The sequence below is a fragment of the Streptomyces sp. NPDC054961 genome (assembly GCF_053609145.1).
In genome coordinates this window covers 1-54,827 of sequence record NZ_JBSGWY010000042.1, presented here as the reverse complement: position 1 = coordinate 54,827, position 54,827 = coordinate 1, and the positions used below count along the sequence as shown (strand labels likewise).

The 54,827-nt window shown below is 71.0% G+C and carries 57 protein-coding genes and 1 pseudogene (1 of these 58 running past the window's edge); 38 read left to right on the top strand and 20 right to left on the bottom strand.

Annotated features, from left to right (window positions below; all coding sequences use genetic code 11):
- Both ACWF9Z_RS29630 and ACWF9Z_RS29625 read right to left on the bottom strand, forming a co-directional pair.
- A protein-coding gene (locus tag ACWF9Z_RS29630) for an FAD-binding oxidoreductase (RefSeq protein ID WP_453607008.1) crosses the window boundary here: on the bottom strand, window positions 1–502 show its 5' portion. It extends 1,172 nt beyond the left edge of the window; 502 of the gene's 1,674 nt are visible here — the first part of the coding sequence; the start codon lies at window positions 500–502; its stop codon lies beyond the left edge, outside the window.
- A gap of 160 nt (window positions 503–662) precedes the next feature.
- Window positions 663–1,325, bottom strand: coding sequence for a class I SAM-dependent methyltransferase (locus ACWF9Z_RS29625; RefSeq protein ID WP_453607005.1), 663 nt, complete (start codon window positions 1,323–1,325; stop codon window positions 663–665).
- Window positions 1,326–1,655: 330 nt separating this feature from the next.
- On the opposite strand from ACWF9Z_RS29625, the gene ACWF9Z_RS29620 reads away from it, so the two are divergent.
- Both ACWF9Z_RS29620 and ACWF9Z_RS29615 read left to right on the top strand, forming a co-directional pair.
- A complete protein-coding gene (locus tag ACWF9Z_RS29620) occupies window positions 1,656–2,237 on the top strand; it encodes a flavin reductase family protein (RefSeq protein WP_453607003.1) in 582 nt (193 codons plus the stop codon).
- A 108-nt stretch (window positions 2,238–2,345) separates the two neighbouring features.
- Window positions 2,346–3,866: a 4-hydroxyphenylacetate 3-hydroxylase family protein gene (locus tag ACWF9Z_RS29615; RefSeq protein WP_453607036.1), complete on the top strand. Its 1,521-nt coding sequence runs from the start codon at window positions 2,346–2,348 to the stop codon at window positions 3,864–3,866.
- A gap of 61 nt (window positions 3,867–3,927) precedes the next feature.
- Here ACWF9Z_RS29615 and ACWF9Z_RS29610 read toward each other — a convergent pair whose 3' ends face one another.
- Entirely contained in the window at window positions 3,928–4,242 is a 315-nt protein-coding gene (locus tag ACWF9Z_RS29610; RefSeq protein WP_453607002.1) for a 4a-hydroxytetrahydrobiopterin dehydratase, read from the bottom strand.
- Window position 4,243: 1 nt separating this feature from the next.
- Window positions 4,244–5,587, bottom strand: a complete 1,344-nt coding sequence (locus tag ACWF9Z_RS29605; RefSeq protein WP_453606999.1) for a hypothetical protein — start codon at window positions 5,585–5,587, stop codon at window positions 4,244–4,246.
- Between the two features lie 146 nt (window positions 5,588–5,733).
- Here ACWF9Z_RS29605 and ACWF9Z_RS29600 point away from each other — a divergent pair, with 146 nt between their 5' ends.
- Window positions 5,734–6,063 carry a DUF6415 family natural product biosynthesis protein gene (locus tag ACWF9Z_RS29600; protein ID WP_453606997.1) on the top strand — a complete coding sequence of 110 codons (330 nt, stop codon included), beginning with the start codon at window positions 5,734–5,736 and terminating at the stop codon, window positions 6,061–6,063.
- A gap of 157 nt (window positions 6,064–6,220) precedes the next feature.
- Complete coding sequence (locus tag ACWF9Z_RS29595; protein ID WP_453606994.1) at window positions 6,221–7,174, top strand: MerR family transcriptional regulator; 954 nt, start codon at window positions 6,221–6,223, stop codon at window positions 7,172–7,174.
- 51 nt (window positions 7,175–7,225) lie between these two features.
- Here the strand turns inward: ACWF9Z_RS29595 and ACWF9Z_RS29590 are convergent.
- Window positions 7,226–7,414, bottom strand: a pseudogene (locus tag ACWF9Z_RS29590) (IS256 family transposase); the annotation flags it as partial.
- Between the two features lie 204 nt (window positions 7,415–7,618).
- On the opposite strand from ACWF9Z_RS29590, the gene ACWF9Z_RS29585 reads away from it, so the two are divergent.
- From ACWF9Z_RS29585 to ACWF9Z_RS29575, 3 genes are read left to right on the top strand one after another with little or no spacing between them, the layout of a single operon-like run.
- A complete protein-coding gene (locus ACWF9Z_RS29585) occupies window positions 7,619–8,362 on the top strand; it encodes a class I SAM-dependent methyltransferase (protein WP_453606991.1) in 744 nt (247 codons plus the stop codon).
- 9 nt (window positions 8,363–8,371) lie between these two features.
- Complete coding sequence (locus tag ACWF9Z_RS29580) at window positions 8,372–8,674, top strand: hypothetical protein (RefSeq protein ID WP_453606989.1); 303 nt, start codon at window positions 8,372–8,374, stop codon at window positions 8,672–8,674.
- Between the two features lie 42 nt (window positions 8,675–8,716).
- On the top strand, window positions 8,717–9,268 hold the full coding sequence (locus ACWF9Z_RS29575; RefSeq protein WP_453606986.1) for a YciI family protein: 552 nt from the start codon (window positions 8,717–8,719) through the stop codon (window positions 9,266–9,268).
- Between the two features lie 325 nt (window positions 9,269–9,593).
- Here the strand turns inward: ACWF9Z_RS29575 and ACWF9Z_RS29570 are convergent, their stop codons facing one another.
- The gene (locus ACWF9Z_RS29570; protein ID WP_453606983.1) at window positions 9,594–10,910 is read right to left on the bottom strand and encodes an ice-binding family protein; all 1,317 of its coding nucleotides are present in this window, start codon (window positions 10,908–10,910) and stop codon (window positions 9,594–9,596) included.
- A 675-nt stretch (window positions 10,911–11,585) separates the two neighbouring features.
- Here ACWF9Z_RS29570 and ACWF9Z_RS29565 point away from each other — a divergent pair.
- The 3 genes from ACWF9Z_RS29565 to ACWF9Z_RS29555 all read left to right on the top strand — a co-directional run bounded on the left by ACWF9Z_RS29565 (window position 11,586) and on the right by ACWF9Z_RS29555 (window position 14,403).
- Complete coding sequence (locus tag ACWF9Z_RS29565) at window positions 11,586–12,329, top strand: IPT/TIG domain-containing protein (protein ID WP_453606981.1); 744 nt, start codon at window positions 11,586–11,588, stop codon at window positions 12,327–12,329.
- A gap of 211 nt (window positions 12,330–12,540) precedes the next feature.
- The gene (locus ACWF9Z_RS29560; protein ID WP_453606980.1) at window positions 12,541–13,596 is read left to right on the top strand and encodes an IPT/TIG domain-containing protein; all 1,056 of its coding nucleotides are present in this window, start codon (window positions 12,541–12,543) and stop codon (window positions 13,594–13,596) included.
- Between the two features lie 336 nt (window positions 13,597–13,932).
- Entirely contained in the window at window positions 13,933–14,403 is a 471-nt protein-coding gene (locus tag ACWF9Z_RS29555; RefSeq protein WP_453606977.1) for an Ig-like domain-containing protein, read from the top strand.
- A gap of 550 nt (window positions 14,404–14,953) precedes the next feature.
- Here the strand turns inward: ACWF9Z_RS29555 and ACWF9Z_RS29550 are convergent.
- From ACWF9Z_RS29550 to ACWF9Z_RS29535, 4 genes are all read right to left on the bottom strand, one after another.
- Window positions 14,954–15,937, bottom strand: a complete 984-nt coding sequence (locus ACWF9Z_RS29550; protein ID WP_453606975.1) for a bifunctional transcriptional activator/DNA repair enzyme AdaA — start codon at window positions 15,935–15,937, stop codon at window positions 14,954–14,956.
- Window positions 15,937–17,340, bottom strand: coding sequence for a class I adenylate-forming enzyme family protein (locus ACWF9Z_RS29545; RefSeq protein ID WP_453606972.1), 1,404 nt, complete (start codon window positions 17,338–17,340; stop codon window positions 15,937–15,939). Before ACWF9Z_RS29545 ends, ACWF9Z_RS29550 begins: the two co-directional genes overlap by 1 nt.
- Window positions 17,341–17,422: 82 nt before the next feature.
- Window positions 17,423–18,532, bottom strand: coding sequence for a 3-dehydroquinate synthase II family protein (locus tag ACWF9Z_RS29540; protein WP_453606970.1), 1,110 nt, complete (start codon window positions 18,530–18,532; stop codon window positions 17,423–17,425).
- Window positions 18,529–19,335 (bottom strand): 2-amino-3,7-dideoxy-D-threo-hept-6-ulosonate synthase, encoded by an 807-nt coding sequence (locus ACWF9Z_RS29535; protein WP_356650369.1) that lies wholly within the window; start codon window positions 19,333–19,335, stop codon window positions 18,529–18,531. The genes ACWF9Z_RS29540 and ACWF9Z_RS29535 overlap by 4 nt, the downstream gene beginning before the upstream one ends.
- Window positions 19,336–19,513: 178 nt before the next feature.
- Between ACWF9Z_RS29535 and ACWF9Z_RS29530 the strand changes: the two genes are divergently transcribed.
- On the top strand, window positions 19,514–21,061 hold the full coding sequence (locus ACWF9Z_RS29530) for an FAD-dependent oxidoreductase (RefSeq protein WP_453606968.1): 1,548 nt from the start codon (window positions 19,514–19,516) through the stop codon (window positions 21,059–21,061).
- Between the two features lie 124 nt (window positions 21,062–21,185).
- Here the strand turns inward: ACWF9Z_RS29530 and ACWF9Z_RS29525 are convergent, their stop codons facing one another.
- Entirely contained in the window at window positions 21,186–22,778 is a 1,593-nt protein-coding gene (locus ACWF9Z_RS29525) for an acyl-CoA carboxylase subunit beta (protein ID WP_453606965.1), read from the bottom strand.
- 91 nt (window positions 22,779–22,869) lie between these two features.
- Window positions 22,870–23,697 carry an AfsR/SARP family transcriptional regulator gene (locus ACWF9Z_RS29520; protein ID WP_453606963.1) on the bottom strand — a complete coding sequence of 276 codons (828 nt, stop codon included), beginning with the start codon at window positions 23,695–23,697 and terminating at the stop codon, window positions 22,870–22,872.
- 239 nt (window positions 23,698–23,936) lie between these two features.
- Here ACWF9Z_RS29520 and ACWF9Z_RS29515 point away from each other — a divergent pair, with 239 nt between their 5' ends.
- From ACWF9Z_RS29515 to ACWF9Z_RS29500, 4 genes are all read left to right on the top strand, one after another.
- The gene (locus ACWF9Z_RS29515) at window positions 23,937–24,200 is read left to right on the top strand and encodes a hypothetical protein (protein ID WP_453606960.1); all 264 of its coding nucleotides are present in this window, start codon (window positions 23,937–23,939) and stop codon (window positions 24,198–24,200) included.
- On the top strand, window positions 24,197–26,437 hold the full coding sequence (locus ACWF9Z_RS29510) for a TOMM precursor leader peptide-binding protein (protein ID WP_453606957.1): 2,241 nt from the start codon (window positions 24,197–24,199) through the stop codon (window positions 26,435–26,437). The genes ACWF9Z_RS29515 and ACWF9Z_RS29510 overlap by 4 nt, the downstream gene beginning before the upstream one ends.
- A gap of 192 nt (window positions 26,438–26,629) precedes the next feature.
- Window positions 26,630–27,826: a sensor histidine kinase gene (locus ACWF9Z_RS29505; protein ID WP_453606955.1), complete on the top strand. Its 1,197-nt coding sequence runs from the start codon at window positions 26,630–26,632 to the stop codon at window positions 27,824–27,826.
- Window positions 27,827–27,856: 30 nt separating this feature from the next.
- Window positions 27,857–28,471, top strand: a complete 615-nt coding sequence (locus ACWF9Z_RS29500; protein WP_356650252.1) for a response regulator transcription factor — start codon at window positions 27,857–27,859, stop codon at window positions 28,469–28,471.
- A gap of 68 nt (window positions 28,472–28,539) precedes the next feature.
- On the opposite strand, the gene ACWF9Z_RS29495 is transcribed toward ACWF9Z_RS29500, so the two are convergent.
- The 4 genes from ACWF9Z_RS29495 to ACWF9Z_RS29480 all read right to left on the bottom strand — a co-directional run bounded on the left by ACWF9Z_RS29495 (window position 28,540) and on the right by ACWF9Z_RS29480 (window position 32,764).
- On the bottom strand, window positions 28,540–29,775 hold the full coding sequence (locus ACWF9Z_RS29495; RefSeq protein WP_453606952.1) for an acyltransferase domain-containing protein: 1,236 nt from the start codon (window positions 29,773–29,775) through the stop codon (window positions 28,540–28,542).
- 39 nt (window positions 29,776–29,814) lie between these two features.
- On the bottom strand, window positions 29,815–31,554 hold the full coding sequence (locus tag ACWF9Z_RS29490; RefSeq protein ID WP_453606949.1) for a fatty acyl-AMP ligase: 1,740 nt from the start codon (window positions 31,552–31,554) through the stop codon (window positions 29,815–29,817).
- A gap of 181 nt (window positions 31,555–31,735) precedes the next feature.
- Window positions 31,736–31,948 (bottom strand): acyl-CoA carboxylase subunit epsilon, encoded by a 213-nt coding sequence (locus ACWF9Z_RS29485; RefSeq protein WP_453606946.1) that lies wholly within the window; start codon window positions 31,946–31,948, stop codon window positions 31,736–31,738.
- A 195-nt stretch (window positions 31,949–32,143) separates the two neighbouring features.
- Complete coding sequence (locus ACWF9Z_RS29480) at window positions 32,144–32,764, bottom strand: hypothetical protein (protein ID WP_453606943.1); 621 nt, start codon at window positions 32,762–32,764, stop codon at window positions 32,144–32,146.
- A gap of 160 nt (window positions 32,765–32,924) precedes the next feature.
- Here ACWF9Z_RS29480 and ACWF9Z_RS29475 point away from each other — a divergent pair, with 160 nt between their 5' ends.
- From ACWF9Z_RS29475 to ACWF9Z_RS29430, 10 genes are all read left to right on the top strand, one after another.
- Window positions 32,925–33,158, top strand: coding sequence for a hypothetical protein (locus ACWF9Z_RS29475; protein ID WP_453606941.1), 234 nt, complete (start codon window positions 32,925–32,927; stop codon window positions 33,156–33,158).
- A 54-nt stretch (window positions 33,159–33,212) separates the two neighbouring features.
- Window positions 33,213–34,955, top strand: coding sequence for an acyl-CoA dehydrogenase family protein (locus ACWF9Z_RS29470; RefSeq protein WP_453606938.1), 1,743 nt, complete (start codon window positions 33,213–33,215; stop codon window positions 34,953–34,955).
- A gap of 33 nt (window positions 34,956–34,988) precedes the next feature.
- Window positions 34,989–35,258, top strand: coding sequence for an acyl carrier protein (locus ACWF9Z_RS29465; protein WP_453606935.1), 270 nt, complete (start codon window positions 34,989–34,991; stop codon window positions 35,256–35,258).
- Complete coding sequence (locus ACWF9Z_RS29460; RefSeq protein WP_453606932.1) at window positions 35,258–36,073, top strand: 4'-phosphopantetheinyl transferase family protein; 816 nt, start codon at window positions 35,258–35,260, stop codon at window positions 36,071–36,073. Before ACWF9Z_RS29465 ends, ACWF9Z_RS29460 begins: the two co-directional genes overlap by 1 nt.
- A gap of 82 nt (window positions 36,074–36,155) precedes the next feature.
- Complete coding sequence (locus tag ACWF9Z_RS29455) at window positions 36,156–36,950, top strand: thioesterase II family protein (RefSeq protein WP_453606930.1); 795 nt, start codon at window positions 36,156–36,158, stop codon at window positions 36,948–36,950.
- A gap of 51 nt (window positions 36,951–37,001) precedes the next feature.
- Window positions 37,002–37,850, top strand: coding sequence for an AfsR/SARP family transcriptional regulator (locus ACWF9Z_RS29450; protein ID WP_356650243.1), 849 nt, complete (start codon window positions 37,002–37,004; stop codon window positions 37,848–37,850).
- Window positions 37,851–37,870: 20 nt separating this feature from the next.
- Window positions 37,871–38,140 carry an acyl carrier protein gene (locus ACWF9Z_RS29445; protein ID WP_356650242.1) on the top strand — a complete coding sequence of 90 codons (270 nt, stop codon included), beginning with the start codon at window positions 37,871–37,873 and terminating at the stop codon, window positions 38,138–38,140.
- A complete protein-coding gene (locus ACWF9Z_RS29440) occupies window positions 38,137–38,880 on the top strand; it encodes an SDR family NAD(P)-dependent oxidoreductase (protein WP_453606926.1) in 744 nt (247 codons plus the stop codon). Before ACWF9Z_RS29445 ends, ACWF9Z_RS29440 begins: the two co-directional genes overlap by 4 nt.
- Window positions 38,880–39,269, top strand: a complete 390-nt coding sequence (locus ACWF9Z_RS29435; protein ID WP_453606923.1) for a SchA/CurD-like domain-containing protein — start codon at window positions 38,880–38,882, stop codon at window positions 39,267–39,269. Before ACWF9Z_RS29440 ends, ACWF9Z_RS29435 begins: the two co-directional genes overlap by 1 nt.
- Window positions 39,266–39,718, top strand: a complete 453-nt coding sequence (locus ACWF9Z_RS29430) for an anthrone oxygenase family protein (RefSeq protein WP_356650240.1) — start codon at window positions 39,266–39,268, stop codon at window positions 39,716–39,718. The genes ACWF9Z_RS29435 and ACWF9Z_RS29430 overlap by 4 nt, the downstream gene beginning before the upstream one ends.
- Window positions 39,719–39,840: 122 nt before the next feature.
- On the opposite strand, the gene ACWF9Z_RS29425 is transcribed toward ACWF9Z_RS29430, so the two are convergent.
- The gene (locus ACWF9Z_RS29425) at window positions 39,841–40,221 is read right to left on the bottom strand and encodes a SchA/CurD-like domain-containing protein (RefSeq protein ID WP_356650239.1); all 381 of its coding nucleotides are present in this window, start codon (window positions 40,219–40,221) and stop codon (window positions 39,841–39,843) included.
- 179 nt (window positions 40,222–40,400) lie between these two features.
- On the opposite strand from ACWF9Z_RS29425, the gene ACWF9Z_RS29420 reads away from it, so the two are divergent.
- From ACWF9Z_RS29420 to ACWF9Z_RS29360, 13 genes are all read left to right on the top strand, one after another.
- Window positions 40,401–40,736, top strand: a complete 336-nt coding sequence (locus tag ACWF9Z_RS29420; RefSeq protein ID WP_215030575.1) for a TcmI family type II polyketide cyclase — start codon at window positions 40,401–40,403, stop codon at window positions 40,734–40,736.
- A complete protein-coding gene (locus ACWF9Z_RS29415) occupies window positions 40,733–41,167 on the top strand; it encodes a cupin domain-containing protein (protein WP_356650238.1) in 435 nt (144 codons plus the stop codon). The genes ACWF9Z_RS29420 and ACWF9Z_RS29415 overlap by 4 nt, the downstream gene beginning before the upstream one ends.
- On the top strand, window positions 41,164–42,447 hold the full coding sequence (locus ACWF9Z_RS29410; protein ID WP_356650237.1) for a beta-ketoacyl-[acyl-carrier-protein] synthase family protein: 1,284 nt from the start codon (window positions 41,164–41,166) through the stop codon (window positions 42,445–42,447). The genes ACWF9Z_RS29415 and ACWF9Z_RS29410 overlap by 4 nt, the downstream gene beginning before the upstream one ends.
- 2 nt (window positions 42,448–42,449) lie before the next feature.
- Entirely contained in the window at window positions 42,450–43,679 is a 1,230-nt protein-coding gene (locus ACWF9Z_RS29405) for a ketosynthase chain-length factor (protein WP_453607034.1), read from the top strand.
- A gap of 77 nt (window positions 43,680–43,756) precedes the next feature.
- Complete coding sequence (locus ACWF9Z_RS29400) at window positions 43,757–44,221, top strand: SRPBCC family protein (RefSeq protein WP_453606917.1); 465 nt, start codon at window positions 43,757–43,759, stop codon at window positions 44,219–44,221.
- A 10-nt stretch (window positions 44,222–44,231) separates the two neighbouring features.
- Window positions 44,232–44,693 (top strand): anthrone oxygenase family protein, encoded by a 462-nt coding sequence (locus ACWF9Z_RS29395; protein WP_453606914.1) that lies wholly within the window; start codon window positions 44,232–44,234, stop codon window positions 44,691–44,693.
- A 47-nt stretch (window positions 44,694–44,740) separates the two neighbouring features.
- Window positions 44,741–45,496, top strand: a complete 756-nt coding sequence (locus tag ACWF9Z_RS29390) for an SDR family NAD(P)-dependent oxidoreductase (protein ID WP_356650233.1) — start codon at window positions 44,741–44,743, stop codon at window positions 45,494–45,496.
- Entirely contained in the window at window positions 45,496–45,828 is a 333-nt protein-coding gene (locus tag ACWF9Z_RS29385) for an antibiotic biosynthesis monooxygenase family protein (protein WP_356650232.1), read from the top strand. Before ACWF9Z_RS29390 ends, ACWF9Z_RS29385 begins: the two co-directional genes overlap by 1 nt.
- Window positions 45,818–46,129, top strand: a complete 312-nt coding sequence (locus tag ACWF9Z_RS29380; protein ID WP_453606911.1) for an antibiotic biosynthesis monooxygenase family protein — start codon at window positions 45,818–45,820, stop codon at window positions 46,127–46,129. Before ACWF9Z_RS29385 ends, ACWF9Z_RS29380 begins: the two co-directional genes overlap by 11 nt.
- A gap of 94 nt (window positions 46,130–46,223) precedes the next feature.
- Window positions 46,224–47,087 carry an NAD(P)-dependent oxidoreductase gene (locus tag ACWF9Z_RS29375; protein ID WP_453606908.1) on the top strand — a complete coding sequence of 288 codons (864 nt, stop codon included), beginning with the start codon at window positions 46,224–46,226 and terminating at the stop codon, window positions 47,085–47,087.
- 68 nt (window positions 47,088–47,155) lie between these two features.
- Window positions 47,156–48,781, top strand: coding sequence for an FAD-dependent monooxygenase (locus ACWF9Z_RS29370; protein ID WP_453606905.1), 1,626 nt, complete (start codon window positions 47,156–47,158; stop codon window positions 48,779–48,781).
- The gene (locus ACWF9Z_RS29365) at window positions 48,778–49,143 is read left to right on the top strand and encodes an antibiotic biosynthesis monooxygenase family protein (RefSeq protein ID WP_453606902.1); all 366 of its coding nucleotides are present in this window, start codon (window positions 48,778–48,780) and stop codon (window positions 49,141–49,143) included. Before ACWF9Z_RS29370 ends, ACWF9Z_RS29365 begins: the two co-directional genes overlap by 4 nt.
- A gap of 115 nt (window positions 49,144–49,258) precedes the next feature.
- Window positions 49,259–50,815, top strand: a complete 1,557-nt coding sequence (locus ACWF9Z_RS29360) for a multicopper oxidase family protein (protein WP_453606900.1) — start codon at window positions 49,259–49,261, stop codon at window positions 50,813–50,815.
- A gap of 159 nt (window positions 50,816–50,974) precedes the next feature.
- Here ACWF9Z_RS29360 and asnB read toward each other — a convergent pair whose 3' ends face one another.
- From asnB to ACWF9Z_RS29345, 3 genes are all read right to left on the bottom strand, one after another.
- Window positions 50,975–52,828, bottom strand: coding sequence for an asparagine synthase (glutamine-hydrolyzing) (gene asnB / locus ACWF9Z_RS29355; protein ID WP_453606897.1), 1,854 nt, complete (start codon window positions 52,826–52,828; stop codon window positions 50,975–50,977).
- 67 nt (window positions 52,829–52,895) lie between these two features.
- Window positions 52,896–54,524: an FAD-dependent monooxygenase gene (locus ACWF9Z_RS29350; protein ID WP_453606894.1), complete on the bottom strand. Its 1,629-nt coding sequence runs from the start codon at window positions 54,522–54,524 to the stop codon at window positions 52,896–52,898.
- Between the two features lie 117 nt (window positions 54,525–54,641).
- The coding region (locus ACWF9Z_RS29345; protein ID WP_453606891.1) for an adenosylhomocysteinase at window positions 54,642–54,827 on the bottom strand (186 nt) is incomplete at its 5' end.

Genomic DNA, 54,827 nt, shown 5'->3' with positions numbered 1-54,827 from the left:
TGCCCACCGAGTAGCAGATGCCGCCGGGTATGGTCACGCCCCAGGCCGCGTACAGCTTGGAGTACACGTCCAGCAGGGTGGCCCCGGCCTCCACGCAGACGGCGTTCTTGGCGGGCTCGTAGTACACGCCGTTCATGTTCGACAGATCGAGCACGATCTGCGTGGAGGAGTTGTAGACGAAGTCCTCGAGGCAGTGCCCGCCGCTGCGTATCGTCACCCGCTTGTTGGACCGGACCGCCTCGGTGAGGACCGGCCCCACCTGCGAGGGCGAGTCGATGACCTTCACGGACTCGGGGCCGGCCACGTACCGGGCGTTGAGCGCCCGGACCAGGTCCGGGTACTGCTGGTCGGCGGCGGTCACCGAGACCGGTCCGACGGTGGACGTCGTCGCGATGGCGGCGGCGCCGGCGGCGGGGTCCGCCGCCGCGGCCGTCCCCTCCAGACCGAGTGCGGTGGCTCCGCCCGCGGCGGCCGCTCCGATGAGGAAGCGCCTTCTGTGCATCCCGGCTGGGTACTGCGGCATGGTCATACCTTCTCGAGGAATCGGGCGTCGGGGATCTGTGGACTGGTGCGGGGGGGCCGGCGCTCGGGCAGCGCTCGGGCCGGTGCTCCGGGGGACGCGGGTGGGCGCGCGGGTGGCGCGCCGGCCGGCGTCGCCCGGGTCAGCGCTTGAGGGCGAAGGTGAGACCGTCGGCGAACGGCAGGACGCTCAGCTCCACGCGCTTGTCGTCGCGCACCTTCGCGTTGAACGCCCGCAGGGCCGTCGTCTCGGAGTCCTGCTTCGTCTCGTCGAGCACGGCGCCGTGCCACAGCACGTTGTCCACCACGATGAGGCCGCCGGGGCGCAGCAGCGTCAGCGCGGCCTCGTAGTAGGCCCCGTAGTTCTCCTTGTCGGCGTCGATGAAGACGAAGTCGAAGGATCCGGCCGCGCCCTCCTCGAGGAGCAGCGCGTCGAGGGAGGCCCGCGCGTCGCCGATGCGCAGGTCGATCTTGTCCGAGACCCCCGCCCGCTCGGCGAAGTCCCGGGCGATCGCGGTCCACTCCTCGCTGATGTCCAGCGCGGTCACGCTGCCGCCCTCGGGCAGCGCCAGCGCCGTGGCGAGCAGGCTGTAGCCGGTGAAGACACCGACCTCCAGGGCCTTCTTCGCGCCGATCGCCTTCACCAGCAGGGAAATGAACTGTCCCTGCTCGGGCGAGATCTGCATGAGCGACAGGGGCAGCTCCGAGGTCTTCACCCGGAGGTCACGCAGTACGTCGGGCTCGCGCAGGGAAATGCTGGCCACATAGTCCTGCAGAGCCTCGTTGACATCTACTTGGATTCGCATTTGGGGACCCCTAGGTCTGTACGGGCGGCAGCGGGTTCGGGCAGAGAATTTCCGGAACGCGTCAGTGCGGTCACACGCCGGCGCGGCCTCGGCCAAGCAACCTGACGACCTGCGGCGACGCGCAGGAAACAGCAGAAAGCTAGAGCGGGAACTCGTCATCCGTCAAGCGTTCCGAACGGCCCGTATTTCCCTGTACTGATTCTTCAGCGACCCCTGGAACAATGCCCGCGTGGCGGCAGTGCTCCGCCATTGTTCATCACCCGATCTTTTCAAATGCAGCGGAATGCGATTACCCGGTTCTTGCGCCCGTTATCCGTCGAGGAGGATTCCGTGAGCCTTGTGCAGCGTGCGCTGAGGGACTGCCTGGGCCAGTTCGCCTCGGGCGTCACCGTGGTCACCACCGCGCGGGACGACGCCGTCTACGGCGCCACCGTCTCCGCCTTCACCTCGGTCTCGCTCGATCCGCCGCTGGTCCTCGTGTCGCTGGACCGCCGCAGCCGCACCTGCGAGCGGCTCGTCGGCGCCCCGTTCGGCATCAACGTCCTCGGCGCCCACCAGCGCGACCTGGCCTGGCTGTTCGCCGGCCGGGGCGACCTGGCCGAGGCACCGGACCTCAGCTGGGGCGACGACCTGACGGCGCCGCGCGTCGAGGGCGCCGTCGCCCACTTCTCCTGCGTTCCCTGGGCCTCGTACGACGGCGGGGACCACGTCCTGCACGTCGGCGAGGTCGTCGCCTTCGACGCTCCCGGCGGCGAACCCCTCGTCTTCCACTCCGGGGTGCTCGGCGAATTCCGCCGGCCCTCCGAAGGCGCCGCCTGGACCGGCTCGCTCGACGGGCCCGCCCACGGCTGGGCTGCGGCCTTCGCGGGCCACCCACCACTCACAGGTTCATCGACCGGACAAAGGACATAGGACATGACGCTCCCGAACGGCGACGCGCAGCCGACCGGCCCCGACGCCGCCGAGGCCCCCCGGGCCGCGGAGGCTCCCCAGGCCGCGGAGGCCCCCGTGACCCGCCCCATGACCGGCGATGAGTACCTGGAGAGCCTGCGCGACGACCGCGAGATCTACCTCTACGGCGAACGCGTCAAGGACGTCACCGCCCACCCGGCCTTCCGCAACTCGGCGCTGATGACCGCGCGGCTCTACAACGCGCTGCACGACCCCGCCAAGAAGGACGTGCTCACCACCCGTACCGACACCGGCAGCAACGGCTACACCCACAAGTTCTTCCGCACCCCGCGCACCGTGCAGGACATGGTGGAGGACCGCGAGGCGATAGCCGAGTGGGCCAGGATGACCTACGGCTGGATGGGCCGCAGCCCCGACTACAAGGCCGCCTTCCTCGGCACCCTGGGGGCCAACAGCGACTACTACGCGCCCTTCGAGGACAACGCGAAGCGCTGGTACAAGGAGTCCCAGGAGAAGGTCCTCTTCTGGAACCACGCGATCATCCACCCGCCGGTCGACCGTCACCTGCCGACCGAGGAGGTCCAGGACGTCTTCGTGCACGTGGAGAAGGAGACCGACGCGGGTCTGGTCGTCTCCGGCGCGAAGGTGGTCGCCACCGGCTCGGCCATCACCAACTACAACTTCATCTCGCACTACGGCCTGCCGCTGCGCGACAAGAAGTTCGCGCTCGTCGCGACCATCCCGATGGGATCGCCCGGCCTGAAGCTGATCTGCCGCCCCTCCTACGCGGCGGCCGCCGCCCTCACGGGCAGCCCCTTCGACTACCCGCTCTCCAGCCGGCTCGACGAGAACGACACCATCTTCGTCCTGGACAAGGTGCTCATCCCCTGGGAGAACGTCTTCCTCTACGGGGACGTCGACAAGGTCAACGGCTTCGCCCCGCAGTCGGGCTTCCTGGAGCGGCTCACCTTCCACGGGGCCATCCGCCTCGCCGTGAAGATCGACTTCATCGCGGGCCTGCTCCTCAAGGCCGTCGACATGACCGGCAGCAAGGACTTCCGCGGCATCCAGGCCCGCGTCGGCGAGGTCCTGGCCTGGCGGAACATGTTCTGGGCGCTCAGCGACGCGGCGGCCCGCAACCCGCAGGAGTGGAAGGACGGCGCGCTGCTGCCGCGCCTGGACTACGGGATGGCCTACCGCTGGTTCATGACCATCGGCTACCCGCGCATCAAGGAGATCATCCAGCAGGACGTCGCCAGCGGCCTGATCTACGTCAACTCCAGCGCCGAGGACTTCGCCAACCCCGAGATCCGCCCCTACCTCGACAAGTACGTGCGCGGGTCCAACGGCTACGACTCGGTCAGCCGGGTCAAGCTGATGAAGATGCTGTGGGACGCGGTCGGCTCCGAGTTCGGCGGCCGCCACGAGCTGTACGAGCGCAACTACTCGGGCAACCACGAGCAGGTGCGCACCGACATCTTCCACGCGCAGGCCGCCAGCGGCCAGCTCGACGGCTACCGCGGCTTCGCCGAGCAGGCCCTGGAGGAGTACGACCTCGACGGCTGGACCGTCCCGGACCTGGACTCCTTCAAGGAGCTGCGGGAGCACCGCAAGAACATCTGGAGCTGACGGGGAAGAAATCTCCCCCTCTCGCCCGCGGGCGAGAGGGGGAGATTTCGTGCGTCCGGGCTCAGTCCAGCGGGAGCGCCTGGTGCGCGGCCACGATCGCGTCGATGCGGTGGGCGAGGTCGAAGTCCGCGAGCGTCAGCCGGTGGCCGGCGTCGTGCGTGGTGATCGAGGCGCGCAGGCTGTCGATCCGGAGGTCGAGGTCGGCATGGTGCTGGATGCGGCGTGACCGGTCCGCGATCGTGACGATCGCGGCGACCGCCGCGTGGTAGCGGATCTCGAACGTACGGGTGATCTCGTCGCCCTTCCGCTCCCACCCGGGCAGCCCGGTCAGCTGTTCCTGAATCGCCTCGTCGGACAACGGCTGCGGTACGCCCATGTCAGCCCTTCCGTGTTCCGACCAGGCGGGCACGCTCGCGCAGGTCCCGAACCGCCCGAACGCCGCCGTGCTGACGAAGCCGGAGGTTCATCACCTCGAAGTGCTCGTCACCGCGAGCGGACGACAGCGCCTCGTAGTCGTCGAGGAACCTGCCCCACGATTCGCACGCGGCCTCGACGTGACCAATGGACAGCTGGCGTTGGGCAAGGAGCCCGTGGGCGTGCAGCCTGCCCTGTCGTTCGTTGGCTGGCTGTACCCGGATCGACTCCCGCAGGGTCTTGACGGACCCCGCGACGTCCTTCGTCTCGTTCTGGACGTGCGCGACGTGGAAGAGGTAGGCCGTCCGGTCGTAGCCGCCGATACTTTCGCGCCGGTCGTCCGCACGCGCCAGCGCCTCCTCCGCTTCCCGTAGCCGAGCGAAGGCCTGGCGCTTGTCGCCCACCATGGCGGCGCCGTGTGCCTGCTGCCCACGAAGGAATGCCACGAGACGCGGCCCAGCCACGGGCGCTGCCTCGGCAGCGGAGTCGGCAAGCTCAAGGGCGCGGCGCCCGTATCCCAGGTTGGAGGCTTGGAGTGACATGCCGCGCAGGGTGCGGCAATAGGTGACGTGTTCGTCAGCCTCCCCGGCGAGCTTGAGCGCGGATACGTAGTACTCCTGGCCGAGCCGGTGCTGACGCTCGTACATGGCCATCCAGCCCGTCAGGTACACAAGGTCGGAGGCTGCGGCGAGCATGCTGCGACGCACGGGCGCGGCCGCCTCCGCCTTGAGCCAGGGCCCGACGGTGTTCACGAGGAACGCGGCGGCCATCGGCCGCGCGTGCCCGGCGCCGAGCTCGTCGAGGATGTCTGCGATTCGGTCCGTCATCGTCTCGATGGCCGTCACCTGGCCTTGTCCCACGCGGGTGGTGGCCTTGCCCGGCCTTATGGGTTCGGGGCTATCGGCCCTGGCGAGGGTGGGGAACAAGGGGATGGCGAGTGCCGCGCTGAAGACGCCGGCGGCGATGATGCGGCGTCGGGACGGATCCATGTCTGCCCTTCCCAGGTCTACGAGGTCCCGGACAGTGTCCGCGTCAGTCGTCCCGGCGGGTGGGGTCAGCCCGGCCTCGGCGTAGGTGACAGGCCGTCCGAGCTTCCGCTCGAAAGCTTCGACGATCAGGGCCCTGACCTGGGCCCGGGGCTGGTGACCTGCGATCCATTGCGAGACTGCCGGCTGGCCGTACTTGAGGGTGAGGCCTGCCTCGGCGCCGACGCGGTTGATGATCGAAGCGAGCTGCCGTCTCGACCATCCGGCCTGGTCAAGGAGTGCGGACAGACCAGGGTTGGGCGTGCGTGAGTGCTGCGCCATGGGCTCTCCCGACAGAATGCATGGCTTGCATACTTCTCCGACCCTCCAACGGTACTCGCCGAGGGGGCACCTGCGGTTACCTCTTCGTACCACGCAGTGATCGGGCGGTGGTTGGGCGTCCGCTGACGACGGTAGGGAGCAACCGCATGAATCCGAGCGAGGCCCAAACGATCGAGGAGCTCGTGCGACGGGCACTGGCGTCCTACGAGCAGCGGCCCGACGCCGAAGGCGTGGCGCGGCTCGTCGACGACCTCATCACCGCGGGTCAGGAGCTGCATGCCGCGGTGGCGAGGATCCCCAAGGACCAGCGCACCGAGCGCGCGGGCGCCGCCCTGGCCGAGTGGGCGTACTTCCTCGATGTGGGCCCGCTGGGCCAGGGCGACCACGCGAACTGGAACCACGCCCGCGGCCTCGCCCGCATCGTCCGGGCGATGGCGGCGACGCTCGACGCACAGAGCCGGGCCGGCGCCCGGTGAACGAGCCTGCCCGTCAGCTCCTCTACGTACTGATCGCGCTCGGCATCGAGCAATTGTCAAGACCTGTGGATGAGGCAGCTGTCTCGGTCCCGTGGGGTGGTGGGGCGGAGGGAAGATGACTTGAGTCTCCAGTAAGGGGAGACACAAGGGTGGGGGCATGGACGGCGACGGACTCTTCACGATCGGGGCTCTGGCCCGTAGGACCGGGCTGACGGTCAAGACCATACGGTTCTACTCCGACACCGGGATCGTGCCGTCGACCGACCGAAGCCCGGCTGGCTACCGGCTCTACGACATCACCGCGCTTGCACGCCTGGATCTGGTGCGCACTCTTCGCGACCTGGGCCTGGAACTTGCCGTCATCCGGCAGGTGCTGGACCGGGAGATCTCGGTGCCCGAGGTCGCGGCGGCACACGCCGACGCACTGGAGGTGCAGATCCGCACCCTTCGACTGCGACGCGCGGTGCTGCGGGCGGTGGCCAAACGGGGCTCTACTCCCAAGGAGATGGACCTCATGCACAAGCTCGCGAAACTCTCCGACGACGAACGCCGACGCCTCGTCAACGACTTCATCGACGACACCTTCGGCGGTCTCGAAGCCAACCCCGACTTCGTGGCCCTGATGCGTTCGGCCATGCCCGAGCTGCCCGACGACCCCGAACCCGAGCAGGTCGACGCCTGGGTCGAGCTCGCCGAACTCACCCAGGACCCGGCCTTCCGCGCCTCCGTGCGACGGATGGCCGAGCACCAGGCGAACGAGCGTGCCCAGGGCGACACCACCGGCCTGCACCAGGAGCTCACCGAAGCCGTCCGCGACCGGGTTGGCGACGCCCTCGCCACCGGCATCGCCCCGGCCTCCGCCGAGTCCGTGCCCGTCGTCCGTGACCTGACCGCGCGCTACGCCCGAGCCTTCGACCGTGCGGACGACGGCGAGCTGCGCGAGTGGTTGTTGACGCGCCTGGAGACCGCCAACGACCCGCGCGCGGAACGCTACTGGCACCTCCTTGCCGTGATCAACGCCTGGCCCCTCCCGCCGAGCCTTGCGCCCGTGTTCGCCTGGCTCATCGCGGCCCTGCGCGCCGGGACCAGCAGCAGCCCCACCACCGCGTAACCCCCCTTGCCCGGCCCTCGCAGCCCCTGATCAGGCTGCGAGGGCCTCGGCACGCTTGACGAGCAGGCCGCTTTCGAAGCAGGCGCCGGCGCGGACGAGCGCGACCAGGTGGGCGCCGTTGACGGCACGCCAGCGGGCCTGGGCGGACTCGACCAGCTTGAACACCATCGCGAGTCCGGCGGAGCGGGCCCCGGCGCCCTTGGTGACCTTGGTCCGAAGCCGCACGGTGGCGAAGGTCGCGGATGGGCTGCCCCGTCGCCCAGCCGGGCGAAACCGCAGGTCCGCCTGTGCGGGAGCCCGGGACTGCGCCCGGATTTTCGTGGTTTCCGCCAAGCCTGACGGCCTGCCAGGTTGGGCGAGACTGCCAGGCAGAGGCCGCGGCCCGCCGCGAACGCGGGCGGTCGGGGCCGATGGCACGGTGAAACCCACGGGGAGGACGGCACGATGAGTGCGCGGCAGCAGTACGACGAGATCGGCGAGGCGTACGAGGGGTTCAAGGCTCTTCCTCTGGAGCAGTACGCGGTGGTGCCCGGGTTCCTCGCGCTCGTCGGGGACGTGAGCGGGAAGTCGGTCCTCGACCTGGCGTCCGGTACCGGCTTCTACAGCCGTGAGTTCAAGCGGCGCGGGGCGACGGACGTGCTCGGGATCGACATCTCCGGCGAGATGATCGCCGTCGCGCAGAAGATCGAGGAGCGCGATCCGCTGGGCGTGCGCTACGAGGTCGGCGACGTGTCCGGGCTAAGGACCTTCGAGCGGCCCTTCGACGTGGGCCTGGCGGTCCAGCTGCTCAACTACGCGCCGGACCTCGCCACCACCGAGCTGATGTGCCGCGCCGTCCACCGGAGCCTGAAGCCCGGCGCCGAGCTGTTCCTGCTCAACCAGTCGCCCGACTTCCGCTTCGACGGTCCGTCCCCGGAGAAGTACGGCTTCCGCAGCGAGCTCACCGGCGACGAGGTCGAGACCGGACCGCAGGTGCGGACCACCGCGCTGCTCGACCCGCCCGTCTCCTTCGTCGCCAACCGCCCGCGCCGCGAGGTCTACGAGGACTGCCTGAGGGCGGCCGGCTTCCGCGACCTGACCTGGTTCCCGGTCGAGGTGTCCGAGGCCGGCCTGCGCGCGTTCGGCGCGGACCACTGGGCGGACCTCTACGCCAACCCCCCGCTGGAAATGCTGCGCTGCCGCGCCTGACGGCGGGGCATGGCGTGGTCGGCCGGCCCGTCACCGGGGCCCGACACCGCCAACCCGCACCTGCTGATCAACAAGCAGACCGCACTGGAGACCAGCCTCATCAGCGGTGTCTCCGTCTCCGCCGCGCTCCGCGGCCAAACAGCCACCCTCGAACGGCTCCGTGTCGACCGCCAGCTCGAAGAAGCCCTCGTCCACGGCCCCGACCCGCTCCACCTCGCCGAGGTCTTCGGCCTCGCCGAGAAGACAGCCATCCGCTACGCGGACTCGGCACGCGTACTTCTGGGTGAAGCCGCCGAGCAGTCAGCGCAGTGAAACACGCTCGACCTGGTTACCTCCTTGAGAGACCCTGCGGGCATGGAGTTCTTCTGCTATCACCGCGACCGACCCGGCTCCGTAGCGTTGCGCAACGGACTGCTGGAACAGCATTGGTCCTACATGGACCGGTACGCGAAGGAGCTGATCGCCCGGGGCCCGACCCTCACCGGCGACGGCGACGCTCCCACCGGCAGCGTGCACATCATCGACCTGCCCGATCCCGTCGCCGCCCGCGCGTTCGCCTTCGACGAGCCGGGCTACCAGGCCGGCGTCTACCGGGACGTGCTGCTGCGGCGGTGGAGCAACACGTTGGGGCGCACCATGTGGGACTTCCCCGGCGGCCGGACTGGTGGCAACCGGTACTTGGTGCTCGGCCTCGGCACAGGGCAGGCCGCCGACCTCGCCGTGCCGACCGACCGGGACGACCTGATCGCCTACGGGCCGCTGTTGTCCGACGACGGCACCACCTGGCTGGGCACGGCCGCGTTGCTCCGCGCGCCGGACCCGGATACGGCAGGAGCCATCCTGACCCGCGACCGATACGCCGAGATAGAGGTGCACAACTGGCAGTTCGGCGGGCGGCCGTCATAACCCAAGAACGTCCAGACCGACGTCACACGGGATGCCCTTCGGATCACTCCGTCCTCGTGTTTCATCCGAACCCACGGGTCCGTCGGCCTGACGCACACCGGTGGACCCGTGAGTTCGCGCTGCAGGACCTTCGGTTTCCCTGAACCCACGGGACTCCCGGGGTGCCGGTAAGAACGCTGTCACCAGCCGCAAATGAGACGTGTCACGTCCGGCGTCGACGCCGGGGCGGGCGTACCGCTCCAGGGAGCGGACGGAGGCGTGGCGGAAGCATCGGGGTGGAGGTGCTGCCCTCGGCGTCGTGTGTCGAGCCGGGGCGGTTCAGTCATCACCAGGGGCGGGTGACGGTGTTGGTGTCGAGAGTGACCGAGCCGTTGATGGCCAGGGCCTGTCCCTGGATGGTTACGCCGGCGTTCACGGTGATGGATGTCAGGGCGAGGATCCTTCCCGTGAAGGCGGTGTCGGTGCCGAGAGTGGCTGAGCTTCCGATTTGCCAGATCACGTTCCTGGCCGTCGCTCCGTCGATGAGGAGCACGCGGCTGGCCGTTGCCGTGGTCAACGTGGATCCGATCTGGAAAACCCATTCGGCGTTGCGGTCGCCTTGGGCGTCCAGGGTGAGCGTGCCGGTGAGAGCGATGGACGTGGGGGCGTTGTAGACGCCGGGAGTCAGCGTCAGGCCGCCGAGGTCTCCGGACATGCCGGCATCCGGGAGCTGGGCGACGGCGGTGTCGTAGGTGGCGATGAGATCGGCGTGAGCCTGAAGGGCGTCAGCGTCTGTGATGTGGATGGTGCCGTGAACCTGACCGGGCGGGAATCCGGTGACGGACACTCCCGGGCTCACGCCGAGATCCCCGGTGATTTCGGAGGGGCCGGTGTTGGTGACCGACGCGCCGCCCAGCACCGCGAAGTGCCCCAGATAGGTGTACGCGTCCGAAGCGGTCGCGGTGCCGCCGAGGGTGACGACGGAGACGTCGACCGGGCCGAGTTCTCCCGCTGGGAGCAGGGCGTGGATCTCCGTGTCGGAGGCGATCCGCCAGGAAAGAGCGGGCGTGCCGCCGAACGTGACGCCAGTCGTGAAGGAGAACGCAGTTCCGGTGATGACCACGAGATTGCCCCCGTCCACCGGCCCTTTGTCCGGGGTGACGGCAGTGATGGACGGCGAGCCGAGGTAGGTGTAGACGACCCCGCCGGCGGTTCCGCCCCTGGTTCGTACGGTGATCGTGACCGGACCTGCGGAGACGGCCGCGGGGACGGTGACAGTGAGTCGACCGTCGGAGTCGACGGTGAAGGCGGCTGCCTGCGTACCGAAGAGGACCTCGTACGTGGTGTAGAGACCGAGCCCGGCGAGGGGCACGGTATTGCCGCCGTCCAACGGGCCGGCAGGAGGAGGAGTGAGGCGGAAGGAGGGCGGCGGCAGGTAGTAGAAACTTCCGACGACACCCGTTCCACCGGGGGTGGTGACCGAGACGGGGACGGCGCCGTGGCCGGAGGGGGTGACGGTGGCGGTGGTCGTGTCGTTGAGCACGATGAAACTGGCAGCACGGCGGGAGCCGTAGAGCACACCGGTGGTGCCGGTGAAGTGGCTGCCGGTGAGGGTCACCGCGTCGCCCCCACCGGTGGATCCCTGATTCGGTATGACCGCCATGGGGACGCTCCCTGAGTCCGTCGGCCGATCGGCAGGCTGCGTCTTTGGCTGGCCCTTGCGCCGATGACCACAGTGGTTCTCCTCTTCGAAGTAGCCCACTGGTCACGGGACGCGGCAAGGGCGGAGAGCATATGTCACCCGAATGGGGGGCGTGTTCGCAGGCGTGTATCCAGCTAACACCGTGTGCCGCACGGCGACTGATTCCGCGTCAGAGCGCGGCCGTTCACGTGGGGCCGTGGATTCACCAACCCGGCAATCTCGGATGTTGCAACGAGTCTGCATATAGGCAGATATTCATCAATGCGCTGCCGTTGCGCCCGGTTTCACGCCGTGGCGCTCACCTGAACAAGTGATTCCGCGCCGAAAGCATTGTCTGCCTGTCACTCTGCTGGGTTGATTCTCGTGTCCGTATCAGCGGCATTCGAGTCCGCAAACAGACACGGGCAAGCCCCCTGATCAGGCGGCAACTGCCGCCTGACGGGATGTGATTCTCTACAGGCCCTGCGCACAGCGCCGACGGCTGCAGACCGTCGACCGGGCATCGGCGCAAGGCCATCGAGATGCCACTTGGCCAGTGGACACGAGAGCAGGCAAGCCCTCATCCGGGACGTACGCGGATCGAACGCCCCATCACTGCTCGGCAATGTATCGCATGCCGAGCGAGGAGGAACGCTCATGCCTATCAGCCCGAACCAAGGATCCAGCGGCGGCGGCACACTCGTCACGATCACCGGCAGCAGCCTCACGGGCACCTCAGCCGTGCGCTTCGGCACGCGGCTCGCCACCTCCGTCACCAACGTCTCGCCCACCCAGGTCACCGCAGTCTCCCCCTCCGGCACCGGAGCGGTCGGCGTCACCGTGACCACGCCGGGAGGGACGAGCAACCCGATCCCGTTCTACTACGTCGGGGCGCCGTTCAAGCAGTCCCTCAGCCCGTCCTTCGGGTCGACCGCGGGCGGCGACGTCGTCACCATCAACGGCACCGGATTCTCCAGTGCCACCAGCGTCTCCTTCGGCGCCAGCAGCGCGGTGCCGACGGTGGTGTCCGACAGTAAGCTCACGGTCGTCGCACCGGCCGGCGCGGCCGGCTCGGTCGGCGTCAGTGTCACCACGGCCGGAGGCACCAACAACGGGCTCTCGTACACCTACGTCGCCGTCCCGACGGTGACGGCGGTCGTCCCGGCAGAGGGACCGGAGTCCGGCGGCACCGCGGTGACCGTGTCCGGCACCGGCTTCACCAGCACCAACCAGGTCACCTTCGACGGCAACCCGGCACCGTTCACCGTGATCTCCGACACCTCGGTGTCGGCCGTCACGCCTCCCGGCACCGGCGGTCCCGTCGACGTCGTCGTGACCAACGACGCAGGCAGCGCGATCCTCGCGGACGCGTTCACCTACATCGCCAGTCCCGGCATCTGACCGCCCCTCAGTGGCCGGCCGCTCAGCGGCCGGCCCGTCCGGAGCGGACGGGGTAGCCCGTCAGGGCCCGTCCGTCTCCAAGCCCCCGGCCCGGAAGCCCCACCTGGGCCGGGGGCCCCACTGCCCGCCCCCAAAAGAAGCAGAGGCAGGGCAACCCGACCAGCTCTCCCTTCGGCCCGCCCGGGCCCGCCCGACACGCTACGGAGACACCGTGAAAGACAGCGCCACCGCGGCGGGAGCAGTCCGGCCCACCGCCGTCATCGCCGCCGTTCCCGTTCTCACCTCGGTCGCACCCACTACGGGCCCTGCGGCAGGCAACAACAACGTCGTCCTGAACGGCAGCGGTTTCGTCGGCATCACCGCCGTCATGTTCGGCACCAAAGCGGCCCTCGGCTACACGGTCAACTCCCCGACGCAGATCACCGCAGTAGCCCCGTCCGGAACCGGCACCGTAGCCGTGACCGTCAAAACCCCCAGCGGAACCAGCAACTCGGTCCCCTATACCTACGCGGCACAACCCTCCCTGACCGCCGCGTCGCCGAGCCAGGGACCGTCTTCGGGCGGCACCACCGTCATCCTCACCGGGACCGGCCTCACCGGGGCCACGGCAGTCACCTTCGGCAGCACACCCGCCACCAGCTACACCGTCAACTCCCCCACCCAGATCATCGCCGTCACCCCAGCGGGAACAAGCGCCGTACCCGTCACCGTCACCACGCCCGGCGGTACGACCGGTCCTGTCTACTTCTTCTACCTCAACGCTCCCACCGTCACCACCGTGTCGCCGAGCCAGGGACCGTCTTCGGGCGGCACCACCGTCACCCTCACCGGGGCCGACCTCACCGGGGCCACGGCAGTCACCTTCGGCAGCACACCCGCCACCGGCTACACCGTCAACTCCCCCACCCAGATCACCGCCGTCACCCCAGCAGGAGCGGGCTCCGTCGCCGTGACCGTCACCGGCCCGGGCGGCATCGGCAACTCCGTCGTCTACACCTACGTGACTTCACCGGTCCTCGGCTCCCTCGCCCCCACGCAGGGGCCCACCGATACCGGAACCGGCGTCACTCTCACCGGCAGCGGCCTGTCCACCACGACCGCCGTCCACTTCGGTGCCGCACCCGCGGCCTTCACCGTGCTGTCCGACACCACGGTTGCCGCGACCGCCCCAGCGGGGGCACCCGGCCCCGTTTCCGTCAACGTGACCACGATCGGCGGCACCAGCAACTCCCTCACCTACACACGTGTCGCCTCTCCCATGATCTAGATCCGCCCTCGAGACCGCTTGGACGACACGGGGACCGGCCCTTTTCCCTCGGAGCCCCTTTACAGTTTTCGTTTCTGGTCCGGGCGCGATTGCTTCGACGGTGGACGAGCCTGCCGACATACATAGGGAGCGTTGCGCATAACCGTCCTGGAATCTGCGAACCGTGCTCCCCTCCACACCCCGCCATGCTTCTGACCCAAGTGGGTTGACTAGGCCCAAGCCTCCCCGGAATGCGAGAACCTGCGGCGTAACGTGTCGCTCCCCGACCAGTCACGGCGGACCTCCGCCCTGACCGATCAAGGAGCCGAAACCGTGAGACGTTGGCATGACCGAAGCGTGTGGAAGACCGGCACCATCCTGGCGCTGGCCGCCGTAGTGGGCCTCGCCTCGCCGGCAGCGGCAGCTGTGAACTCGACGACGACGGTCACAGCATCACCCCCGGCAGCGAACGTCGGGTTACCCGTGACCCTGACCGCGACCGTGACCTGTGACGCTGACCCCACTGGAGGTCTCGGCGTGACGTTCTTCGACGGGGGCGACATCCTGAACACCGTGCCCGTCAACGGGACCGGACAAGCGGGGCACACGAGCGCCTTCACCACCATCGGCACTCACACGATCACGGCCGCATACAACGGAAACGACAACTGCTTCGCTTCGAGCAACACGACCATCGTCGTAGTCTCAGCGGTGCCCGCCCCCGTACCCCCTACGCCACCTGCGAACGGGTTCTGCCTCCTCGCCTGCGGCGGCGGCCTGATCGGTTTCACGGTCGGAAACATCAACAACAACATCGAAGTGCACTGAACTCTCCTGACTGCTCAGCAGCATTGACTCGGCACACGGGCCCGCTCTACAACGCGGTCGTGGCCAAGCACGAGGGGGGCCGACCGGCCCCCGCCCCGGCGGAGTTCGGCAGCATGATGGATCTGAGCATGGCTGGGGCACTACGACCTGCGGGCCCGCCTCGCCGAGGAGGAAGAAGCCCGAGCCGAGCGCTACCGGGCCCTACACCTGGTCAACGTCCGGTGGGAGGCGCTGAGCACCGCCCCGAACCGGCTGGCCGCGCACCACGCCTACATCGTCGCCTGGCCACCCGGAACTGACAGGAGAACGGGATGTCGACCGATGTGCCATCGACGACGGCCGCCATCTGCGCGCGGTGGTACTCGACCGCACGGCCCGTCCAGTCGTAGGACTCCAGCTCCGAGGCGGGAACCTGTACCTGCCGGGCGACGAACTCCACGGCTTCGCCGGGCAGCTCTGCCCGGTTCCGGGGAATCCGGCCGTTGGGGCTACTCCCTGACCAGATGCGCGAGCGGTACCGGGCCTTCGTGTGTGAACGGGGGTACGAAGGTCAGCCTGCCCGAAGACCGCCGACCGCGTCGCGCTCCGCCGCGGGAGGGGTGGCGCCCAGCGGCGTGAGCTCCTGGCGGATCCGCTCCCGCAGGCACATCCGCAGGGCGGTGGGAGGCAGCAAGTCCCGTCCGGAGTACGGAAGTTCGGCGCGGGCCAGCGCCTGCGCCACGAGCTCCCCGAACGCCGGGTCGGCCTCGTGGTGGCCGGCGTGCGGGAAGAGGGCCGACAGGCGGGCGCGCAGCCGCGTACCGTTCGCGCGGTCCGCGCGGACCGCGCCGTCCGAGGCGTCCGCCGTGTCCCCGGCGTCCGTGAGCACGGCGCACACCCCCCGGCCGGTGGCGGCGACCAGTACCGGACCCAGCGACGTGGTGCCCACCGCCGACCGGATCTCCACCCCCGCGCCGCCCGCGCGGAACTCCTGCGGGGTCATGCCGAGGATCGCCGAGGAAGCGGCGTAGAACTGCCCGTTGGAATTGAAACCGGCCTGGTAGATGGCGTCGGAGACGGTACGGGCGCCGATGAGCTCGGCGCGGACCCGCCGGGCGCGCACGGCCGTCCAGTAGGCGTACGGGGTGACGCCCGTCAGGGACTTGAACATGCGGTGGAAGTGGAAGCGGCTGTAGCCGGCCGACCGGGCCACCGCGTCCAGGTTGGGAGGCGTCAGCGCCCCGTCCATCAGCCGACAGGCGCGGGCGACGGTGTCGGCGTAGTACCGGTTCTGCTCGGGCTCGTCCGGATGGCAGCGCCGGCACGGGCGGTAGCCCAGGGCGCGGACCTCCTCCAGCGAGGAGTGGAACTCGACGTTCTCCCTCCGTGCGAGGCGCGCCACGCACGAGGGCCGGCTGTAGATGCCGGTCGTCCGCACGACGTAGTAGAACGTCCCGTCCGCCGCCTCGTCGCCGTCGCGCACCGCCCGCCAGCGCTCCTCGTCGGTCTCGTACCGCGAGGCCGCGGCGGCGGGGGCCGCGGTCAGCACCCGCATCACCGCCTCCTTCCCGTGGGGCCCGGCGCCGGCGCCCAGCCCCGGGCGTGCAGCCGGGCCCGGTCGCGCAGTGCCTTGCCGCTCGCGGAACGGGCCAGCTCGGGCACCACGTGGAAGCGCCGGGGGGCGGAGTGCTCGCCGAGGAACCGGCGGCACCAGTCGGACAGTTCGGCCGGACGCAGCTCTTCGGTCCCGGCCACGTGGGCCTCGACGGGATCCGGGCCGCCCAGCACCACCGCGTCGGTGACGTGCCGGTGGGCCCGCAGCACCGCCTCGATGTCGAGGAGGTCGGCGCCCGAAGCGGTCCGCCCGGCCCGGCCGCGCAGCCGCAGCGCGCCCGTCGCCGGATCGCGGGCCACCAGGTCGTGGGTGGAGAGCCAGCCGCCGGCGAGCGGCGAGGTCTCGTGGGTCTCGTGGGTCTCGTAGGGATAGGGGGAGCGGGCGACCTGCACCTGCAGGATTCCGCCCGCGATCCGGGTGCGCACGCCGGGCACCGGCACGCCGAGCGTCCCCGGACCGTGCGTGCCCGCCAGGTCCGTGGCCACGATGCCGGTCTCCGTCGTGCCGTAGGCCTGGCCGACGAGGACGCCGTAGCGCCGGGCGAAGGCCCCGGCGGTCTCGCCGGGCAGCGAGTCCCCGCCGGACACGGCCAGGCGCAGCCGCGGCAGGCGCACCCCGGCGGGGGCGCCGGCGAGCAGCGCGAAATGGCCGGGGCGGCCCAGGACCACCTCGCAGCGCTCCGCCGCGGCGACGAGCGACGCGCGGTCTCCGGACGCCGGGAACACCACGCACGCCCCGGTCGCCAGGGCGTGGAGCACCCCGCCGATCAGCGCGAACGAGTGGGCCACGGGCTCCAGTACGGCCACCCGCTCGCCGGCCCGGGGCATCAGCGGCAGCCGGCCGAGCCGGCGCACCTCGGTCAGCAGCGAGTCGGCGGTGCGGCCCGCCGCCTTGGGGCGGCCCGTGGTGCCGGAGGAGAACTGGACCAGGCAGTGGTCCGTGCGCGGGGGCCGGGCTCCCGGCCTCGGCCGCACCAGGACCTCGCACTCCGGGACGAACACCTCCTCCTCGCGGCGCAGTGCGCCCAGGGTCACCACGTACTGGGGATCGCTGAGTTCCAGCAGCGCCTCCCGCTCCGCGCGGCCCAGGGAAGGCTCCAGCAGGATCACCTGTGCGCCGATCGACCACAGGGCGAGGACCGCCCACAGGTGGGTGAAGCTCGGTGACCCGTGGAGGGCCACGGAGGCCCCCGGACGGATCCCGTGGAAGGTCAGGGTCCGGGCCAGCCGTGCGGTCCGGACACGCAGGGTTGCGAAGGACACCGCGTCGTCCGCCCGCGCCCAGATCGCTTCTGGGGCAGCGGCGGCGAGGAGTTCGGCGCCCCACCAGCCATCGTCGCTCATCGTCTCTCCGGGGCCGGTACGTCCCCGCCGGCCCGGTGCCGTACCCGCGCTGGGGTACGGCACCGGACGGGCGTTCGCGGGCTTACTTCTCGACGCAGAACTCGCCCACGGGCCAGCCGACGTGGCGCTTGTCGGTGGCGACGTGGCCGAGCACCTTGTCGCCCTGCTTGAGCTCCGTCACGTTCAGGACGCTCGCGCCGGGGCCGAGGACCCGTACGTGCCAGTCGTCCTGCACGATGAGGTTGACCTCGACGCCCTCGGGGGACGTGGCCTTGATGCTCAGCAGCGGACGCGACTCGAGCTTGATCCGGCCCACGACGATGCGGCGGGTACGGCCGTCGGCGCCCACGGCGAGGACCGGGCTGCCGGCCTTCAGCTCGCTCAGGTAGTTCGTCCGGTTGTCCTGCCCGAAGACGTAGCTGTGCAGGGCGCCCGCGTTGATGCGGAACGGACGGGTCGGCATGTAGGGCAGCGGGTGCGTCTCGCTGACGCACAGGATGAACCCGTGCGCGTAGCTGCCGATGAGCATGCCCTCGTCCTTCTCGAAGTGCGAGGTGGTGTCGATGCAGACCCGGTCGCCCAGACCCAGGTGCTCGATGGAGTCGACCGTCAGCGTGGTCAGGTTCAGGTCGGGCGTCTTGACCCGCAGGGCCTCGACGAGCTCGAAGACGTCGTTGGCGTTGCGCGGGGAGAGCAGGACGCCCTCCGAGCCCTTCTCCAGGACGTCGATGATGACCTTGGCCTCTTCCAGGTTGTCGGCCTGGCAGATCAGCTGGCCCGGGGCGCGGTCCGCCGCGGCGATCACGATCTCCAGCGGGATCTTCGTCGGGTCCTTGAACTGGACCACCGTGTACGGCAGCGCGATCGCCGTGTCACAGGCCAGCGTCAGGGTCGGGTCGTCGATGACGTTCACCAGTCCGGCGATGTCCTTCTCGCCGGACTGGTGGCGCGAACGCAGCGCGTTGAGCTGGTCGTTGCCGGCCACCTCGCGCAGCACGATCAGGTCGTCGAGGCCCTGGTTCTCGGGGCGCTCGGTGTCGATCAGGATGCGCTTGACCGTGGTGGGCAGCGTGGCCAGCACCTCGGGGTCACTGCCGACGATGCCGTCGACACGGGCGTGGACGGCCGCGTCGATGACCGCTTCGCGGTGGTCGGCGGGGACGGAGCGAAGGTCGATCCAGGCGAATTTCACAAGGCACCTGCCAGTTCTGGGTGAGGCTCGGACTCGCTCGCGAGCCCATGGCCGTGGATGATCGCGGCCAGCTTCTGGACCGCTTGCTTCGGGGACGGGCTGTTGAACACGCGACGGCCGACGGCCAGACCGGCACAGCCGTTGGCCATCGCCGACACGGCGAACGCGGTGAGGCTCTCCTCGGAGCCGCCGCCGCCGGCGACGATGATCGGCAGAGGGGAACTCTCGACCACCTCCGCCATGCGCTCCGGCGGGGCCGCGAGGACCGTCTTGACGATGTCGACGCCGAGATCGGCGGCGATGCCGACCACGTGCGCGATGAGGTCGGGGCGGGTGGGGTCGCTCACCCGGGGCCCGCGCGGATAGATCATGGCCACCAGCGGCATGCCCCAGCGCTCACAGGCTGCCGCCACGGTCCCGAGGTCGCTCAACTGCTCGGCCTCGGTGTCCGAACCGATGTTGACGTGGACGCTGACGGCGTCCGCGCCCAGTCGTACGCATTCCTCGACGTCACCGACGAGGACCTTCGCGTTGACGTCCGGGCCGTGGTTCGTGCTGGCGCTGAGGTGCACCACGAGTCCGGTGTCGGTCAGCAGGGCCGGCGGGATCATCCGGGCCCTGCCCTTGTGCACGACGACGGCGTCCGCGCCGCCTCCCGCGATGTCCGCGACGAGGTCGGCGAATCCCGCTGCTCTGACGATCGGTCCGTCGGAAACAGAGTGATCGAGCGGGATGAACAGATACCGGCCGTCACCTCGGCGGGAGAGCCGCGCCATGCGCAGTGCCTTCCCGGTCAGCGGCATGCTCGTCATGACACACCCCTTCGTTCGCGACAGCTCTGTCTCATGGCTGCACTGTTGCAAGGGCCGCTGAAGGATCGGGCCAAACGTTTCGCGGTCCGCGGCCGCCCGCCGGCGCGGCAACCCCCCCGTCCCCGGCGGTGTTACCTCCTTGGAAGCAGTACCGATGAGGGAGGCACCCATGGATGCCGGACAGGACACCGCGACAGCCGGCGTCGACACCGAGGTGGCCGTGGTCGGCGGCGGGCCGGTCGGCACCCTGCTCGCCCGCGAACTGGCCCTGCTCGGCATCGACGTGACCGTGCTGGAACAGCTGCCGGAGCCGAACGGGATCTCCAAGGCGAGCACCCTGCACGCCCGTACGGCGCAGACGCTCGACCGCCGGGGCCTGCTGGACGCCGTACAGCCCGGCCGCCACGTGGCGGCCCGCACCGTCCGGGGCCCGGTCGGCTTCCACTTCGGCGCCCTCTTCGACCTCGACCTCTCACGGGTCGTCGAGGAGGGCCCGGTGATCGTGGGCAGCCCGCAGGCCTGGGCGCAGGAGGTCTTCGCGCGGGACGCCGCCCGGCTCGGCGCGCACGTGGTGCCCGGCGCGGAACTGGTCGGCCTCGACGAGCACGCCGACCACGTGACCCTGCGCGTCCGCTCCCCCCGGGGCACCGAACGCACCCTCACCGCCCGCTGGGTCGTCGGCGCGGACGGCGCGCGCAGCGCCGTGCGCAAACTGAGCGGCATCCGGTTCCTGGGAGCGGGGCCGACCGTCGCCGCGCTCATGGGCGAGGTACGGTTGCTCGACCCGGCCGGGGCGCCCGGCGGCTGGCAGCGCACCCCGCGCGGCTGGACGCTGCTGTGGACCAACCCGTACGGGCTGAGCCGGGTCTGCACCTACGACTTCAGGGGCCCGCACCAGGACCGGCACGCGCCCGCCACCATCGAGGAGCTCCGCGGCGAGGTCGAGCGCATCGCGGGCCGGCCGGTCCCGATGGACAGCCCCGCCTGGATCTCCCGGTTCAGCGACGCCTCGCTCCAGGCCGAGCTCTACCGCAAGGGCCGGGTCCTCCTCGCGGGCGACGCCGCGCACGTGCACTTCCCCGCCGGCGGCCAGGGGGTGAACCTGGGCCTCCAGGACGCGGTCAACCTCGGCTGGAAGCTCGCCGCCGAGATCCGGGGCTGGGCGCCCGCCGGACTGCTCGACACCTATCAGAGCGAACGCCACCCCGTCGCGGCCGCCGTCCTGCACAACGTACGGGCCCAGGTCGCGCTGATGGACCCCGATCCGCGCACCGACGCGCTGCGCGAGCTGTTCTCGGAGCTCATGCACTTCGACGAGGTCAACGCCCACCTCAGCGCCATGATCACCGGTACCGCGGTGACGTACGGGGTGGGCGCCCGCCGCGATGACCCGCTGGCCGGGCGGCTCGTGCCCAGCCTGCCCCTGAAGACCCCCGACGGCCCGACCACCCTGGCCGAACTCCTGCACGGCGGCCGCCCGCTGCTCCTGGACCTGGCCGGCCACCTCGGCCTGCGCACCCTGGCCGCCCCCTGGTCCGACCGCGTGGACGTGGTGACGGCCACCGCCGCGAGCGACGCCTGGGGGACCGGAGCCCTGCTGCTGCGCCCCGACGGCTACGCGGTCTGGTCCGCGCTGGGCGAGGCCAGGGACGCGGAGGAACTGCGGCTCGCCCTCACCCGCTGGTTCGGGCGGGCCGCGCAGCCGCGCGCGGAGTGACGCGCGCGCGGCCGGTACGGGGCCCTGCGTCGTCCCGGGGGGACGCGGGGCCCCGGCACCGGACCCGGCCGAAGAGGCGTGCCGCGGTCCCCATGCGGGGACCGCGGCGGCGCGCCCCCCGCGCTCACACCGGCTGGTTGCCGTGCTTGCGCTCCGGCAGCGAGGCGTGCTTGCTCCGCAGCATCGCGAGCGAGCGGATCAGTACCTGCCTCGTCTCACCCGGATCGATGACGTCGTCCACGAGCCCGCGCTCGGCTGCGTAGTACGGATGCATCAGTTCGGCCTTGTACTGCTTGACTAGCTGTTCCCGTGTCGTCTCGGGGTCGTCGGAGGCGGCGATCTCCTTGCGGAAGACCACGTTGGCCGCGCCCTCGGCACCCATCACCGCGATCTCGTTGATGGGCCAGGCGAAGGCCAGGTCGGCGCCGATGGACCGCGAGTCCATGACGATGTACGCCCCGCCGTAGGCCTTGCGGACGACCAGCGAGATCCGCGGGACGGTCGCGTTGCAGTACGCGTAGAGCAGCTTGGCGCCGTGCCGGATGATGCCGTTGTGCTCCTGGTCGACGCCCGGCAGGAAGCCGGGCACGTCCACCAGGGTGAGCAGCGGGACGTTGAACGCGTCGCAGGTCTGGACGAACCGGGCGGCCTTTTCGGAACCGTGGATGTCCAGCACGCCGGCCAGGGCGGCCGGCTGGTTGGCGACGATGCCCACCACGTGGCCGTCGAGCCGCGCGAAGGCGCACACGATGTTCGGCGCCCAGGCCTCCTGCACCTCGAAGTACTCGCCGTCGTCGACGATCTCCTCGATCACCCTGCGCATGTCGTAGCCCTGGCCCGGGTCGGCCGGCACCAGGTCGGCCAGGCCGTCGGTGCGGCGGTCGGCGGGGTCGTCGCCGCGGACGACGGGCGGCAGTTCGCGGTTGTTCTGCGGGAGCATCGAGAGCAGGTAGCGGACGTCCTCGAGGCATTCCTCCTCGGTGTCGTACGCGAATCCGGCGACGCCGGAGACGGAGGCGTGCACATCGGCGCCGCCCAGGCCGTTCTGCGTGATCTGCTCACCGGTCACCGCGCGGACCACGTCCGGCCCGGTGATGAACATCTGTGAGGTCTCGCGGACCATGAACACGAAGTCCGTGAGCGCCGGGGAGTACGCCGCCCCGCCCGCGCACGGGCCGAGCATGACGCTGATCTGCGGGATCACCCCCGAGGCGCGGGTGTTGCGGCGGAAGATGCCGCCGTATCCGGCGAGCGCGGAGACGCCCTCCTGGATGCGGGCACCGGCGCCGTCGTTGAGGGAGACCAGGGGCGCGCCGGCCTTCTCGGCGAGGTCCATCACCTTGTGGATCTTCTCGGCGTGCGCCTCGCCGAGCGCGCCGCCGAAGACCCGGAAGTCGTGCGCGTACGCGAACACCGTCTTGCCGTTCACCTGGCCCCAGCCGATCACGACGCCGTCGCCGTGGGGTCTGCGGTGCTGCAGGCCGAAACCGGTGGCCCGGTGCCGGCGGAGCGGCTCGATCTCCGTGAACGTTCCCTCGTCGAAGAGGAGTTCGAGCCGTTCGTAGGCGGTCAGCTTGTTCTTGGCGTGCTGCCGCTTCGTCGCTTCGGGGTCCGGACCGCGGCTTACCTCGTCCTTCAGCCGGTTGAGTTCTGCGGTGGACCGGTGCAGGCTCGGCGAGGGAGCGAGCGTGGTCAGCAGTTCGTCGAAGGTCGTCATCGCCCCAAGCTAGGAACGACCCCTCAAAGACGTCGGCACGCCCTCTGGAGCATGGCTCGACCGGCCGCGAGCCCCGCTCGACCGGCGGCCGCTAGTCGGCCGCCGCCACGCGCTGGAGCACACGGGGCTGGGCGCCGCCCACCGGATCGACCCGGTCCAGGTCCCCGGACAGGACGGCCTGGTGCAGCATCTGGAGCGGAGCGGACGGCTCGAGCCCCAGCTCGCGCACCAGCGACCCCCGCAGCCGCTGGTAGGCCTCGAGGGCACGCCAGCTTCCGCCCGCCCGGTGCAGCGCGCGCATCAGCTGTCCGCAGAACCCCTCGTGGAGCGGGTGACGGGCCGCCAGGACCCGCAGCTCCGGGATCACTTCGGCGTGCCGGCCGAGCCGGATGTCCGCCTCGATGCGCCGCTCGAGGGCGGCGGTGCGCTCCTCGTTCAGCCGCAGCACCTCGAGCTCGAGGACCGAGCCCGCCCGTACGTCGACCAGCGCCGGGCCCTGCCACAGCGCGAGCGCGCGGCCGAGCAGGTCGGACGCGGCCCGGTAGTCGCCGGCGTCGTAGCCGGCCCGGCCGCAGTCGGCGAGCCGTTCGAACTCGTGGGCGTCCACCTGGCCCGGCTGCACCTGGAGCAGGTACCCGCCGAACTGCGTGACCAGGACGTCCTTGGCGTCGAGCAGCGGATCCCCGTCCAGTGCCGCGCCGATCTTCCGGCGCAGCTGCAGGATGTAGGTCTGCAGTGTGGTGGACGCGCTGCGGGGGATGTCCTCGCCCCAGATCTCTTCCATCAGCGTCGGTACGGTGACCACGCGCTCGGCGTGGAGGCCGAGAAGCGCCAGGAGCTGCCTGGGCTTCGCCGCGCTCGGAACCACCGAGACACCGCGCTCGTGGACGGCGAGTGACCCGAGTACTTTGATCTCCATGCGTGTGCTCCCCCTTGTCGGGCCACGGCCGTCGGCCAAACCCTGCGACGACCCTTTGGAGTCAGGTACAGCAGACTCGCACCGGGGGGCGGCCGCGGCCCAGTGAGGCACACATGAGGGGAATCATGAAAAAGTCATAGGCGGCTGATGAATGTCGCACTGCCGGTCCCATGAGGCGCCGCCCCAGACTCTCGACCCAGACAGACGCCAAGCAGCACCGTTCGTCACAGGGGGAAGTCATGAACGTGGCCCAGGACATCTTTCGCTTAGCGGAACTCGCCGCCAGGACCGGACTCGAACCGAAGCTCGGGCAGCGCTTCGACCGGGATCCGGCCGCGGTCATGCTGGAGTTCGGACTCGAGGCCCAGGGGATGGACTGGGCGGCGGCCGCCACCCTCTCCATCGATGAGCTGAGCACCGCCGCGTACGGCTCGTCGGACATCTGCGTGCACCCGTGCACCTGCATGGTGGGCCAAGTAGCCGACGTACAGGTGGTCGCGTGACCTCCATACAGGAACCTCCGGCGGGTCCCTTCATCGCCTTCAAGCGCCACGTCAGGGCCGAGTCGGTCCCGGGCGAAGCCGCGTTCGTCCTCTCGGACCAGGGCGTGACCGTGCTGCGGGGCGGCGGGATAGAAAACCTCGTCCCGCTGCTCGACGGCAGCCGCACGCTGCCCGAGCTGCTGCGCGAAGCCTCGCTGACCATGCCCGTCGCCGAAGTGGGACGGGCGCTGCGCAGCCTCGCGCAGGCCAATCTGGTGGGGTACCGGCCCTGCGCCGCCGCGACCGGAGAGGACAGCTCCCTCGCCCAGGCCTACTGGGACCGGGCCGGCCTCGACGGACACGAGGCCACGGCCGAGGTCGGCAGGGCTCCGGTCGCGGTGATCCCGGTCGGGGCGGTGGACGCGGGTGCGGCCCGCGCCGCCTGCTACGCCTCCGGGCTCAACGCGGTGGACGACGACTGCGAGGTCCCGCTGACCCTGGTGGTCTGCTCGGACTACCTGGATCCGGGACTGCGGTCCCTGGCCGCGCGACTGCGCGGCCAGGGACGGACCTGGCTGCTGGCCAGACCGTTCGCCGCCGACCCGTGGACCGGACCGTTCTTCACCCCGGACTCGTCCGGGCCCTGCTGGACCTGCCTGGCCCACCGGCTGTCCGAACACCGCCGCAGCGAGGTCCCGGTACAGCGCGCCCTGGGCCTGGACGGTCCCGCTCCGCGGCCCGCCCCGAGCCTCTCCGCCGTACGGTCGCTCGGGATCCAGAGCGCCGTACTGGAAATGTCGAAATGGCTGGCGGGTCTGCGCTACCCGGAACAGCGGTCGGTCTGCGTCCTGGACAGCCTCAGCCTGAGCACCACCCACCACACGGTGCTGCGCCGCCCGCAGTGCCCCGACTGCGGGGACCCCTCGCTCGTCGCCGCGCAGACGGCGCGGCCGGTCGTCCCGGTGTCCAGACCCAAGGCGGAGGGTTCCGGCAGCAACGACCGGGCGATCTCCGCCGAAGGGATCCTGATCGAGAACCGCCGGCTGATCAGTCCGGTCACCGGCATCGTGACGCACCTGCGCCCGATGCCGGGGGTTCCCGACGGGCTCCACGCCTATGACTCCGGTCCCAACCTGGCCCTGCGCGGGCACTCGCTCGCCGGGGTCCACCAGGTCCTGCGTTCGCGCAGCGGAGGCAAGGGGGCTACCGCCACCGAGGCGCGGGCGAGCGCGCTGTGCGAGGCGGCGGAACGTTACAGCAGCTCGCGCCAGGGGGACGAGCTGGTCATCCGGGACTCGCTCACGGGTCTGGGCGACGCGGCCCTGCACCCCAACGCCTACCAGCTGTTCGACGAGAGACAGTACGCCGACCGGGCGAGATGGAACGCCCGGCAGGCACCCTTCCACCGGGTGAGCGATCCCTTCGATCCCGCGGCCGCGACCGACTGGACGCCGGTGTGGTCGCTCACCGCCGGAGTCCACCGGCTGCTCCCCACCTCCACCCTCTACTTCGACACGGGCGCGGGCGGTCCCCGGGACGGTCTGTGGGCCGACTCCAACGGCAACGCCGCGGGCGGCAGCCTCGAGGACGCCGTGGTCCAGGGAGTCCTCGAACTCGTCGAGCGGGATTCCGTGGCCCTGTGGTGGTACAACCAACTGCGCCTGCCCGCCATCGACCTGGACTCCTTCGACGAGCCGTGGCTCGCGTCGATGAGGGCCGCGCTGGCCCGGACCGGCCGGCGCGTCTGGGCCCTGGACCTCACCTCCGACCTGGGCATCCCCGTCGTGGTGGCCCTCTGCCAGAACACCGCCGGCCCGGCCGAGGAGTTCGTCTTCGGATTCGGGGCGCACTTCGACCCGCGCCTCGCCCTGCGCAGGGCGCTCACCGAGATGGTGCAGCTGATGCCGGCCCCCGGCGGTTCCGGTACGGCGCTGCCCGGTCAGCCGCAGCTGTTCCCCGATCCGGCGCAGACCGCGCGTACGCCCGGATCCTGGGCGTACGCCGGGCGCAGCGCGGACCTCCTCGACGACGTCCAGTACATCCGGACGCTGCTGTGGTCGCACGGCATGGAGCTTCTGGTCCTCGACCAGACGCGGCCGGACGTCGGGATTCCGGTGGTCAAGACCCTGGTACCCGGACTGCGCCCGTTTTACGCCAGGTTCGCTCCCGGGCGGCTCTTCGACGTACCGCCGAGTCTCGGTCAGCGGGACGCCGTTCTCGCCTTCGGGGAACTCAACTCGGTCCCGCTGCCCCTGTAGATCAGGACTGTTCCGTTACCCGCCCTCTGCCTGGCAGGCTCGGCATATAGTGCGATCTCAGACCCTCCCGATTTCCTACTGAGGAGCGAGCATATGACGGGCCGTTTCCGGACTGCGGACAACGACCTAGCTCAAGGGACGGAGCAAGCGGAAAGTTTAAGTCCGGACAAACGTGGTCGCCTTTCCGACGTCTTGGCGCCGCGTCTCGCGCAGGGCATCGTGGTCATGGTCCTGTCCGGATACGGAATCATCACCGCGCTCAATGCGGAATACGCGCTGCGCGGCCGGACCCCGGAGCTCCTCGTCTGTGAAGGTGCCGTCCTGGTCCTTTACGCCGTGCAGCTGGTCCTCACCTCGGCCCGGGCCCGCCGGTGGTCCACCGGCCGCAAGTGCATCGCCCTGGCGGTGCAGTTCGTGCTCACCTTCCTGCCGGTGGTCTGGCTGGACCTGGCGTGGGGCAGCGTCGCGGGACCGCTGTGCGCCTCGGTCCTGCTGCTCGCGCCGCCCCGCGTCGCCTGGCCCACCTTCGGGGCGATCTCGCTCGTCGTGGTGTGGTGGGCGGTGGGCAAGGGCGGCACGATGCTCGACGTGGCCTACCTGGGCATCTCCACGGCCCTGACCGGTCTGGTGATCTACGGCCTCACCCGGCTGACCGATCTGGTGCGCGAAGTCCACGAGACCCGGGCGGAGATGGCGAGGATGGCCGTCACCCAGGAACGTCTGAGGTTCGCCAGGGACCTGCACGATCTCCTCGGCTACAGCCTGTCGGCCATCTCGCTGAAGTGCGAGCTGATCACCCGTCTGGTCCTCAACAACCCCGACCGGGCGCGCGACGAGATCGCGTCCGTCCTCGTGGTGTCGCGCCAGGCGCTCGTCGACGTACGGATGGTCGCCAATGGATATCGTGACATGTCCCTGGCAGCCGAGGCGGAGTCGGTGGTCGACGTCATGGCCGCGGCCGACGTCCGCGCCGAGGTCGACATCGACTGCGGGCGGCTGCACCCGCTCGTGGACACCGTGCTGGCGACCGCCCTGCGCGAGGGCGTGACCAACATCCTGCGGCACAGCAAGGTGCAGTCCTGCACCATCAGGGCGACGGTCGACGGGGAGATGGTGGAGCTGGTGCTGGAGAACGACGGGGTGGACGCCATCGGCCTCTCGGACTCCGGCGACCGGGGAAGCGGACTGGGCAACCTCGACGCCCGGCTCACGGCGATCGGCGGAGTGCTGAGCGCCGGCGTCGAGTCGCAGGGGCGCTTCCGCCTGACGGCGAGGGCACCGCTCAGGCCGACCGCGCCCGAGCCGGCCGAGGCCGTCGAACCGCAGAGGTACAGAGGCGCCGGGATAACGGCGGCAGATGTTCGGGTGTCGGGAAATCCGGCTGCCTGAACCGGCAGATGGGGAACGGAGGAACAACAAATGCTGTCGCTGAATATTCTTCTCGCCGAAGATGTGCACATGGTCCGCGGCGCTCTCATCGCCCTGCTCGAACTGGAACCCGACTTCTCTGTGGTCGCATCCGTCGACCGGGGAGATCTGATCGTGCCCGCAGCGCTCGAAAAGCGGCCCGACGTCGCGATCATCGACATCGATCTGCCGGGCACCGACGGGCTGACCGCCGCCGCCGAACTGCACGAGCGCCTGCCGACCTGCCGCACGCTGATCCTCACCAGCCTCGGGAGACCCGGCACCCTGCGCCGGGCGATGGCCGCCCGCGTCTCGGGGTTCCTGCTGAAGGACTCCCCGCCGGCCCGGCTCGCCCAGGCCGTACGGGCCGTGGCCAACGGGCAGCGGGTCATCGACCCGGATCTCGCGCTCAGCGCCTGGGAGGCACTGGACAACCCGATCTCGCCCCGCGAGACGCAGGTGCTCCGGCTGGCCGCCCGCGGCGCGGACGCCGGGGAGATCGCCGAGGAGCTCTTCCTGACGGAGGGCACCGTGCGCAACTACCTGACGGCCATCGTGGACAAGCTCAACGCCCGCAACCGGATCGATGCCATCCGGATCGCGGAGGAGGCCGGCTGGATCCCGTAGCGGGCCCGGGACGGCCGGTCCGACCGGCTCGGCGGGCCCGGCCGGGGCGACCGAGGTGCCCCGGGTGCTCATCCCAGCGCCAGCGGGCCCGCGTTGAGGGCGGAGAGGACCCCGGCCATGTCCACGGCGTTGGTCTGGGGACCGCGGCACACGGCCAGACAGGTGGGTCCGCGCGAGCCGGCCATCCGCCGGAGGAAGGGCATCAGCACCGCCTTCGGGCCGATCTCCACCACATGGCTGGGGGTCTGCTCCGCGAGCATCTGCCGGGCCGCGTCGGCGAACCGCACCGGAGAGGTGATCTGGGCCGTCCAGTACGCGGCGTCCAGTGGCTCCTCGATCCGCCGCCCGTACACCGTCGAGTAGTACGGCAGCCCGGGCTTCGACCCCGACAGGTGGCGGGCCGCCTCCTCGAAGCGCGGCGTGACCGGTTCCATCAGGGGGGAGTGGAAGGCGTGCGTCACCTGGAGGAAGGCGCTCGAGATGCCGATCGCCGCCAGCCGCTCCCGGACCCGCTCCAGCCCCTCGAGCTCACCCGAGAGGACCGTGGCGCGGGCCGCGTTGAACGCCCCGATCGTCACGCCCGGCTCGCTCGCCGTGGCCTCCGCCGCCTCGAAGGGATCCGCGCAGGTCGCCATCATCCCGCCGCCCGTGGGCAGGTACTGCATGTACATGCCCCTGAAGCAGACCAGCCGCGCCGCGTCGTCGAGGGGCAGCGCCCCGCCCACGACGGCCGCCGCGATCTCCCCGATGCCGTGCCCGAGCACGGCGACCGGACGCACCTGCTGCTCCTCCATCAGGGTCATGGCCAGCGCGTACTCGACGGCGAACAGGGCCGGCTGGGTCAGCGCCGTCTGGTGCACCCGCGGATCCCCGGCGAGGACCAGCTCGGTCACGGAGATCCCGAGGTACGGGCGGATCGCGGCGTCGGCGGCCCTGAGGTGGTGGCGGTAGCCCGAGAGCTCGTCGTACAGCGTGGCGGTCATCCGGGGATGCTGGGAGCCCTGCCCGGTGAAGACGAACGCGGCGCGCACCTGCCCGGCGCGCCGGCCCATGCCCTCCCGCATGGCCAGGAAGCGCGCCAGGTCGCGGATCGTGGGGTACGCCCAGATGTCGGCCGGGTCCAGCAGCGGTCCGAACCGCTCCTCGATGTCCCCGTAGAGGCCGAGCAGCCCGATCGAGTCGAGACCCCAATCGGTCAGCGGTTCGTCCTGGGGCACCTCCCGACGTACGTATCCGCCGATCGTTTCGGCGAGCCAGGCTGCGAAAACCCGCTCGTCGGGACCGCCCGGTGCATCCGCGTTCACGTCAAGCTCCCTCTCGGCTCGGTGTCCCTGCTGACCAGCTCAACGCGAAGGCCCGGCCGGTACTTTCAGTTCGTCGTCCAGGTGCTGGTACAGCGGCCGGATCCCGCCGCTGAGGAACAGCCGGCGCATCGCGGTCCGCTCCACCTTTCCGCTGGTGGTGCGCCGGACCGTGCCGGGACGTACCAGCAGCACCCCGCCCACCGCGATGTCGTACTCCTCGGCGAGGCAGCGCCGCACGCCCTCGGCGATCGCTTCGAGGTCGAGCGCGTACCGCTTGTGCGTGCGCAGCTCCTGTACCAGGACGACGCGTTCGCGTTCGCGCTCGCCGGGTACGGAGAAGGCCGTTCCCGTGCCGAACAGGGCGCTGATCCGCTGCACGGTGTGTTCGAGGTCCTGGGGGTACAGGTTGCGGCCGGCGACCACGATCATGTCCTTCAGCCTGCCGGTCACGTACAGGTCGCCCTCGTGCAGGACGCCGAGGTCCCCCGTCCGCAGCTGACCGCCCATGCCGTCCACGGCGACGCCGAAGCGCTCCGTGGTCGCCGTGCGGTCGCGCCAGTAGCCCTGCCCGACGGCCGGTCCCGACACCCAGATCTCGCCGACCTTGCCGTCGGGGAGCACGTCGAGGGTGTCGGGGTCCACGATCAGCACGTCGGTCGAGCCGTCGGGCGTACCGCTGGACATCAGGGTGCGGACCGGCTTGCCGGGGCGCGGCGCCTTCATCCGGCGCTGCTCGAGCGCCTCGGCGTCGACCGTCATGGGCTCGCCGTCGGCGGGTCCGCCGGCCACCAGCAACGTCGCCTCGGCCAGTCCGTACGCGGATCTCATGGCGTCGGGGCGCAGGCCCGCGGCGGCGAACCGGTCGGTGAACTCCCGACGGGTCTGCGCGGACACCGGCTCCCCGCCCGAGACGGCGATCCGCCAGCCGGACAGGTCGATGCCCTCGAGCTGCTCGTCGGTGACCCGCCGCACGCACAGCCCGTACGCGAAGTCCGGTGCGCCGCTGACCTCGATGCCGTACCGGCTGATGGCCTCCAGCCAGCGCACGGGGCGCTTCACGAAGGCCTCGGGAGTGATCATCACCGAGGTGCCGCCCAGCCACAGGGGGTGCAGCAGCTGGCCGACCAGGCCCATGTCGTGGTGGAGCGGCAGCCAGCCGCCGATTCTGGCACCGGGCCCGGCGCCGAGCATCCGGCCCAGGGCCTCCTGGTTGGCGAGCAGGTTGCCGTGCGTGACGACGACCCCGCGCGGGCTGCCGGTGGAACCGGAGGTGTACTGGAGGTAGGCGACGCTGTCCCGGTCGAGCTCGGGGAGGCGCCACTCGGCGTGCTGCGGCACGGCGTCGGCGGCCAGGCAGGGTATCTGGCCGTGCCCCCGGCCGGCCAGTATCCGGGAGATCGCGGGGGCGAGCGCGGCGTCGGTCAGGACGGCGCAGGGCCCCGACTCCTTCAGGATCCCGGCGACCCGCTCCTCGTGGTGGCTGCGGCCGCCGGACGGCGGGACCGGCACGGCGATCGCGCCCGCGTACAGGCAGGCCAGGAAGGACACGGCGAACTGGTGGCGGGAGTCGTGCAGCAGCATCACCCGCTCGCCGGCGCTGCCCCGGGCCTGGAGCCAGCCGGCGAGCTCGCGCGCGGAAGCGTCGAGCGCACGGTAGGACACCGAGGCGGGGCGGCCGGACTCGTCGCTGTCCGGCAGGAGCAGGAGCGCCTCTCGATCGGGTGTCAGCCGGGCTCTATCGATCATCAGTTCGGTAAAACTGCTGTAGTCGCTGGTCACTTCCGGGTCCCCCTGGCAATGTCTTGTGGGCGCAGCGGGCACGCTTTGCCGTGGGTGCCTCGCTCCCGCCCGGAGCAGGAACGTAGGTGCGCCCTCTCGAAGGACACTCGACCCTCGCTGAGGACGCTCGACCGTCGCTGGGACCCGCTGGCCGGTGATCCGGTCGCCCGTGGGCCCGAGGTCAGGTGTGACTGGTCCAGCCGACCCGGGGACGCGGACGGCGCCGGCCCCCCCAGGGCGCGGACGCAGCCGAGGCCCCGTACTCCTCGGCTTCGTCCGCGGCCGGTGCCGCGAGGCAGGCGCACAGGACGGCCGTCAGCGCCGCGAGTTCCTCGGCATCGGGCTGCCCGCGCAGCACGGTGAAACGGACCTGCGGATCGGTCGACTCATCCATGTTCCGATGCTGCGCTGCCGTGCTCGCAGCGGGCTCGTACGGCAGCGGGTGCCCGGCAGGAGGGCCGCAGGAGCGCGGGGAGAGCGCGGCAAGAGCGCGGCCGGAGTACCGCAAGAGCCCCGGAGGAGCGGAGGGAGGGGAGAGCGCCGGGACGAGGCGCGGTCCGGGCCCGGGGTGTGCCCGGGGCGGGTCCGCTCAGCCCTCTCGCAGGGGCCGGGCCGCCTCTTCGCGCACCTGCGCCGAGGCGGACAGTTTCGCCAGCCGGTCCGGATAGCCGACGCCGCCGCGCACGCGCGCACAGGCATCGGCGTCCAGCCACCACAGCAGGCCCGTGTACAGGCGGGGGTCGGCGGCCGAGCGGAGCAGATCGCTCCCGCCGAAACCGGCGTCCGGCACGCACTGCCCCACCAGGGAGCCGAAGTCGAGCTCGAACCGCTCGGGCTCGCCGTCGAGGACGGCGTGGATGAGGACGACGTGCGCGGCGTCCGCGAACTTGCCCCGTACGGTCATCCGCCCGACGGTGACCATCAGCTCCGAGGAAGTGGCCGTCTCGGGGCCGAGGCCGCGTAAGAACGCCATCGAGGCGCCGGCCTCGTGCCCGGACTGCAGGAGGCGGTCCAGCGAGCTCCACCGGTCGAGGTGCACGTAGCTGCCGGGCCGGTCGGCGCAGGCGGCCGTCACCAGGGCCTCCAGGCCCTTGGCGGACTCCCGGCGGCGGGCGTAGGCGACCAGCTCGCGCTCGAACGAGGCGGGATCGAGGCTCGTGGTCAGCCGTTCGACCACGGTCACCTGTCGGCCGTGCTCCCGCTCTGGCATCGGCCGGTCCCCTCCTGGTCCTGTGCGCGGAACCTCAGTGCATGTCAGCACAGGCCGCTTGAGTGACGCTCGAGCGCGGGCGCACACGAGAAATGTTTGAGGCCCTGCCGAGCCGCGCGGACCACCGTGGTGCTTCCGCTCGCAAAGGAAGGGCACGACGATGTCCGCTTCGAGAACCCCCGCTCACACCTTCGCCCACATCGTGGTCAGGCGGCTCCTGCTGCCCGTGTGGAACAGCTTGGTGGCCTACGGGTCCCTCTGGCTTCCGGCCGATCAGTACCGCCTTCCGTACCTCCACGGCAGGACGGCGGTGCCGAGCCCACTGACCGAGCCGGCGCCGACCGGTGCGGGCAACGACTTCCAGCCTGACCGGGAGACCTTGAGGGTGTCTTGAGCCGTGCCGGTTAAGCAGAGTCCCATGGGCCGCACTTGAGGACGGAGAGAAGCCATGACGACGGTGGCGAACAGGGCGTACTCCTCGGAGGCCGCCGTTCAGGAACGCATCGCGCAACTCGAGCACGCATTTGGGGACCTTGAGGATCCGGGCAATCCCCTGGGAGCGGAGCAGTTCCTCGCCGCCGACGACCGCGCCCGGCTGCTGCCGGCCGCGGAACGGCTCCTCGACCGGTTCGGGCTCAACGCGGAGTTCGTGCCGCAGGAGCTCGGCGGCCGGCTCGACCGGCTCGACGTCCTGTCCCGGGTGCTGCGCGCGGTCTTCCGCCGCGACGCGGCCCTGGGCCTGGGCTACGGGCTGACGTCCTACATGGCCTCGGTGGTCGTCTGGGCCGACGGCACGCAGGAACAGCGGAGGGACACCGCCGATCTGCTGCTGGCCGGCGGCCGGATGGCCTGCGCCTACCCCGAGCCGCCCCAGGGCAACGACTTCCTGGCCAACCGGCTCACCGCCCGGCCGGACCGCGGGGGATACCTGCTGTCCGGCCGCAAGGAGGCCCTCAACAGCGCGGCGTCGGCGCAGTCGCTCGTGCTGTTCGCCCACACCCTCGGTGCGGCCCAGGGAGAACTGAGCGCCTTCCTCCTGCCGGGCCCCGACAGCCCCGACGGCGCGAACCTGGCGCTGCTGCCCCGCCGCAGGACCGTCGGCATCCGCGGCTGCGTGGTCCAGGGCCTCGAGTTCGACGGGCACCGCCTGGACCCGGGCCGGCTGATCGGCACGCCGGGCTCCGGGGCGCAGCTCGCCGAGCGGGCCTTCCCCCTGACCCGCAGCACCGGCCTGTCCATGTCCCTGGGCTGCGCGGACACCGCGCTGCGCACGACGACCGCCTTCGCGCGCTCGCACCGCTCCCGCAGCCGCGCCTCCCTGCACACCGCCCGGACGCGCACCGCCCTGGTGGACGCCTTCACCGACCTGCTGATCAGCGACTGCGTCTCGCTCGTCACCACCCGGTCCGTGCACCTGCTGCCGGCCGAGTGCCGGCTGCTGGGCGCCGTCGCCAAGTACCTGCTGCCGACCGTGCTCAACGAGGCCGTCTACGACCTCTCCATCGTCCTGGGCGCCGAGTCCTACGCCCGGAGCGGCAGCTACGGCACCTTCCAGAAGACGGCCCGCGACCTGCCGATGATCGGCCTCGGCAGCGCGGGCACCGCCTCCAGCCGGGCGGTCATCGTCGCGCACCTGCTGCGGCTCGCGGAGTTCGATCCGTCCGCGGGCGAGGAGGCGCCCGCCGCGCTGTTCCGGCCGTTCGACGCCGACCTGCCCGGATACGGGCAGGAGGGCCCCGTACCCGCCGCCGGGGGCGACGCCCTGCTCGCCTCGCTCGCCCGCTCCGCACGGTACGCGGCCTCGGTGGACGGAGAGCTCGGCGAGGCCCTCGCGGCGGCCACCGCCGTGCTCACCGAGCAGCTCCGCACGCTCCTGGCGGCCTGCGCGGAGCTGGCCGCCCATCCCCGGGGCCGCCCGGTGAGCCCCCGGGCGTACGCCATGGCCGACCGGTACGCGCTGATCGTCGCGGGCGCCGCCTGCCTCGGAGTGTGGCGCCACCACCGGGACAGCTCCGGCTTCCTCGCCGACCCCGCCTGGGCGGCGATGGCGCTGACCCGGATCGCGGGCCGGCTGGACAAGGCCGCGGCCAGGATCCTCCCGCTCGGCGAGGAGCGGATGCTCGCCGAGGTGCTGCACCGCTTCGACGACGCCCGCAGCTACGACCTCTACTCGACCGCCATCGGCGGCTGAACGGACCCGCTCCCTACCTTCCGGAGAGACGACATGAGCAATCCAGCAGTGGGGCAAGCGGTGTGGGAAGAGATCGAACGGGTGCTGGGACGGCCGCCGTCCACGCGACCGGCCGTCCTCGACCTGCACCTCTCGGACGACCTGGGCCTGGACTCGGTGATGGTGATCGAGCTCAAATGCCGGCTGGAGCTGCGCTATCCCGCCCTGCGGGACCTGCCCCTGTCCGACGTGCTGTCCGGCGCCACGACCGTAGTCCAGCTCGCCGGACGCGTGGAGCGCCTCGTCGGTCTCGCGGTGACGTGATGGGAGGCGTGGTGAACACGGTCATGCGCCCGCTGCGGCACGGGGGACCGGCGGCTTCCTGGCAGCCCGTGCGCCGGGAGATGGCCGAACGCGGCACCTGCGTGGTGTACGCCGCCGTCGACGACTGGCTGCCGCCGGACCTCGACTCGCCGGCCCTGGCCGCCGACCTCGGCCCCGACCACCGGCGGATGCGCCAGATGACCCACGCGCAGAACCGCTCCCGGTTCGTGGCGTCACGGCTGCTGCTCAAGTCCGCGGCGAGCGCGGTCCTGGGCACGAAGCCGAGCGAACTCGAACTCGCCTACAAGATCGGCGGCCGTCCGCACCTGCGCGGCATCGACCAGCTGGACATCAGCCTGAGCCACACCGAGGGGCTGCTGGTGGTGGGCCTGAGCAGGTTCGGCCGGATCGGCGTGGACACCGAGTCCGAGGACCGCCGGATGCTCGGCCTCGGCACCGAACGCCAGGTGTGCACCCCGTACGAACTGGAGGCACTGGAACAGGTACCGGAAGACCAGCGCAACCGTGAGCTGGTGCGCCTGTGGACGCTGAAGGAGGCCTACAGCAAGGCCATCGGCCAGGGGCTGCGCTTCCGGTTCACCGAGTTCGGCTTCGGACCCCGCGACCAGCGCGTCCAGATGCTCCGGCCCGACGGCACGCCGGGCACCGGATGGGAGTGGTCCTTCCACAGCTGGCAGAAGGTGGACTCCTACACCGTCAGCGCCGCGCTGTACGACCCGGGGTTCGACGCCCGGAGCGGATCCAGCGGCGTGCTACCCCTGCTGCCGGTTCTCGCCGACCCGCGCTCCAGCTGAAGTTGAGCCCCGGGCGAGGTGGGGCGGTGACTCTCTGATCCCGCACCTGACCACGGGGGTCATCTACGGAAGGGGAGTCCGGGTGCATCGTTATCTCGCGGTACGACCGCCGGCCGGCCCGGCCGGAATCCGGCTGTTCTGCTTCCACCACGCGGGCGCGGGTGCCATGAGCTTCGCCGGATGGCGGCGCTCCATCGGACCCGGCGTGACCGTACTGCCCGTACGGCTGCCCGGCCGGGAAGCCCGGCTGCGCGAAGCCCGGATCACCGACGGGGACCAGCTGGTCCGGGAACTGACCGACGACCTCGGGGAACTCCTCGACGGGCCCGAGCCGTACGCCTTCTACGGGCACAGCCTCGGCGCGATGGTCGCCTACCGGTTCGCGGAGCACCTGGTGCGCACCGGCCGGCGGCCGCCCCTGATGGTGATGGCGGGCGCGAGCCCCGCGCCCCAGCTCCCCTCCGCCGTCCTCGACGGTCCCGGCGCCCTGCTCCCGGACGCCCCGGACGAGGACCTCGTCAAGGGCCTCGGGGACGAGGACAGCCTGCCTCCGCAACTGCTCGAGCGGCCCGGATGGCTCGCCATGACCCTGGACACACTGCGGGCCGACCTGCGGCTGGCCCGCAGTCTGCGGTCCGCACCGATGGTTGCGCTGCCCTGCCCCGTGGCGGCCTTCGCCGGAGCCGACGACCAGCTGGTCTCCCCGGCCGAGGTCGCCGCCTGGGAGCACTGCACGACGGCGGGGTTCCGGCTGTGGACCCTGCCCGGGGCCCACTTCTTCGTACGCGGAGCGGAACTGCCCCGGCGCGTCGGGGAGGCGCTGAACGTCGAATCGGTGTTTGCCGGAGCTCCGCAGCTACCGCCAGTGGCGGGCTGAGCCGTGCCCACGGCGAGCCGGACACCCCAACCACAAGGAGTTGTTCAAGGCATGGACATCAGCGTGCTCGGGCCGTTCCGAGCCATCCAGTCCGGTGTTCCCCTCCACCTCACGGCCGTGAAGCCGCGCAAGGTGTTCGCGCTGCTCGCGCTCCAGGCCGACCAGGTCGTCTCGGTGGCCTCACTGGTCGAGGAAGTGTGGGGGGAGAGTCCGCCGCGCAGCGTGCAGACCACCCTGCAGACGTACATCCTGCAGATCCGCCACCTCATCGGCGCGGCGCTGGCCGAGGAGCCGGCCGGCGCCGGACTGCCCCGCGGCGCCAAGAGCGTCCTGGTCACCGAACCGGGCGGCTACCGCCTGGACACCCAGGGCGGACTCATCGACGCCCAGGAGTTCGACGCCCTGTCCTCGGCCGGCCACCGCGCCCTGGACCAGGGCGACTGGGTCGGCTCCTCCGCGTACTTCGGCCGGGCGCTGTCCCTGTGGCACGGCCGGGCGCTGGCCGACGTCCAGTGCGGCGTGCTCCTCGAAGTGGAGGCCACCCGGCTCGACGAGTCGCGCATGAGCGTGCTTCACCGTCGAATCGAGGCAGACCTGAGGCTCGGCCGCCACCATGAACTCATCGGCGAACTGTCCGGGCTCGCGGCCCGGCACCCCATGCACGAGGCCCTGCACGAGCAGCTGATGCTCGCGCTGTACCGGGCCGGGCGGCGCAGTGACGCCCTGGTGGTCTACCGGCAGCTGCGCGCCTCCCTCAACCAGACTCTGGGGCTCGACCCCTCACCCAGCATCGAGTTCCTGCACCGCGCGGTTCTCGACTCCTCGCCACAGCTCGACCTGGAGGGAACCCCGGCACTGTTCGGTGTCGCGGGAATCCCGCTGCTGGCTAGGGCCAACTGATTCTCCTGAGAGGAAGCATCGTGAGCGACATAACCCTTTCCGAGCTCGGTGAGCTGCTGCTCGAGTGCGTCGGAGCGCCGGAGGAGGGCATGGCCTTCGAGGGCGACGAAGCCCTGGACACGCCGTTCCTCGAGTTCGGCTACGACTCCCTCGCCCTGCTCCAGGTCACCAGCGTGATCAACCGTACCTACGGGATCGTGCTGAACGACGACGCGGTGGCGGAGGCGGAGACCCCGCGCCTGCTGCTCGCCCTGATCAGTACGGCCCCCCGCGCCGGAGCCGTTCGGTGACGGAGCCCGATACGTCCGCGGGCCGCCGGGTCGTCATCACCGGCGGCACCCGCGGCATCGGCCGGGCGACGGCGCTCGCCTTCGCCCGGACCGGTGCCCGGATCGTCGTCAGCTACCGCAGCGACGCCGAACAGGCCAAGTCGCTCGGCGCCGAAGTGGAAGCGGCCGGCGGCGAGGCGGAGCTCGTCCAGGCCGACCTCACCACCCGTGAGGGCGCGCAGCTGCTGGCCACCACGGCCGGCGAGTGGCTCGGCGGCATCGACGTCCTGGTCAACAACCTCGGCGTCGACGGGCACGTGCCCTTCGGCAAGCTCTCCGAGGAGGAGTGGCACCGGGTCCTGGACCACAACGCCACCTCGGCCTACCTGGTCACCCAGTCCGTGCTCGACGCCCTGGCGCCGGGCGCCTCGGTGGTCAACATCGGGGCCTCGGTGGCCCTGCGCGGCCGCCCGATGGGAGTGCACTACAGCACCTCCAAGGCCGCGCTGGTCGGCTTCACGCGCGCGCTCGCCAAGGAGCTCGGCCCGCGCGGGATCAGGGTCAACCTGGTCGCGCCCGGGGTCACCGAGACCGAACCGGGCGCGGGCCTGCCGCCCCAGCTGGCGGCCAAGCTGACGGCGCTGACGGCCCTGGGCCGCCTCGGCACACCCGAGGACGTCGCCGGGGCGGTGCTCTACCTCGCCGGAGAGAGCGCCTCGTACGTCACCGGCACCACGATCGAAGTCGACGGAGGAATCTGATGCCCTACGCAGCCATCACGTACAAGGTCAAGCCCGGCTTCGAGGACGAGATCGCCGAGATCTTCGCCGCCTTCGAGCGGGTCAACACCCCGGAGTTCGCCGGCGACGGCGGCGACCCGGCCGGCCGGCTGCTCGGCACCGGCGTCTTCGTCAAGGACGACAACATCGTGCGCGTCATCCACTACGAGGGAGACTTCGCGGCGGTCGGCAAGCACATGGCCGCCCAGAAGGGCGTGCACATCCTCGAGGACAAGCTGGCCCCGTACCTCGCGGAGCAGCGGGACACCACCACGCCGGAGGGGTTCGCGGAGTACTTCCGCAACGCCATCATGCGCAGCGTCCAGCAGCTCACCGTGGAAACCCACCCCGTGGGGGCCCCGTCGTCATGAACGAGGTCCTGGGTGTCGTGGCCCTGCTCGGCAGCGGCGTCACCGCGGGAGTCCTGTTCGCCGTCGCGCTGAGCGTCCTCCCGGCGCTCTTCGCGATGGAGACGGGCACCTACGTCTACGCGCACAAACTGCTGGGCCGGAACTGGGACCCCACGATGCCGGTCATCGTGCTGAGCAGCACTCTGGTCAACGGAGTGCTCGCGGTGACCGTCAGCGGTACCGGGCGGCCGCTCTTCGCGGCTTCGGCGGTGCTGCTGCTGGGCGTCTCCGGGGTGTCCCACCTGTGCAACGTGCCGATCAACCGCCGGGTGAAGGCGATCACCGATCCCGCGGTCATACCCGCCGACTGGGAAGATCCCCGCCCGCTCTGGCGCAAGTTCCACTACCTGCGCACCGTCCTGTCGGTGGTGGCGCTGGTGTTCACCGCGGCGGGAGTCGCGGCGATCTGAGAACGCCGGCGGTCCGAGAACCGGCGGCGATCCGAGAACGGCTACGGCGCGGCGGCCTCGTACTGGATTCCAGTACGGCCGTCGCGCCGTCGGCATGCGCCCGGGCGGATGCGCGCCCCGGATCAGACGGAGGCGGGCAGGTCCCGGCTGGAGAACTGCACGACCGTGGTCAGCAGGCTGCGCTTGAAGGTCGCCACGAAGCCCTCGGGGGTGTCGGTCTCGCGCGGCTTGCTGAGGTACGGCTTGATCGACTCCTCGAAGTCGACCACACCCGGCTGCACCGCCATGTGACGGGCCACGGCGTCCAGGTCGCCCGTGTACTCGATGACCCGCACCAGGGTGTCGTCGCGCAGGAACACGGCGGTGGCGAGCAGCGTGCCGGCCTCCGCGCCGGACTCGTCCTTGACGCGGTTCCCCTTGACCCGCTTGAAGCTGCCGAAGATCTCGGTGAGCTCCGCCTCGTAGCCCGGCTTGACGTCGTACGTGATCGCTGCGAACGGCATGCGAGTTCCTCCGCTGTGGTGGTCGGTCCGCATGCAGCTGACCCGGAGGCGCTCGCGGCCCGCTCGCGGCCCGCTCGCCGTGCGGCGCTGCAGCGGCGCTGGAGGCGGTATCAAGCCTTCCTCCAGATCGCGGTGAGACCTTCCGTCCCGCAGACACCGACTCCTCGGGAGGGACCACCGTGCATCGCACTCTGATCGTCGCCAAGCTGCGGCCGGACAAGACCGAAGACATCGCGAAGATCTTCGGCGAGTCGGACGACTCCGAACTGCCGCACCTGATCGGTGTCAGCCGTCGCACGCTCTTCAAGTTCCACGGCCTGTACTTCCACCTGGTGGAGGCAGACGAGGACATCAACGCGAACCTCTACCGCGCTCGGAGCCACCCGCTCTACGACGACATCAACACCAAGCTCGCCCAGTGTGTCGAACCTTACGACCCGGACTGGAAAGAGCCCAAGGACGCGATGGCCGAGCCCTTCTACATCTGGACCAAGGACGGAGGGCGGATCAAGTGACCACCGCCATTTCTCGCACTGTGAAGGTGACCTCGGACGAGGTCGAGGCCAACACCAAGCGCGGTGGTGACATCCGTGTCACCCTCAGCCCCAAGACGGTCGGCTGCACCTCCGGCTTCGGCGGGGTCATGACCCTCGACCCGGCCGACTGGATCACCGAGCACTACCACCCGTACTCCGAGGAGTTCCTGCACGTCATCGACGGCACCCTCGAGATGACGCTGGACGGCCAGAAGGTCGTCCTCGGAGCCGGCGACTCGCTGCTGGTCCCCATCGGCGTCCGCCACCGCCTCGTCAACGTGGGCGACGCCACCGCGCGCTGCGCCTTCCACCTCTCGCCGCTCGCGCCGAGCCCCGAGTACGGCCACGTCGACACCGAGGTCGCCCAGCGCCCCGAGCAGGCCAACCCCGATGTCGGCGGTGCCAAGTGACCCGACGGGCCGTCATCACCGGCATCGGCACGGTCGTGCCGGGCGGGGTGGGCCGTGAGGCGTTCTGGGGGACGCTGTCCGAAGGGCGTACCGCGACGCGGCGGATCTCCCTGTTCGACGCGGGCGCGTTCCGCTCGCAGGTCGCGGCCGAGGTCGACTTCGACCCGGCCCTCGCGGGACTGACCCCGCGCCAGATCCGCCGGATGGACCGGGCCGCGCAGTTCGCCGTGGTCTCCGCCCGGGAGGCGGTGGCGGACAGCGGGATCGAGCTCTCCGCGCTGGCCCCCGAGCGGCTGACCGTCTCCATCGGCTCGGCCGTCGGCTGCACGATGGGCCTGGAGGAGGAGTACGTCACCCTCTCCGACAGCGGCCGCAAGTGGCTCGTCGACCACGAGTACGGCGTCCCGCACCTGTACGGCTACATGATCCCCTCCACCCTGGCGGCCGAGGTCGCCTGGGAGGTCGGGGCCGAAGGCCCCGTCGCGCTGGTCTCCACCGGCTGCACCTCGGGCCTGGACTCCATCGGCCACGCCGTCCAGCTCATCGAGGAGGGCTCGGCCGACGTCGCCATCGCCGGCGCCACCGACGCACCGATCTCGCCGATCACCTCGGCCTGTTTCGACGCGATCAAGGCGACCACGGCGAACAACGACGACCCGGCGCACGCCTCGAGGCCCTTCGACGGGACCCGCGACGGCTTCGTGCTCGCCGAGGGCTCCGCGGTCATGGTCATCGAGGAGCGCGAGGCGGCCATCGCCCGCGGCGCCCGCATCTACGCCGAGATCGTCGGCTTCGCCGGACGCAGCAACGCGTACCACATGACCGGTCTCAAGCCCGACGGGCGCGAGATGGCCGAGGCCATCGGCGTCGCCCTGAACCAGGCCAAGATCGACCCCACCGCCGTGGGCTACATCAACGCCCACGGCTCCGGGACCCTGCAGAACGACCGGCACGAGACCGCCGCGTTCAAGCGGAGCCTGGGCAACCACGCCTACGACATCCCGGTCAGCTCCATCAAGTCCATGGTCGGCCACTCCCTCGGGGCCATCGGCTCCATCGAGGTGGCCGCCAGCGCGCTGGCGCTCGACCGGCAGGTCGTCCCGCCCACCGCCAACCTGACGACCAAGGACCCGCTCTGCGATCTGGACTACGTCCCGATCACGGCCCGCGACCACTCCATGGACGTCGTCCTCAGCGTCGGCAGCGGCTTCGGCGGCTTCCAGACGGCCATGCTGCTCGCGCGCCCCGGCTCCGCCGCGGCCGCGGCCGGAAGGAGCTGATGATGGCCCCCTCCTCCGACCACCGCCCCCCGGTGATCACCGGCCTCGGGATCTTCGCTCCCACCGGTGTCGGCGTCGAGGCCCACTGGACCTCGGTCCTCGCCGGCAAGTCGGGGATCGACCGCATCGGCCGGTTCGACCCGTCGAGCTACCCGGTGCGCCACGCCGGACAGGTACCGGGCTTCAGCGCCCAGGAATCGGTCAAGCCGAACCGGCTCATCTCGCAGACCGACCACTGGACCCATCTCGCCCTGGCCGCCAGCGAGGCGGCGCTCCAGGACTCGGGCGCCGACCTGAGCGCCATCCCCGAGTACGAGATGGCCGTCGTCACCTCCTCGTCCTCCGGCGGCACGGAGTTCGGCCAGAAGGAGATGACCGCGCTCTACCAGAACGACCCCACCTGGGTCGGCGCCTACCAGTCGATCGCCTGGTTCTACGCGGCGACCACCGGCCAGGTGTCCATCAAGCACAAGATGCGCGGCCCGTGCGGGGTGCTCGCGGGCGAGCAGGCCGGCGGCCTCGACGCCATCGGCCAGGCCCGGCGCCTGACCCGCAAGGGTTCGCGCCTCGTGGTCACCGGCGGCACGGACGCCTCGCTGTGCCCGTACGCCCTGACCGCGCAGCTCACCACCGGCAAGCTCTCCACGGTCACCGACCCGGACCGCGCCTACGTGCCGTTCGACGCGGAGGCCTCCGGCTACCTGCCCGGAGAGGGCGGCGCGATCCTCGTACTGGAAAGCGCCGAGGCCGCGGAAGAGCGCGGCGCGCAGAACTACGGACGCGTCCTCGGATACGCCTCGGGCTTCGACCCGGCGCCCGAGTCCGGCCGCCCGCGCGCGCTGCGCCGCACCGCCGAGGCCGCCATCGCCGACGCCGGCCTCACCCCGGCCGACATCGACGTCGTCTTCGCCGACGCCGCGGGCATCCCCGCGGACGACCGCGACGAGGCACAGACCCTCACCGAGATCTTCGGTCCCCGGGGCGTCCCGGTCACCGCGCCGAAGACGCTCACCGGCCGGCTCTACGGCGGAGGCGCGCCGCTCGACGTCGCCACCGCCCTGCTGTCCCTGCGCGAAGGCGTGATCCCCCACACCGCCCACGTCCGCGCGCTCGCACCCGGCTACGAGATCGACCTGGTCACCGGCGCTCCCCGGGAGCAGTCCCTGCGTCACGCGCTGGTCCTGGCCCGCGGCCACGGCGGTTTCACCTCCGCCCTGGTCCTCGGCCGCTGAGCGGGCCGCACCTCCCCCCACACGGCCGACACGGCTGAAGACACGATCCGAGCCGATCCATCGAGGAGCACCGAACCGTGGCTGGACACACCGACAACTTCATCGTCATCGACGCCCCCCTGGACGTCGTCTGGGACATCACCAACGACGTCCCGAACTGGCCGAACCTGTTCAGCGAGTACGCCACCGCGGAGGTGCTCGAACAGGAGGGTGACACGGTCGTCTTCCGCCTCACCATGCACCCCGATGAGGACGGCAACGTCTGGAGCTGGGTCTCCCGCCGCACCCGCGACACCGCCACCCGCACCGTCCGGGCCGAGCGCGTGGAGACCGGCCCGTTCGAGTTCATGAACATCCAGTGGGAGTACACGCAGGAGCCCGCGGGCGGTGTGCGGATGCGCTGGATCCAGGACTTCCACATGAAGCCCGAGGCCCCGGCCACGGACGACGCCATGACGGAGCACCTGAACCGCAACACCAAGATCCAGATGGAACTCATCAAGGAGCGGGTCGAAGCCCAGGCCCGCACCCTCGCCCACTGAGGAGCCCGTGGTGCTGACCTTCATCGCCCCGTTGCTCCTCCTGGTCAACGGGCTGGCCGCCGGAGTCCTCTTCGGCACCCAGCTCGGGGGCTTCCCCTACCTGGCCTCGCTGCCGGCCGACCGCTACGTCAACGCGCACGCGTTCTTCGGGACGCGCTACGACCCGGCGATGCCCATCTGCCTGCTGGGCACCATCGCCTGTGACGTGGTGCTCGCGTTCGGCGCTCCGGTGGCCGGGGCGCAGACCCTGTTCGCCGTGGCGGCCCTGCTCGCCGCGGTGACGGCCGTCATCTCCGTCACCAAGAACGTCCCGGTCAACCGGTGGATGCGCACCCTCGACCCGGACAACCTGCCGAGCGACTTCGCCGAACGCGACCCCCGGCAGGTCTGGGGCGCCTGGAACCGCCTGCGCAGCTGGCTCACCATCGCCGCGCTCGTCGTCAACTGCACGGCACTGGGCTTCCTGCTCTGAGTGCCGCCACGTCTTCCCTCAACACGCTACTTCACGGAGGAACACCCATGGACCTCGAACTCCGGGGTAAGAAGGCCCTGGTCACCGGCGGCACCCGCGGTGTCGGGCGGGGCGTCGTACTGGCGCTCGCCCAGGCCGGTGTCGACGTCATCACCTGCTACCAGCGCGAGAGTGATTTCGTCACCTCCCTGGAGAACGAGCTGAAGGAGATCGGCGGCAACCACCACGTGCTGCGCGCCGACCTCTCCCAGCCCGAGGAGATCGCGGGCCTGCTGCGGCAGGTCGGCGAGCTGACCGGCGGCCGCCTCGACCTGCTGGTCAACAACGCCGGCGCGATCAGCCACATCCCGTACAAGGACCTCCCGCTCGACGAGTGGAACCGGATCCTCGCCACCAACATCACCGGCGCCCACCTGGTCATCCAGAACGCGCTGCCGCTGCTCGGCGAGGGCTCCTCGGTCGTCTCGATCGGCTCCCGCGCCGTCGACGCCGGCATCCCGCTGCGCGCGCACTACACCACGACGAAGGCCGCGCTCGTGGGCCTGAACCGCTCGCTGGCCAAGGAGTTCGGCTCGCAGGGCATCCGCTTCAACGTGGTCGCGCTCGGCGTCATCGAGACCGAGAACTTCTTCGCGATGCCGCCCGAGCAGCAGAAGGTGATGTCGGAGCGGTACGGCGCGAAGACCGCCCTCGGCCGGCTCGGCACCCCCGACGAGGTGGCCGGCGCCATCCTGTGGCTCGCCAGCGACCTGTCCCGCTACGTCACCGGCAACACGATCGGTGTCGACGGAGGTATCTCCTAATGGCCTTCCGCGTCATGCTCCGCATGGAGATCGAGCCGGGCAAGGAAGCCGACTTCCAGAAGGCCTGGCTCGAGGGCACCGAGGCGGTCACCGGCCACCCGGCGAACCTCGGCCAGTCCCTGGCCCGCGAGGACGACCGCACCGCCGGCGGCAAGACCATCTTCGTGATCATCAGCGACTGGACGGACGAGCCGCGCTTCCGCGAGTTCGAGGAGAGCCCCGCGCACCTCGAACACCGCGCGACGCTGCACCCCTTCCGCAAGGGCGGCTCCTTCCACGTCATGGAGGTGCTCACCACCATCGAGGGCAAGGCGGCAGCCGATGCCCGGTGAGGTAAGGGTCCTGGTCTACCAGGCGGCCTACGACGAAGAGCAGCTGGCCGCCGTTCGGGACGCGTACCACCTGGTCAGCAAGCGGCTCGCGGCGGTCCCCGGCATGCTCGGCAACGAGCTGCTGCGGTCCCCCGCGGACCCGACCGCGCTCGTCGTGGTCAGCCGCTGGGAGTCCATGGCGGCCTTCCGGATCTGGGAGGACGGGGCGGAGCACCGCGAGGACACCGCCCCGCTGCGACCGTTCCGCGACACCCGTACGAGCGCGCCGTTCGCCCTCTACGAGGTCGACGCCGCGTACTGACGGCCCCCGGGTCCCGTCCCACGCAAGGAAGCCACGCAGCCTGTACCCCGGACTCCCGAACCGGCAGCCGGACCGGAAGGAAAGAGAACTCCCCATGACCAACCGACAGTTGGCTTTCATCGGCCTCGGCAACATGGGCGGCGGCATGGCCGGCCGCCTGGTGGAGTCCGGGTACGCCCTGACCGTCTACAACCGGACCGCCAGCAAGGCGGCCGCGCTCGTCGCGGCGGGCGCCAAGCTGGCCGACGCCCCCGAGCGCGCCGCCGCCGGCCACGGCATCGTCATGCTGAGCCTCAGCGACGAGAAGGCGGTCGAGGAGATCCTCTTCGGCCGGGTGGTGCCCGTACTGGCTCCCGGCACCGTCATCGTCGACACCTCGACCGTCTCGCCGGCCTATGCCCGCGAGGCCGCGACCCGCCTGGCGGACAAGGGCCTGCGCCGCGTCGAGGCCTGTGTCGTCGGCAACCCGCTCCAGGCCCGCAAGGGCGAACTGCGGGTGTACGTCTCCGGCGACCCGGCGGACCTCTACGAGGTGCGCCCGGTCCTGGAGGAGATCGGCAGCGAGGTCACCCACGTCGGTGCCCCCGGCAACGCCGCCGCCATGAAACTGATCCTCAACCTGCTGCTCGGCGCCCAGGTCGCCTCCCTCGCCGAGGCCGTCGCGTACGGCACCGCCGCCGGACTCGACCGCGACCAGCTCATCGGAGTCGTCTCGCAGAGCGGGTTCAGCTCCATGGTCATGCGGTTCCGCGCGCACCTGATGCTCAAGCGCAGCTACGAGCCGGCCTTCTTCCGGTCGGAGCTGATGGAGAAGGACATCCGGATCGCCATCGAGGCGGCCGCCGAATACGGCACCCGGATGCCCGTACTGGACCTCGTGCGCGAGCAGTTCGCGTCGGTCGTCGCGGAAGGCGACGGCAACAAGGACGCCGCCGTGCTGGTGGAGCACCGCTCCTAGCAGATGGAAGGGATGTGAGGACAGTGCGCGGTACAGGCCGCAGTGCGCTCCGTAACACGGATGTCCTGGTGGCCGGCGGAGGGCTGGCCGGGTTGGCGACGGCCCTGTTCCTCGCCGAGCAAGGAGTGGACTGCCTGCTGCTGGAAGGGGTGCGGGAGCGCCTCCGGCCGCCGCGCATCCTCGGTGTCCACCCCCGGGCCATGGAGCTCCTGCGCTCCCTGGGCCTGGAGGAGAAGATCCGGCGGCTGCCCTCCGCGAAGGCGCTCGAGGAGAACAACGGGATCGCCCTCGCGGACACCCTCAGCGGGTGGGACCTCAGCACGATCGACGAGAAGTACCTCCTGGACGTGCAGGCCGAACCGGGCACGCTGTCGCCGACCAGCTGGTGCCTGGCCGAGGAACGGGAGCTCGAGGCCGTGCTGCGCGACCGCGCGGAACACCTCGGCCTCCTCGTCGAGATCCACAACGAGCTGGTCTCCTTCGACCAGGGCGGCCCCGGCGTCGACGAGGTCACCGCACTCGTACGGGACCCCGAGACGGGCGAGCAGCGGCAGATCAAGGCCTGCTACCTGGTCGACGCCGGCGGCACCGACGGCCAGGTGCGCAGCCGGCTCGGCATCCCCTTCGAGGGCCACACGCTGGGCCACTTCGTCACGGTCCGCTTCATCGCCAACCTCCAGAACGAGACCCGCGGCCGCAAGTTCATCATGTGCTACACGGTGAACCCGCTCCTGCACGGCTCCCTCATGCCGCTCGACAACTCCGAGGACTGGCTGCTGCACGTCAAGCACGACCCGGAGCGGGAGCCGCTGGAGTCCTTCACCCCCGAGCGCTGCGCGGAGCTGATCCGTGCCGCGACCGGGGTCAGGAACCTCGACCCGGACATCCTCCAGGTCAACGCCTGGGCGGGCGAGGCCAAGACCGCGGGCCGGTTCTCCGACGGCCGGGTCTTCCTCGTGGGCGACGCGGCGCACGTGATGCCGCCCAGCGGCGGGTTCGACGCAGGCACCGGCGTCCTGGACGGGCACAACCTGGCCTGGAAGATCTCGGCCGTCCTCAACGGCTGGGCCGATCCCGACCTGCTGGAGACGTACGACGAGGAGCGGCGTCCGGTCTGTGCGGCCACGGTCGAGCAGGCCGTACTGCGCTCCCAGGACCGCCGCCGCCTCATCAAGCAGTCCCCCGAACCGGCCTCGCCCGAGATCGCGGAGGACCCGCTGGTCTGGCGCGCCGCCCGCTACCGCTCCGCCGCCGTGATGCCCTGGGACGAGGGCACCCTGCCGGGATTCGGAGTGTGGGCGGCGGAGAACGACGGCCGCCCCGGCTGCCGCGCCCCCCACCTGCGGCTGCGCTACGGCGGCTCGGAGATCTCCGTACTGGACCTCTTCGGCCGGTCGATGGTGCTGCTCACCGGGCCGGACAACCGGCCCTGGCTGGAGGCCGGCCGGTCCGTCGCGGCCGAGCTCGGAACACCGCTCTCGCTGTACGGCATGGGCGTCGACCTCGACGACCTCGACGACCGCTGGCCCGAGCTGTACGGGGTCACCGCCCAGGGCGCCGTACTGGTGCGCCCCGACGGCGTCGTCGCCTGGCGCTGCGCCGAAGCGCCGATCTTCACCCGGAACGTGCTGCGCAGCATGATCAAGCGGGTTCTGAGGCTGGACCAGCCGCCCGCGGACAAGGGGAACTCATGACCGCCACCGCCACCGAGACCACGGCCGCCGACGGCTCCGCCCCGGCGCAGTCCGCCCCGATCCGGGTGATCCTCCGCATGGAGATCTTCCCGGAGATGGCGGCCGACTTCGAGAAGGTCTGGCTGACCATCGGCGAAGCCATCGCCACCGAGCCCGCCAACCTCGGCCAGACCCTGGTGAAGTCGAACGAGGCGGTCGGCCTCTACTTCGTCTTCACCGAGTGGACGACCGAGAAGGAGTTCCGCGACTTCGAGGTCAGCGCGCGCCACACCCTGCACCGCCAGAAGCTCAAGCCCTACCGGCGGGCCGGAGTGATGGACGTGACCGAGGTGGTGTTCCGCCTGGAGCCCGCCGGCCAGTGACCGCCCTGCCCGGTCCCGTACCGGGGTTCCGCCCCGCTCCAGCGGCTCACGAGCCGCACTCGAGGAGCGGGGCGGAACCATGGGAAGACCGAGTGGCAACTTGCGAGGATGCACCATGAAGCCTTCCCATCGACCCGTCCGCCGCCGGCTCTTCCTCACTCTGGGAGGCGCGGCCCTGGTCGCGGGGGCCGGCTACGGCGGCAACTTCCTGTGGGTCTACCAGGACTACCGGCGCAGCAACGTCGGAAACCTCGACTTCGCGAACCCGCTCCGCATCCCCGAACTGCTCCACCCCGAGCCGTCCGGCGGCCGTCGCACCTACCGGCTCGACCTCGCCCCGGGCACCAGCGAGCTGCTCCCCGGCAAGAAGACCGCCACCTGGGGCGCGAACGGCGCCTACCTCGCCCCCACGCTGCGGGCACGCCGCGGCGACCTCGTGGCGATGGACGTGCGCAACGGGCTGCCCGAGGCGACCACCCTGCACTGGCACGGCATGCACCTGCCCGCCTCCATGGACGGCGGACCGCACCAGATGATCCCCGCGGGCGGGAACTGGCGCCCCGAGTGGACCGTGCACCAGCCCGCCTCGACCCTCTGGTACCACCCGCACCCGCACGGTTCCACGGGCAGCCACGTGTACCGGGGCGTGGCCGGGATGATCATCCTCGACGACGACGCGTCGGACCGGGCGGGCCTGCCCTCCACGTACGGCGTCGACGACATACCCCTGGTGATCCAGGACAAGAACTTCCACGACGACGGGTCCCTCGACTTCACCGAGACCCACCTGCAGGCCTCGATCGCCGGCGTCGACAACATCGGCCTGCTCGGCGACACCATCCTGGTCAACGGCACCTACAACCCGCACTTCGACGTCACCACCCAGCGCGTGCGCCTACGGCTGCTCAACGGCTCGAACGCCCGCGTCTACCGGATCGGCTTCCCCGACGACCGCAGCTTCCACCTGGTGGCCGTCGACAACGGGCTGCTCAAGCGCCCCCAGGACATGACCCGGCTGCGCCTCGGTCCGGGCGAGCGGGCCGAGATCGTCGTGGCCTTCAAGCCCGGGGAGAAGGCGGTGCTGCGCAGCTTCCCGCCCGAGCTGGGCTTCGGCTTCCCCACCGACCGCTACATGGGCAGCGACGACTCCTTCGACCTCCTCGAACTGCGGGCCGCCCAGAAGCTCACCGGTTCCCCGGAGCTGCCCACCCGCGTCGACGGGGCCCCGGAGCCCGTCACGGCGGCCGCCGGCGCGAAGGTGCGGAAGTTCGACTTCGTCGGCTTCCAGATCAACGGCAAGACCATGGACATGACCCGCGTCGACGAGGTCGTGCCGGCCGGCGCGACCGAGATCTGGGAGATCGACCGCGGCGACACCTGGATCCACGCCTTCCACCTGCACGGCGCGACCTTCAGCGTCATCGACGTGAACGGCCACGAGCCCCCCGCCTACGTCCAGGGCCCCAAGGACACCGTCTACCTGCCGGAGTTCGGCACCATCCGGCTCGCCGTGCGCTTCGACACCCTCACCGATCCGCACAAGCCGTACATGTACCACTGCCACGTGCTGTTCCACGAGGACCAGGGAATGATGGGCCAGTTCACCGTCGTGGAACCCGGCACGGAGGGCAAGGCCCCCCGCACCGTCGCGGCGGACCACGCCGGCCACTGACCGCGAACGCCGACGGGGCGGCGCGCACCGATGCGACGTCGGGCCGCGCCGCCCCGCTCCGCGCGGGCATCCGCCGCACCGCGCCGGGCAGCCGGCACAAGCCGGATGGCGGCCGCCCCCTCGGGGGGCGGCCGCCATCGGCGTACGGGGCGGGTGCGGTCAGAGCACGAGCCGGATGCCGTACTTGCGCAGCCAGGTGTTCAGCTGGATCGGCAGCTCGACGTTCGCCCGCTTGGCCCAGCGGCTCAGGCCGTCCGGGTCGTCCAGGGTGGCCTGCACCGCGGCCCGGTCGAGCAGCGGCTGGACCGGGGCGTCGGTGTCGGCGAGCAGCTCGCGCATCTCCGTGCGCAGCGCCTTCTCGTAGCCCGGGTCGAGGGTCACCGGGTACGGCGTCTTGCGCCGGTCGATGACGCTCTGCGGCAGGACGTGCTGGACCGCGGCGCGCAGCAGGCTCTTCTCGCGGCCGTCGAAGTTCTGCATGTCCCAGGGCAGGTTGTACGCGTACTGCACGAGCCGGTGGTCGCAGTACGGCATCCGCACCTCGAGGCCCACGGCCTTGAACAGCCGCTCGGTGTGCCCGTTCTGGTTCTCCATGAAGTTGGTCAGGTGCACCCAGCACAGCTCGCGCATGTGCTTCTCCTGGTCCGACATCCCCGGCAGGTGGGGGGCCTCGGAGACGGACTCCCGGTAGCGCTGGGCCGCGTACTCCAGCGGCGCCAGGTCCTTGAGCAGCGAGTCCCCGAAGAGTCCGCAGCCCAGGCCCGCGGCGTCGTCGCGGACCACGCCGCGGGCGACCCAGGGGAAGGTGTCCATCGTGCTCTCGACCGGGTCGCGGTTCCAGGCCACCCCGTGGAAGAGCGAGTCGGCGGCCTCACCGGTGAGGACCACCTTCGTCTCGCGCTGCGCCACCGCCTGAGCCAGCAGGTACAGCGAGGTGTTCATGTCGCCGAGCGGAGTCGGGTAGTCCTTGGCCCGCAGCACCGACCAGCGCGCCACCGCGTCGCTCAGCTCCGAGGGGTCCAGCACCACGTCGGTGTGGTCCGTGCCGAGGTGGCGCACCACGTCGGCCGCGTACGGCGCGTCGGGCGACTGGCGGGTGTCGGTGGCCTGGAAGTTCTCCGCGTGCTGCGCGAAGTCCACGGTGAAGGTACGGATGCGCTTGCCGGACTTGCGCAGCTCGGCGTCGGCGAGGCCGACGACCCCGCTGGAGTCCAGGCCGCCGGAGAGCAGCGAGCCGACCGGGGCCTCGGTCCGCAGGTTGCGGGTGATGCTCTCCTCGAGGAGCCCGCGGATGGTGTCGACCGTGACGTCGAGGCTGTCGGTGTGCTCCGCCGCCGAGATCTCCCACCACTGGGTCTTCGTGATGCCCCCGCGCCGGACCACCAGGTGGTGGCCGGCCCGCAGCCGGTGCATGCCGCGGAAGGGGGAGACGTGCGGGGTGCCCGAGTACGTGAAGATCTCCCGCAGGCCGTCCGCGTCCACCTCCGGCTCCACCAGGGGATGGGCGAGGATCGCCTTCGCCTCGGAGCCGAACACGATGCCGGTGGCGGTCGGGTAGTAGAAGAGCGGCTCGACGCCGAGCCGGTCCCGGACCAGGTACAGCTCCTCGGACCTGGCGTCCCACACCACGCCCGCGAAGGTGCCCTCCAGACGCTCCGCGGCCGCCGGGCCCCACTCCAGGAAGGCGTGCAGCAGGGTCTCGGTGTCACCGCCCGCACGGAAGCGGTGCCCGCGCGAGGACAGTTCCGCGCGCAGCTCCTCGTGGTTGAGGATCGAGCCGCTGTGGGCGGCCACGGCGATCGTCCGGCCGTCGTGATCCACGGCGACCGGCTGCCGCCCGTCCTCGAGGTCGAAGACCGCGAGGCGGCGGTGTCCGATGCCCACCCGCGGCGCCACCCAGACGCCTTCGCCGTCCGGCCCGCGCAGGGCCATCGTCGAGGTCATGGCCAGGATGGTGCCGCGCTCCCGGGTGAGGTCCCGGGCGAAATCCACCCAGCCGGTAATTCCAGACATGCTCACTCCATCGCTTCGGTCGGGCTGTTGGGTGCTGGTGCCGTGGCCGGCGGTGTGGACCGGACGGCTAGCGGGCGAGCACGTGGGCCAGTACGCCGGCGAGTACCGCGTCCGCTTCGGTGTGCGGTCCCGTCGAACGCCAGGCCACCACCCCGTCGGGGCGGACCAGGACGGCGCCCTGCGGGCCGACTCCGTAGGCCGCGTTCCAGGACCCGCCGGGGTCGGCCAGGCCGTCCTCGCCGAGCCGGAGCACGTCGAGGGTGACGCCGAGCGCGCGGGCCGCCGACCGGCCGGCGTCCGCCCAGGCCCGCGCGTCCGCGCCGGCGAGGAGCACCAGGTTCTTGGTGAACAGGTCGATGGCCGAGACGGAACGGCCGGCCCGCTCGAGGGCCACGTGCGGGGCGCGCGTACCGGGCCGCCCGCCCGGCAGGGGGTTCCACACCCCTTCCGGGGCACTGTCCCCGTCGGACGGGACCACGGCGCCGGAGCGGTACTGTCCGCCGAACCAGACCTCGGTGTCGGCGTGGATCGCCGGATTGCTCGGCGCGGGCTCCTTGTCGGCGAGCCGCGGACGGTCCTTGGAGCGCAGCACGGCCTGCTCCACGGTGGCCGCGCCGACCGGCCGGCGCTCGGCGTCGTAGCTGTCCAGCAGTCCCGGTCCGGCCTGGCCGGAGAGGACCGCGGCCAGCTTCCACGCCAGGTTGTGCGCGTCCTGAACGCCCGTGTTGGAGCCGAAGGCCCCGCTGGGCGGCATGACGTGGGCCGCGTCGCCGATGACGAACACCCGGCCGGAGCCGAACGAGGCGGCCCAGCGGCCCGCGGCCTCCCACGGCATGGCGCCGATGACCTTGACGTCCAGGTCGGGCACGCCGGCGGCGGCCCGCACCAGGTCCCGGCAACGCTCCTCGGTGAAGGACTCCGGGTCCTCGGCCTGGGGGTCGAAGGTGACGTGGAGCAGCCAGCGCCGGGCGTTGTCCAGGGGCATCAGGGCGCCGCGGACGGCGTCGTTGAACGTGTAGCACATGATGAACCGGCGGTCGCCGAGCTGCTCGGCGAGGTCGGCCTCGAAGTGGATGTTGAGGAAGTGCCCGGTCGTGCCCGGCCCCTCCACCCCGATGCCCAGCTGCGTGCGGACCGGGCTGCCCGGACCGTCGGCCGCGACCAGGTAGTCGGCCGTGACCACGCTGGTCTCACCGGTGTCCCGGTCGCGCAGCTCGGCGGTGATGCCGTGCTCGCCCTCCTCCTGGCGGAAGGAGACCAGCTCGGTGCCGTAGCGGAACCGGGAGCCGAGCTCCTCGGCGCGGCGCCGGATCACCGGTTCGAACTCGTCCTGGTGGCACAGGCACCAGCCGGTCGGCGTCAGGCCGCTCAGGTCGGTCTTGACGTCCATGAAGTACTGCTCGTGGAGCGCACCGAGCTGGTGCCCCGCGAGCGACTGCGCGGCGTACACGCCGCTGTTGCCGGCCAGGGCCCGCGCCGACTCGGTGGCGCGGACCTCCTCCTCGAGGCCGACCGACCGCATCAGCTCCATGGCCCGGGGATTGATTCCCCGGGCCCGGGGATGCGGGGACATGCCCCGGTGGCGTTCCACCACGAGGGCGGGCACCTCGTGCCAGGCCAGGAACAGGGCCGTGGACAGCCCCGCCAGCCCGGCACCTACCACCAGTACGGGCGTGTGCTGCTGCTTACGGGACACACCGATCCCCCCTCTGCACAGACTTGCGGACCATGCGGTCAGGGTGCGGGCGGCAGGTCGCAGCCCGATCGAGGAAGAGTGGAAGGTCCCTCGGCGCCGGTGCCGCGACCGGCGCCGTCAGTAGCGGTAGTGGTCGGGCTTGTAGGGGCCGTCCACGTCCACGCCGATGTACGAGGCCTGCTCGGGACGCAGGGTCGTCAGCTTCACCCCGAGGGCGTCGAGGTGGAGGCGGGCCACCTTCTCGTCGAGGTGCTTGGGGAGCACGTAGACGTCGGTGGGGTACTCGGCCGGCTTGGTGAAGAG

Excerpts from the sequence above, each read along its gene's own strand:
- ACWF9Z_RS29625 (WP_453607005.1), bottom strand. The coding sequence starts at position 1,325 with ATGCGAATCCAAGTAGATGTCAACGAGGCTCTGCAGGACTATGTGGCC.
- ACWF9Z_RS29615 (WP_453607036.1), top strand. The coding sequence starts at position 2,346 with ATGACCGGCGATGAGTACCTGGAGAGCCTGCGCGACGACCGCGAGATC.
- ACWF9Z_RS29610 (WP_453607002.1), bottom strand. The coding sequence starts at position 4,242 with ATGGGCGTACCGCAGCCGTTGTCCGACGAGGCGATTCAGGAACAGCTG.
- ACWF9Z_RS29605 (WP_453606999.1), bottom strand. The coding sequence starts at position 5,587 with ATGGCGCAGCACTCACGCACGCCCAACCCTGGTCTGTCCGCACTCCTT.
- ACWF9Z_RS29600 (WP_453606997.1), top strand. The coding sequence starts at position 5,734 with ATGAATCCGAGCGAGGCCCAAACGATCGAGGAGCTCGTGCGACGGGCA.
- ACWF9Z_RS29595 (WP_453606994.1), top strand. The coding sequence starts at position 6,221 with ATGGACGGCGACGGACTCTTCACGATCGGGGCTCTGGCCCGTAGGACC.
- ACWF9Z_RS29585 (WP_453606991.1), top strand. The coding sequence starts at position 7,619 with ATGAGTGCGCGGCAGCAGTACGACGAGATCGGCGAGGCGTACGAGGGG.
- ACWF9Z_RS29580 (WP_453606989.1), top strand. The coding sequence starts at position 8,372 with ATGGCGTGGTCGGCCGGCCCGTCACCGGGGCCCGACACCGCCAACCCG.
- ACWF9Z_RS29575 (WP_453606986.1), top strand. The coding sequence starts at position 8,717 with ATGGAGTTCTTCTGCTATCACCGCGACCGACCCGGCTCCGTAGCGTTG.
- ACWF9Z_RS29570 (WP_453606983.1), bottom strand. The coding sequence starts at position 10,910 with ATGGCGGTCATACCGAATCAGGGATCCACCGGTGGGGGCGACGCGGTG.
- ACWF9Z_RS29565 (WP_453606981.1), top strand. The coding sequence starts at position 11,586 with ATGCCTATCAGCCCGAACCAAGGATCCAGCGGCGGCGGCACACTCGTC.
- ACWF9Z_RS29550 (WP_453606975.1), bottom strand. The coding sequence starts at position 15,937 with ATGCGGGTGCTGACCGCGGCCCCCGCCGCCGCGGCCTCGCGGTACGAG.
- ACWF9Z_RS29545 (WP_453606972.1), bottom strand. The coding sequence starts at position 17,340 with ATGAGCGACGATGGCTGGTGGGGCGCCGAACTCCTCGCCGCCGCTGCC.
- ACWF9Z_RS29535 (WP_356650369.1), bottom strand. The coding sequence starts at position 19,335 with ATGCCGCTGACCGGGAAGGCACTGCGCATGGCGCGGCTCTCCCGCCGA.
- ACWF9Z_RS29530 (WP_453606968.1), top strand. The coding sequence starts at position 19,514 with ATGGATGCCGGACAGGACACCGCGACAGCCGGCGTCGACACCGAGGTG.
- ACWF9Z_RS29525 (WP_453606965.1), bottom strand. The coding sequence starts at position 22,778 with ATGACGACCTTCGACGAACTGCTGACCACGCTCGCTCCCTCGCCGAGC.
- ACWF9Z_RS29520 (WP_453606963.1), bottom strand. The coding sequence starts at position 23,697 with ATGGAGATCAAAGTACTCGGGTCACTCGCCGTCCACGAGCGCGGTGTC.
- ACWF9Z_RS29515 (WP_453606960.1), top strand. The coding sequence starts at position 23,937 with ATGAACGTGGCCCAGGACATCTTTCGCTTAGCGGAACTCGCCGCCAGG.
- ACWF9Z_RS29500 (WP_356650252.1), top strand. The coding sequence starts at position 27,857 with ATGCTGTCGCTGAATATTCTTCTCGCCGAAGATGTGCACATGGTCCGC.
- ACWF9Z_RS29485 (WP_453606946.1), bottom strand. The coding sequence starts at position 31,948 with ATGGATGAGTCGACCGATCCGCAGGTCCGTTTCACCGTGCTGCGCGGG.
- ACWF9Z_RS29480 (WP_453606943.1), bottom strand. The coding sequence starts at position 32,764 with ATGCCAGAGCGGGAGCACGGCCGACAGGTGACCGTGGTCGAACGGCTG.
- ACWF9Z_RS29475 (WP_453606941.1), top strand. The coding sequence starts at position 32,925 with ATGTCCGCTTCGAGAACCCCCGCTCACACCTTCGCCCACATCGTGGTC.
- ACWF9Z_RS29470 (WP_453606938.1), top strand. The coding sequence starts at position 33,213 with ATGACGACGGTGGCGAACAGGGCGTACTCCTCGGAGGCCGCCGTTCAG.
- ACWF9Z_RS29465 (WP_453606935.1), top strand. The coding sequence starts at position 34,989 with ATGAGCAATCCAGCAGTGGGGCAAGCGGTGTGGGAAGAGATCGAACGG.
- ACWF9Z_RS29460 (WP_453606932.1), top strand. The coding sequence starts at position 35,258 with ATGGGAGGCGTGGTGAACACGGTCATGCGCCCGCTGCGGCACGGGGGA.
- ACWF9Z_RS29450 (WP_356650243.1), top strand. The coding sequence starts at position 37,002 with ATGGACATCAGCGTGCTCGGGCCGTTCCGAGCCATCCAGTCCGGTGTT.
- ACWF9Z_RS29435 (WP_453606923.1), top strand. The coding sequence starts at position 38,880 with ATGCCCTACGCAGCCATCACGTACAAGGTCAAGCCCGGCTTCGAGGAC.
- ACWF9Z_RS29430 (WP_356650240.1), top strand. The coding sequence starts at position 39,266 with ATGAACGAGGTCCTGGGTGTCGTGGCCCTGCTCGGCAGCGGCGTCACC.
- ACWF9Z_RS29425 (WP_356650239.1), bottom strand. The coding sequence starts at position 40,221 with ATGCCGTTCGCAGCGATCACGTACGACGTCAAGCCGGGCTACGAGGCG.
- ACWF9Z_RS29405 (WP_453607034.1), top strand. The coding sequence starts at position 42,450 with ATGGCCCCCTCCTCCGACCACCGCCCCCCGGTGATCACCGGCCTCGGG.
- ACWF9Z_RS29390 (WP_356650233.1), top strand. The coding sequence starts at position 44,741 with ATGGACCTCGAACTCCGGGGTAAGAAGGCCCTGGTCACCGGCGGCACC.
- ACWF9Z_RS29385 (WP_356650232.1), top strand. The coding sequence starts at position 45,496 with ATGGCCTTCCGCGTCATGCTCCGCATGGAGATCGAGCCGGGCAAGGAA.
- ACWF9Z_RS29380 (WP_453606911.1), top strand. The coding sequence starts at position 45,818 with ATGCCCGGTGAGGTAAGGGTCCTGGTCTACCAGGCGGCCTACGACGAA.
- ACWF9Z_RS29375 (WP_453606908.1), top strand. The coding sequence starts at position 46,224 with ATGACCAACCGACAGTTGGCTTTCATCGGCCTCGGCAACATGGGCGGC.
- ACWF9Z_RS29365 (WP_453606902.1), top strand. The coding sequence starts at position 48,778 with ATGACCGCCACCGCCACCGAGACCACGGCCGCCGACGGCTCCGCCCCG.
- ACWF9Z_RS29360 (WP_453606900.1), top strand. The coding sequence starts at position 49,259 with ATGAAGCCTTCCCATCGACCCGTCCGCCGCCGGCTCTTCCTCACTCTG.
- asnB (WP_453606897.1), bottom strand. The coding sequence starts at position 52,828 with ATGTCTGGAATTACCGGCTGGGTGGATTTCGCCCGGGACCTCACCCGG.